At 60.8% G+C, this 57,671-nt stretch carries 51 protein-coding genes and 1 other RNA gene (2 of these 52 running past the window's edge); 16 read left to right on the top strand and 36 right to left on the bottom strand.

All coding sequences use genetic code 11. The features are described from left to right. From SOP95_RS09740 to SOP95_RS09765, 6 genes are all read left to right on the top strand, one after another. On the top strand, positions 1-1,955 hold the 3' portion of the coding sequence (locus tag SOP95_RS09740) for a multidrug efflux RND transporter permease subunit (protein WP_274074216.1). It extends 1,159 nt beyond the left edge of the window; the window shows 1,955 of its 3,114 coding nt (coding positions 1,160-3,114); its start codon lies beyond the left edge, outside the window; it ends in the stop codon at positions 1,953-1,955. A 9-nt stretch (positions 1,956-1,964) separates the two neighbouring features. Continuing rightward, positions 1,965-2,642, top strand: a complete 678-nt coding sequence (locus SOP95_RS09745; RefSeq protein WP_033056445.1) for a heavy metal response regulator transcription factor — start codon at positions 1,965-1,967, stop codon at positions 2,640-2,642. Further along, a complete protein-coding gene (locus tag SOP95_RS09750) occupies positions 2,632-3,996 on the top strand; it encodes a heavy metal sensor histidine kinase (RefSeq protein ID WP_323606941.1) in 1,365 nt (454 codons plus the stop codon). Before SOP95_RS09745 ends, SOP95_RS09750 begins: the two co-directional genes overlap by 11 nt. 272 nt (positions 3,997-4,268) lie before the next feature. Continuing rightward, positions 4,269-4,490 carry a hypothetical protein gene (locus SOP95_RS09755; RefSeq protein ID WP_274074214.1) on the top strand — a complete coding sequence of 74 codons (222 nt, stop codon included), beginning with the start codon at positions 4,269-4,271 and terminating at the stop codon, positions 4,488-4,490. 249 nt (positions 4,491-4,739) lie between these two features. Further along, positions 4,740-6,002: an OprD family porin gene (locus SOP95_RS09760; protein ID WP_414920979.1), complete on the top strand. Its 1,263-nt coding sequence runs from the start codon at positions 4,740-4,742 to the stop codon at positions 6,000-6,002. Positions 6,003-6,122: 120 nt separating this feature from the next. Continuing rightward, positions 6,123-7,613 (top strand): GGDEF domain-containing protein, encoded by a 1,491-nt coding sequence (locus SOP95_RS09765; protein WP_274074212.1) that lies wholly within the window; start codon positions 6,123-6,125, stop codon positions 7,611-7,613. Positions 7,614-7,691: 78 nt separating this feature from the next. Here SOP95_RS09765 and lpxC read toward each other — a convergent pair whose 3' ends face one another. The 18 genes from lpxC to rsmI all read right to left on the bottom strand — a co-directional run bounded on the left by lpxC (position 7,692) and on the right by rsmI (position 27,174). Next, on the bottom strand, positions 7,692-8,603 hold the full coding sequence (gene lpxC / locus SOP95_RS09770) for a UDP-3-O-acyl-N-acetylglucosamine deacetylase (RefSeq protein WP_008060300.1): 912 nt from the start codon (positions 8,601-8,603) through the stop codon (positions 7,692-7,694). Positions 8,604-8,715: 112 nt separating this feature from the next. Continuing rightward, a complete protein-coding gene (ftsZ, locus tag SOP95_RS09775) occupies positions 8,716-9,909 on the bottom strand; it encodes a cell division protein FtsZ (RefSeq protein ID WP_046819017.1) in 1,194 nt (397 codons plus the stop codon). 78 nt (positions 9,910-9,987) lie between these two features. Beyond that, positions 9,988-11,247: a cell division protein FtsA gene (ftsA, locus tag SOP95_RS09780; RefSeq protein ID WP_008060298.1), complete on the bottom strand. Its 1,260-nt coding sequence runs from the start codon at positions 11,245-11,247 to the stop codon at positions 9,988-9,990. Between the two features lie 13 nt (positions 11,248-11,260). Continuing rightward, complete coding sequence (locus SOP95_RS09785) at positions 11,261-12,127, bottom strand: cell division protein FtsQ/DivIB (protein ID WP_323606942.1); 867 nt, start codon at positions 12,125-12,127, stop codon at positions 11,261-11,263. 4 nt (positions 12,128-12,131) lie between these two features. Beyond that, complete coding sequence (locus tag SOP95_RS09790) at positions 12,132-13,106, bottom strand: D-alanine--D-alanine ligase (RefSeq protein WP_323606943.1); 975 nt, start codon at positions 13,104-13,106, stop codon at positions 12,132-12,134. Then, complete coding sequence (gene murC, locus SOP95_RS09795; protein ID WP_046819014.1) at positions 13,103-14,563, bottom strand: UDP-N-acetylmuramate--L-alanine ligase; 1,461 nt, start codon at positions 14,561-14,563, stop codon at positions 13,103-13,105. Before murC ends, SOP95_RS09790 begins: the two co-directional genes overlap by 4 nt. After that, a complete protein-coding gene (murG, locus tag SOP95_RS09800) occupies positions 14,556-15,626 on the bottom strand; it encodes an undecaprenyldiphospho-muramoylpentapeptide beta-N-acetylglucosaminyltransferase (protein WP_274074209.1) in 1,071 nt (356 codons plus the stop codon). Before murG ends, murC begins: the two co-directional genes overlap by 8 nt. After that, positions 15,616-16,833, bottom strand: coding sequence for a putative lipid II flippase FtsW (gene ftsW / locus SOP95_RS09805; protein WP_274074208.1), 1,218 nt, complete (start codon positions 16,831-16,833; stop codon positions 15,616-15,618). The genes murG and ftsW overlap by 11 nt, the downstream gene beginning before the upstream one ends. Next, on the bottom strand, positions 16,830-18,176 hold the full coding sequence (gene murD / locus SOP95_RS09810; protein WP_323606944.1) for a UDP-N-acetylmuramoyl-L-alanine--D-glutamate ligase: 1,347 nt from the start codon (positions 18,174-18,176) through the stop codon (positions 16,830-16,832). Before murD ends, ftsW begins: the two co-directional genes overlap by 4 nt. A gap of 6 nt (positions 18,177-18,182) precedes the next feature. After that, positions 18,183-19,265: a phospho-N-acetylmuramoyl-pentapeptide-transferase gene (gene mraY / locus SOP95_RS09815; protein ID WP_008060275.1), complete on the bottom strand. Its 1,083-nt coding sequence runs from the start codon at positions 19,263-19,265 to the stop codon at positions 18,183-18,185. Further along, on the bottom strand, positions 19,265-20,632 hold the full coding sequence (locus tag SOP95_RS09820) for a UDP-N-acetylmuramoyl-tripeptide--D-alanyl-D-alanine ligase (RefSeq protein ID WP_274074206.1): 1,368 nt from the start codon (positions 20,630-20,632) through the stop codon (positions 19,265-19,267). Before SOP95_RS09820 ends, mraY begins: the two co-directional genes overlap by 1 nt. Next, positions 20,625-22,088 (bottom strand): UDP-N-acetylmuramoyl-L-alanyl-D-glutamate--2,6-diaminopimelate ligase, encoded by a 1,464-nt coding sequence (locus SOP95_RS09825; protein ID WP_323606945.1) that lies wholly within the window; start codon positions 22,086-22,088, stop codon positions 20,625-20,627. Before SOP95_RS09825 ends, SOP95_RS09820 begins: the two co-directional genes overlap by 8 nt. Further along, positions 22,088-23,827 (bottom strand): peptidoglycan D,D-transpeptidase FtsI family protein, encoded by a 1,740-nt coding sequence (locus SOP95_RS09830; protein WP_178134366.1) that lies wholly within the window; start codon positions 23,825-23,827, stop codon positions 22,088-22,090. The genes SOP95_RS09825 and SOP95_RS09830 overlap by 1 nt, the downstream gene beginning before the upstream one ends. Then, positions 23,827-24,120: a cell division protein FtsL gene (gene ftsL, locus SOP95_RS09835; RefSeq protein ID WP_032834661.1), complete on the bottom strand. Its 294-nt coding sequence runs from the start codon at positions 24,118-24,120 to the stop codon at positions 23,827-23,829. Before ftsL ends, SOP95_RS09830 begins: the two co-directional genes overlap by 1 nt. Next, the gene (gene rsmH / locus SOP95_RS09840; RefSeq protein ID WP_046819006.1) at positions 24,117-25,064 is read right to left on the bottom strand and encodes a 16S rRNA (cytosine(1402)-N(4))-methyltransferase RsmH; all 948 of its coding nucleotides are present in this window, start codon (positions 25,062-25,064) and stop codon (positions 24,117-24,119) included. Before rsmH ends, ftsL begins: the two co-directional genes overlap by 4 nt. Further along, positions 25,061-25,516, bottom strand: a complete 456-nt coding sequence (gene mraZ, locus SOP95_RS09845) for a division/cell wall cluster transcriptional repressor MraZ (protein WP_274074204.1) — start codon at positions 25,514-25,516, stop codon at positions 25,061-25,063. The genes rsmH and mraZ overlap by 4 nt, the downstream gene beginning before the upstream one ends. 356 nt (positions 25,517-25,872) lie before the next feature. Further along, positions 25,873-26,226, bottom strand: an RNA gene (rnpB, locus tag SOP95_RS09850) — RNase P RNA component class A. A 75-nt stretch (positions 26,227-26,301) separates the two neighbouring features. Continuing rightward, positions 26,302-27,174 carry a 16S rRNA (cytidine(1402)-2'-O)-methyltransferase gene (rsmI, locus tag SOP95_RS09855; protein ID WP_323606946.1) on the bottom strand — a complete coding sequence of 291 codons (873 nt, stop codon included), beginning with the start codon at positions 27,172-27,174 and terminating at the stop codon, positions 26,302-26,304. Between the two features lie 208 nt (positions 27,175-27,382). On the opposite strand from rsmI, the gene SOP95_RS09860 reads away from it, so the two are divergent. From SOP95_RS09860 to SOP95_RS09875, 4 genes are all read left to right on the top strand, one after another. Beyond that, positions 27,383-29,194: a penicillin-binding protein activator gene (locus tag SOP95_RS09860; protein WP_323606947.1), complete on the top strand. Its 1,812-nt coding sequence runs from the start codon at positions 27,383-27,385 to the stop codon at positions 29,192-29,194. Further along, positions 29,194-29,556 carry a YraN family protein gene (locus SOP95_RS09865; protein ID WP_274074377.1) on the top strand — a complete coding sequence of 121 codons (363 nt, stop codon included), beginning with the start codon at positions 29,194-29,196 and terminating at the stop codon, positions 29,554-29,556. The genes SOP95_RS09860 and SOP95_RS09865 overlap by 1 nt, the downstream gene beginning before the upstream one ends. Positions 29,557-29,660: 104 nt before the next feature. After that, positions 29,661-30,254 (top strand): phosphoheptose isomerase, encoded by a 594-nt coding sequence (locus SOP95_RS09870; RefSeq protein WP_007972584.1) that lies wholly within the window; start codon positions 29,661-29,663, stop codon positions 30,252-30,254. Beyond that, a complete protein-coding gene (locus SOP95_RS09875) occupies positions 30,251-30,829 on the top strand; it encodes a BON domain-containing protein (protein ID WP_008147477.1) in 579 nt (192 codons plus the stop codon). Before SOP95_RS09870 ends, SOP95_RS09875 begins: the two co-directional genes overlap by 4 nt. A 165-nt stretch (positions 30,830-30,994) precedes the next feature. Here SOP95_RS09875 and SOP95_RS09880 read toward each other — a convergent pair whose 3' ends face one another. From SOP95_RS09880 to rplM, 7 genes are all read right to left on the bottom strand, one after another. After that, positions 30,995-31,408, bottom strand: coding sequence for a ClpXP protease specificity-enhancing factor (locus tag SOP95_RS09880; RefSeq protein ID WP_046819002.1), 414 nt, complete (start codon positions 31,406-31,408; stop codon positions 30,995-30,997). Between the two features lie 16 nt (positions 31,409-31,424). Then, on the bottom strand, positions 31,425-32,042 hold the full coding sequence (locus SOP95_RS09885) for a glutathione S-transferase N-terminal domain-containing protein (RefSeq protein ID WP_007972581.1): 618 nt from the start codon (positions 32,040-32,042) through the stop codon (positions 31,425-31,427). A 150-nt stretch (positions 32,043-32,192) separates the two neighbouring features. Continuing rightward, positions 32,193-32,975 carry a cytochrome c1 gene (locus SOP95_RS09890; RefSeq protein WP_274074202.1) on the bottom strand — a complete coding sequence of 261 codons (783 nt, stop codon included), beginning with the start codon at positions 32,973-32,975 and terminating at the stop codon, positions 32,193-32,195. After that, the gene (locus SOP95_RS09895) at positions 32,975-34,186 is read right to left on the bottom strand and encodes a cytochrome b (RefSeq protein WP_008060256.1); all 1,212 of its coding nucleotides are present in this window, start codon (positions 34,184-34,186) and stop codon (positions 32,975-32,977) included. The genes SOP95_RS09890 and SOP95_RS09895 overlap by 1 nt, the downstream gene beginning before the upstream one ends. Continuing rightward, positions 34,186-34,779 (bottom strand): ubiquinol-cytochrome c reductase iron-sulfur subunit, encoded by a 594-nt coding sequence (gene petA / locus SOP95_RS09900; RefSeq protein WP_274074201.1) that lies wholly within the window; start codon positions 34,777-34,779, stop codon positions 34,186-34,188. The genes SOP95_RS09895 and petA overlap by 1 nt, the downstream gene beginning before the upstream one ends. Positions 34,780-35,048: 269 nt before the next feature. Continuing rightward, positions 35,049-35,441, bottom strand: a complete 393-nt coding sequence (rpsI, locus tag SOP95_RS09905) for a 30S ribosomal protein S9 (RefSeq protein ID WP_003228056.1) — start codon at positions 35,439-35,441, stop codon at positions 35,049-35,051. Positions 35,442-35,455: 14 nt separating this feature from the next. Continuing rightward, positions 35,456-35,884, bottom strand: coding sequence for a 50S ribosomal protein L13 (gene rplM / locus SOP95_RS09910; protein ID WP_003228062.1), 429 nt, complete (start codon positions 35,882-35,884; stop codon positions 35,456-35,458). 246 nt (positions 35,885-36,130) lie between these two features. Here rplM and SOP95_RS09915 point away from each other — a divergent pair, with 246 nt between their 5' ends. Beyond that, a complete protein-coding gene (locus SOP95_RS09915; protein WP_323606959.1) occupies positions 36,131-37,171 on the top strand; it encodes an NADP(H)-dependent aldo-keto reductase in 1,041 nt (346 codons plus the stop codon). 103 nt (positions 37,172-37,274) lie between these two features. Here the strand turns inward: SOP95_RS09915 and SOP95_RS09925 are convergent, their stop codons facing one another. Further along, positions 37,275-38,411, bottom strand: a complete 1,137-nt coding sequence (locus SOP95_RS09925) for an acyl-CoA dehydrogenase family protein (protein ID WP_274074199.1) — start codon at positions 38,409-38,411, stop codon at positions 37,275-37,277. A 222-nt stretch (positions 38,412-38,633) separates the two neighbouring features. Here SOP95_RS09925 and SOP95_RS09930 point away from each other — a divergent pair, with 222 nt between their 5' ends. Next, the gene (locus SOP95_RS09930; RefSeq protein ID WP_274074376.1) at positions 38,634-39,554 is read left to right on the top strand and encodes a GlxA family transcriptional regulator; all 921 of its coding nucleotides are present in this window, start codon (positions 38,634-38,636) and stop codon (positions 39,552-39,554) included. A 141-nt stretch (positions 39,555-39,695) separates the two neighbouring features. Here SOP95_RS09930 and zapE read toward each other — a convergent pair whose 3' ends face one another. The 3 genes from zapE to SOP95_RS09945 all read right to left on the bottom strand — a co-directional run bounded on the left by zapE (position 39,696) and on the right by SOP95_RS09945 (position 42,890). Further along, positions 39,696-40,790 (bottom strand): cell division protein ZapE, encoded by a 1,095-nt coding sequence (gene zapE, locus SOP95_RS09935; protein WP_274074198.1) that lies wholly within the window; start codon positions 40,788-40,790, stop codon positions 39,696-39,698. 90 nt (positions 40,791-40,880) lie between these two features. Then, on the bottom strand, positions 40,881-42,236 hold the full coding sequence (locus tag SOP95_RS09940) for a tryptophan--tRNA ligase (protein ID WP_323606961.1): 1,356 nt from the start codon (positions 42,234-42,236) through the stop codon (positions 40,881-40,883). A gap of 24 nt (positions 42,237-42,260) precedes the next feature. Continuing rightward, positions 42,261-42,890, bottom strand: coding sequence for an alpha/beta hydrolase (locus tag SOP95_RS09945; protein WP_274074375.1), 630 nt, complete (start codon positions 42,888-42,890; stop codon positions 42,261-42,263). A 144-nt stretch (positions 42,891-43,034) separates the two neighbouring features. Here SOP95_RS09945 and SOP95_RS09950 point away from each other — a divergent pair, with 144 nt between their 5' ends. Continuing rightward, a complete protein-coding gene (locus SOP95_RS09950; protein ID WP_008060245.1) occupies positions 43,035-43,469 on the top strand; it encodes a YhcB family protein in 435 nt (144 codons plus the stop codon). A gap of 164 nt (positions 43,470-43,633) precedes the next feature. Here the strand turns inward: SOP95_RS09950 and SOP95_RS09955 are convergent, their stop codons facing one another. Both SOP95_RS09955 and SOP95_RS09960 read right to left on the bottom strand, forming a co-directional pair. Beyond that, positions 43,634-44,374, bottom strand: coding sequence for an OmpA family protein (locus tag SOP95_RS09955; protein WP_274074196.1), 741 nt, complete (start codon positions 44,372-44,374; stop codon positions 43,634-43,636). A 103-nt stretch (positions 44,375-44,477) separates the two neighbouring features. Further along, positions 44,478-45,122, bottom strand: coding sequence for an MBL fold metallo-hydrolase (locus tag SOP95_RS09960; RefSeq protein ID WP_046818992.1), 645 nt, complete (start codon positions 45,120-45,122; stop codon positions 44,478-44,480). 222 nt (positions 45,123-45,344) lie between these two features. On the opposite strand from SOP95_RS09960, the gene SOP95_RS09965 reads away from it, so the two are divergent. Both SOP95_RS09965 and SOP95_RS09970 read left to right on the top strand, forming a co-directional pair. Further along, positions 45,345-46,808, top strand: coding sequence for a PAAR domain-containing protein (locus tag SOP95_RS09965; protein ID WP_323606963.1), 1,464 nt, complete (start codon positions 45,345-45,347; stop codon positions 46,806-46,808). After that, complete coding sequence (locus SOP95_RS09970; protein WP_323606964.1) at positions 46,805-47,419, top strand: hypothetical protein; 615 nt, start codon at positions 46,805-46,807, stop codon at positions 47,417-47,419. Before SOP95_RS09965 ends, SOP95_RS09970 begins: the two co-directional genes overlap by 4 nt. Positions 47,420-47,502: 83 nt before the next feature. Here SOP95_RS09970 and SOP95_RS09975 read toward each other — a convergent pair whose 3' ends face one another. From SOP95_RS09975 to SOP95_RS09995, 5 genes are all read right to left on the bottom strand, one after another. Then, complete coding sequence (locus SOP95_RS09975; RefSeq protein WP_323606965.1) at positions 47,503-50,241, bottom strand: LuxR C-terminal-related transcriptional regulator; 2,739 nt, start codon at positions 50,239-50,241, stop codon at positions 47,503-47,505. Positions 50,242-50,534: 293 nt separating this feature from the next. Then, positions 50,535-51,899 (bottom strand): DUF1329 domain-containing protein, encoded by a 1,365-nt coding sequence (locus tag SOP95_RS09980; protein ID WP_323606966.1) that lies wholly within the window; start codon positions 51,897-51,899, stop codon positions 50,535-50,537. A 30-nt stretch (positions 51,900-51,929) separates the two neighbouring features. Next, positions 51,930-53,867, bottom strand: a complete 1,938-nt coding sequence (locus SOP95_RS09985; protein WP_323606968.1) for a DUF1302 domain-containing protein — start codon at positions 53,865-53,867, stop codon at positions 51,930-51,932. A 337-nt stretch (positions 53,868-54,204) separates the two neighbouring features. Further along, complete coding sequence (locus SOP95_RS09990) at positions 54,205-55,887, bottom strand: fatty acid--CoA ligase (protein WP_323606970.1); 1,683 nt, start codon at positions 55,885-55,887, stop codon at positions 54,205-54,207. A 154-nt stretch (positions 55,888-56,041) separates the two neighbouring features. Next, complete coding sequence (locus SOP95_RS09995; RefSeq protein ID WP_323606972.1) at positions 56,042-56,671, bottom strand: LysE family translocator; 630 nt, start codon at positions 56,669-56,671, stop codon at positions 56,042-56,044. A gap of 91 nt (positions 56,672-56,762) precedes the next feature. Here SOP95_RS09995 and SOP95_RS10000 point away from each other — a divergent pair, with 91 nt between their 5' ends. Then, positions 56,763-57,671 carry the 5' portion of a 2-hydroxyacid dehydrogenase gene (locus SOP95_RS10000; RefSeq protein WP_323606974.1) on the top strand. Its footprint extends 57 nt past the window's final position, so the window shows 909 of its 966 coding nt (coding positions 1-909); it begins with the start codon at positions 56,763-56,765; the stop codon falls past the right edge of the window.

Raw genomic sequence — 57,671 nt, forward strand, 5'->3', positions numbered from 1 at the left:
GCCTGAACAACCTGACGCTGGTGGCGATCGTGGTGGCCGTGGGCTTTGTGGTCGACGATGCGATCGTGGTGGTGGAGAACATCCACCGCCATCTGGAGGCCGGTGACGGCATGCGCGAGGCGGCGATCAAGGGCGCCGGCGAGATCGGATTTACCGTGGTGTCGATCAGCTTCTCGCTGGTGGCGGCGTTCATTCCGTTACTGTTCATGGGGGGTGTGGTCGGACGCCTGTTCAAGGAGTTCGCCCTGACCGCCACCTCGACCATCATGATTTCGGTGGTGGTGTCCCTGACGTTGGCGCCCACCTTGGCAGCGCTGTTCATGCGCGCGCCCGTGCACCACGCCCACGACAAACCGGGCTTCGGCGAGCGCCTGCTGGCGTGGTACGAAAAAGGCCTGCGCCGTGCCCTCGCCCACCAGAAATTGATGATTGGCGTGTTCGGTTTGTCGCTGGTGTTGGCGGTCGCCGGATACATCTTTATTCCTAAAGGCTTCTTCCCGATCCAGGACACAGGCTTCGTTCTCGGTACCACCGAAGCAGCTGCGGATATTTCCTACGGCGACATGGTGAAAAAACACCTGGCGATGGCCGAAATCGTCGCCGCTGATCCTGCGGTTCAAGCGTTCTCTCACTCGGTGGGCGTCTCGGGCAGCAACCAGACCATCGCCAACGGCCGTTTCTGGATCGCCCTGAAAAAACGCGGCGACCGCGATGTGTCAGCCAGCGAGTTCATCGACCGGATTCGCCCGCAATTGATGAAAGTACCGGGCATCGTCCTGTACCTGCGCGCCGGGCAAGACATCAACCTCAGCTCCGGCCCGAGCCGGGCCCAGTACCAGTACGTGCTCAAGAGCAACGACGGTGCTGTCCTGAGCACCTGGACCCAGCGCCTGACTGAAAAACTGCGCGGCAACCCGGCCTTCCGCGACATTTCCAACGACCTGCAACTGGGCGGCAGCATCACCCATATCACCATCGACCGCAGTGCCGCGGCACGCTTTGGCCTGACGGCCAGCGATGTGGATGAAGCGCTGTACGACGCCTTCGGCCAGCGCCAGATCAACGAGTTCCAGACCCAGATCAACCAGTACAACGTGATCCTGGAACTGGACACCCGGCAACGGGGCAAGGCCGAGAGCCTCAACTACTTCTACCTGCGCTCGCCCCTGAGTGGAGAAATGGTGCCGCTGTCGGCCCTGGCGAAATTCGACGCGCCAACGGTGGGGCCGCTGTCCATCGCCCATGACGGCATGTTCCCGGCTGCCAACCTGTCGTTCAACCTGGCACCCGGTGTGGCGTTGGGCGATGCGGTGATCATGCTCAATCAGGCCAAGGTAGACATCGGCATGCCTACCGCCATCAGCGGTAATTTCCAGGGCGCGGCCCAGGCGTTCCAGAGTTCGCTGGCCAGCCAGCCATGGTTGATTCTGGCGGCGCTGGTGGCGGTTTACATCATTCTCGGCGTGCTCTACGAGAGCTTCGTGCATCCACTGACCATCATCTCGACACTGCCCTCGGCCGGGCTGGGCGCGGTGATCATGCTGTGGATCTGCGGCCAGGACTTTTCGATCATGGCGCTGATCGGGCTGGTGCTGTTGATCGGCATCGTCAAGAAAAACGGCATCCTGATGATCGACTTCGCCCTCGAAGCGCAGCGCAACGGTGGTTTGTCGCCGGAAGAGGCGATCTTCAAGGCCTGTATCACGCGGTTCCGGCCGATCATCATGACCACCCTCGCCGCCCTGCTCGGCGCCCTGCCGCTGATGCTCGGCTACGGCACCGGCGCGGAACTGCGCCAGCCCCTGGGGATCGCCGTGGTCGGCGGCTTGCTGGTGAGCCAGGCACTGACGCTGTTCACCACCCCGGTCATATACTTGTGGCTGGAGCGTTTATTTCATAGGCAAACTCTCCCACCAGCAGCTTCGCCGGTACCGGCGTTGGCGACCACAGACTGAGGCGGGGTCATGCGCGTCCTGATTATCGAAGACGAAGAAAAAACCGCGGATTATCTGCACCGCGGCCTGACGGAACAGGGATACACCGTGGACCTGGCCCGCGATGGCGTGGAAGGCCTGCACCTCGCGCTGGAAAGCGACTACGCGGTGATCGTCCTCGACGTCATGCTGCCGGGCCTGGACGGCTTCGGCGTGTTGCGCGCCTTGCGTGCGCGCAAGCAAACCCCGGTGATCATGCTCACCGCCCGCGAACGGGTCGAAGACCGCATCAAGGGCCTGCGCGACGGTGCCGACGATTACCTGGGTAAACCGTTTTCCTTCCTCGAACTGGTGGCCCGCCTGCAGGCGCTGACCCGACGCAGCGGTGGCCACGAACCGGTGCAAGTGAGTATCGCCGACCTGTGGATAGATCTGATCAGCCGCAAGGCCACCCGCGCCGGTACGCGCCTGGATCTGACCGCCAAGGAGTTCTCGCTGCTCAGCGTGCTGGCCCGTCGACAGGGTGAAATCCTCTCGAAAACCGCCATCGCCGAAATGGTCTGGGACATCAATTTCGACAGCGACGCCAACGTCGTCGAGGTCGCGATCAAACGCCTGCGGGCCAAGCTCGACGGGCCGTTCGAAGAGAAACTGCTGCACACGATTCGTGGCATGGGTTATGTGCTGGAGAGCCGTGGTGTCCAGTAATTCGATTGCTCTGCGCCTGAGCGGGATGTTCACCCTGGTGGCGCTGCTGGTGTTCCTGTTGATCGGTTGGGCGTTGTACCAACAGGTCGACAAAGGCCTTGGCCTGCTGCCCGAAGCGGAACTCGATGCGCGCTACAGCGTGCTCGAATCCACCGTCGGCCGCTATGGCACGCCCGAGCATTGGGTGAAGATCAATAACAAGCTCAAGCTGCTCGGCGAAGAAGACAAGCGCATCAGTTTCTGGATCGTCAGCGGCGATCCGAACTACGAATACGGCAATCCTACACCGAGCATCCGTGCCTTTGCCGCAGGGCCGCTGGGCATGCGCGACATGCAACTGGCGGATCGCCCCTACCCGTTGAAAGTGCTGGTCAGCCAATTCCCGGCCAAGGACCAGCGCCCTCCCCTGCGCTTCATGATCGGCATCGATACCGAGACGTTTTTCCATACCCAGCACCAGTTGCTGATCGCCCTGGTCAGCCTGGCGGTCATCGGCGTGCTGATGGCCTCGGCGCTAGGTTACTGGGTGGCGCGGATCGGGCTCAAGCCGTTGATCAAACTGTCCCAGGAAGCCCAACGCCTGGCCCCGCCGTTGCGTTCAGGGCGCTTGCGCCTGTCATCGCTGCCTCCGGAACTGAATCAGTTCGTCGACTCGTTCAACTCGACGCTGGAGCGGGTCGAACAGGCCTACTCGCGACTGGAATCGTTCAACGCCGATGTCGCCCATGAACTGCGCTCGCCGCTGACCAACCTGATCGGCCAGACCCAAGTCGCCCTGACGCGCGGGCGCTCGGCAGAGCATTATTTCGAGGTGCTGCAATCGAACCTTGAAGAGCTCGAGCGACTGCGCTCGATCATCAACGACATGCTGTTCCTGGCCAGCGCCGACCAGGGCAGCAAGGCCACCAAACTGACGTCCACCTCGCTGGCGGAGGAAGTGGCCACAACTCTGGAATACCTGGATTTCATTCTCGAGGATGCCCAGGTACGGGTTCAGGTCAGCGGCGATGCCCTGGTGCGAATCGAGATCGCCCACCTGCGCCGGGCCTTGATCAACCTGCTCAACAACGCCGTGCAGCACACCAGCCCCGGACAAATCATCGAGGTACGGATCGAAGCCGGCGAGCACCAGGTCAGCATCGGCGTGGCGAACCCGGGCGTACCCATTTCCAGCGAGCACCTGCCGCGCCTGTTCGAGCGCTTCTACCGGGTCGATGCCTCACGCGCCAACAGCGGCAACAACCACGGGTTGGGGCTGGCCATCGTCAAGGCGATTGCCCTGATGCATGGCGGGGATGTGTTCGTGCGCAGTGACCATGGGATGAATACCTTTGGTATGCATTTGCCGGTCTGACGGCCGCAATGGATTGTGGCATGACAGAGGATTTGCGGGGTGTGTTGGATTTGTGCTGTCACACCGATCTGTAGGAGCCGGCTTGCTGGCGATGGCGTCGGTGGGATCGCCATCGCCAGCAAGCCGGCTCCTACAGTGAATCGGGTACAGCCACGAGCGATCTTTGCTCTTTGCGTAACAGTCCTTTCATGAATCCGCTCTTTTTCCTTTCTCCCAAGCCCCTTATCTTTGCCCGCACCAAACAGCACTTGCCAAGCAAGAAGGTTTAAAAGATGTCCAACAGTATGGGTATTGCCAGCGCTTTCGTTCTGTCTTCTCTGTTCCTGTCTCCGTTCGCCATGGCCGAAGAGTCGCAGGCCTTCGTCGCGCAAAATGCCGCCCGAGCCGCCGCTTACGAAGAGCACCAGATCGAGATGACCGCCAAAGCCCAGGAGGCCACCCAAGCCCCACAAGCGTCGAGCATTCAGGTCAAGCAGGCTGAAAAAGACAGCTGATTTGCGCGCATCGCTCCAGTTTCCCTCGACACTTTCCATCGGCTCTTCCCAATGAAAAGTTGTCTTCAAAGCCGCTGCCATCAGCGGCTTTTTTTCGTTGTGGTTTTACAACCCGCTGCGTCCTCCCCGCTCCAAAAAAAACCGCTGCAACTGCAAGAACACTGATGTTCCCCCGCTGACCCAGGAGCTTTACCCCCCGTGCGTTTCCCACTCAGTTCCCCTGCGCTGTTCGTTGCAGTCGCTGCAACGATGGCCACAAATACTCACGCTGCCGATGCTGCCCAAGGTTTCACCGAAGACGCCAGCCTCACACTCAACGCACGCAACTACTACATGAACCGCAACCGCCTGCAGCAGGCAGACGACAACATTGAATGGGGCCAGGGTTTTCTGGGCATCTTCGAGTCTGGCTTCACCGAAGGCACGGTCGGGTTCGGCATCGATGCCCATGCCATGCTCGGGCTCAAGCTCGACGGTGGCGGCGGCACGGACAATTCGAGCATCCTGCCGGTCGGCGATGGCAACGGCAAAGCACCGCGCTCGTTTTCCACCGCAGGCGGCACCTTGAAAATGCGCGCCTTCGATACCGAATTGAAGGCCGGCGACCTGTTCCTCACCAACCCGGTGATTGCCGGCGGTGAAACCCGCATGCTGCCCCAGACCTTTCGCGGCGTCAGCCTGAGCAACCACAGCCTTGATGGCTGGTTGATCGAAGGGGGTCAGGCGAGCTTCACCAAACCCTATAACCAAAGCGGCCACATCCGCATCGGCACTTCCTATGGCAGCCTGCCGGAGGGTGACGAGAGCCAGCATCTCAATTGGGCCGGCGTGGCCTGGAGCGGTTTGCCAGGCCTGACCAGCAGCCTGTATGCCGCCGAGCTCAAGGACATCTGGAACCAGTACTACTACGACCTCGATTACACCTATGCGCTCAACGAGGTTGTCAGCCTCAACCCGGGCCTGCACTTCTATCACACGCAAGACACCGGCGATGCGCTGCTCGGCCGCATCGACAACAACACCTACAGCCTGCATTTCACTGTGGGCGTCGGCAATCACAGCGTCACTGCCGCTTACCAGCGGGTCAACGGCAATACGCCGTTCGACTACATCAGCCAGGGCGACAGCGTCTTCCTCGACAACTCCCAGCAATACTCGGACTTCAACGGCCCGAACGAACGCTCATGGAAACTCAAGTACGCCTATGACTTTGTCGGACTCGGCCTGCCGGGTCTGACTTCGGCGCTGTCCTGGTCCCGAGGCGAACTGGACCTGACCAAGGTCGATCCCGACAGCCCCGGGTATAGCGCGTGGTACAGCGCCGACGGCAAGAATGCCCGGCACTGGGAGCGCGACGTCGAACTCAAGTATGTGGTCCAGGCCGGCCAGGCCAGGAACCTGGCACTGCGTCTGCAATGGGCAACCAACCGCGGCGGCAACGGCTATGGGGCACTGGACCAGGACACCGACGAGTACCGGGTGATTTTCGACTACCCGCTCAATGTCTTCTAAGCTTCTATAAACAAAAAGGCCGGCAGGTTTTGCTGGCCTTTTTTTTATCCGGGTGTCCGGGACGCTGCCCGATTCTTGTCAAAGAATGTCCCCGACGTCTAGACAGCAGAAGCCAGAACCATGAGCGAGCGCGCGACAACTCACCCAACAACCCGATCCAGGCAATCCGAGCGGCTGGTGATGCTCGGCAGCGTGTTGCTGGTGCTTGCCATCCTCAGCATTGTCGCGTTTCTGCTGGTGCGTGAACGCGCCAATGCCGAACTGTCAGCCAGCCGCTCCGCCTCCAACATCGTGCAATTGATCGAAGCCGACGTCCTGCGCAACGTCGAGCTCTACGACGTGTCCCTACTCGGCTTGATCGCAGCCTCACGACGTGAAGACCTCATGCAGGTCTCCCCGCAGATCCGTCATCTGGCTTTGTTCGATCGCGCCACTGCGGCCCCCTACAAGGGTGACATTCTGTTGCTCGATCGGGAGGGTAACGTGCTCGCCGACTCGGCTTCACGAGAACCCAGGGCAGGCAACTTTGCCGACCGCGAGTACTTTCAGACCCACGTGAACAACAGCGACCCGGGCATGTTCATCAGCCGGCCTTTTCGCTCCCGGATGGCCAACAACGAATGGCGCATCAGCTTCAGTCGCCGGATCAGCGGCGCACAAGGCGAGTTCCTTGGCGTCGCCGAGGCGGCCATGCGCCTGAGCTACTTCGAACAGCTGTTCAACAGCCTGAACATCGGTCCCGACAGCTCGATCAGCCTGATCAACAAGGATGGAATCCTGTTGGCCCAGGTCCCTCGCCTGGGCGAAGACCTGACCGGCACCGACTTCAGTACCCGTCCCAACTTCCAGCGCATCGTCAAGGAAGGCAACGGCAGCTTCAGCAGTGTCTCCAGTCGTTATCAAGACCAGCGGCTCTACACTTTTTCCCAGGTGGGCAATCTGCCGCTGATTGTCATCGTGGCGCTGTCGGGCGCAGAAGTGTTCGATTCGTGGCAACGCACGGCGTTGGTGGTCAGCCTGGCGACCATTGCCCTGTGTGCGTGCCTGCTGTGGCTGACCTGGCTGCTCTGCCGCGAACTGCGCCTGCGCCACCATGCCGAACTGGAACTGGCGCAACTGGCCGCCACCGACGCGCTGACCGGCCTGGCCAACCGCCGGACGCTGGACCAGACGTTGCGCCATGAATGGTTTCGCGCCCAACGTTCCGGCAAGCCATTGTCGTTACTGATGATCGACGCCGATCACTTCAAGGCCTTCAACGACCGCCATGGCCATCAAGCCGGTGACGAGGCCTTGCGCACAGTGGCCCAGGTGTTGCGCAGCCACGTGCGGCGGCCGACCGACCTGGTCGCGCGCTACGGTGGCGAGGAGTTTTCGGTGGTCCTGGCGGAAACCGACATGGCGGGCGCGCAACTGATCGCCGAGCACATTCGAGAGGCCGTCGAACAGCTTCCATTGATCGACGGCGCCGACTCGCCGATGACCGTGAGCATTGGCATCAGCACCTGGAACGCCTGCAGCGACATCAACCTGGAGGTGCTGATGTTTGCCGCGGACAAGGCGCTGTACCAGGCCAAGGAGACGGGACGCAATCGGGTGGTGGCGTTGTAGCGAGCGGCGAGCAAAATCGACAGACATAAAAAAAGGCCGCCCGAAGGCAGCCCTTAAAAAACTAGAGAGGTTTTTTACTTACACGGCCGCAACAGGGCGCATGTAAGAGATCGGTGCGGTGCTGGCATCTTCGAACGTCACGACTTCCCAGGCATCTGTCTGCTCAATCAACTTGCGCAGCAGCTGGTTGTTCAGTGCGTGGCCGGACTTGAAGCCCTTGAACTCGCCAATCAGGCTATTGCCCAGCAGGTAGAGGTCACCAATTGCATCGAGGATCTTGTGCTTCACGAACTCGTCTTCATAGCGAAGGCCGTCTTCGTTCAGTACACCATCAGCGTCGACCACAATGGCGTTTTCAACGCTGCCGCCGAGTGCGAGGTTGTGCTTGCGCAGGTACTCGATGTCACTCATGAAACCAAAGGTACGGGCGCGGCTGACTTCTTTTACGAACGAAGTGCTGGAAAAATCCACGCTTGCACTTTGTGTGCGGTCACGGAAAACCGGGTGATCGAAATCGATCTCGAAGCTCACCTTGAAACCTTCGAAAGGGACGAAAGTGGCGCGCTTGTCGCCGTCTTCCACAGTCACTTCGCGCAGGATGCGGATAAACTTCTTCGCGGCGTCCTGTTCTTCCAGGCCAGCCGACTGAATCAGGAATACGAAAGGTCCAGCGCTACCATCCATGATTGGCACTTCGGACGCGGAGAGCTCGACGTAGGCGTTATCGATGCCCAGGCCAGCCATGGCCGAGAGCAAGTGCTCCACCGTGTCCACTTTGACGTCACCGTTGACCAGCGTGGTCGACATGGTGGTTTCGCCAACGTTTTCCGCGCGTGCAGGGATCTGCACCACAGGATCGAGGTCGGCACGACAAAACACAATGCCGGTGTCGATCGGCGCAGGCTTGAGGGTCAGGTATACCTTCTCCCCGGAGTGCAGACCTACACCTGTGGCACGGATAATATTTTTCAGTGTGCGTTGTTTAATCATGGCTTGGGCCGCTTCAGCGCAAATTGCGAACTGGTATCAACAAAGGCTGGCGATGATAGCAGACCACGCCTTTGCTGAACACCAATCAACTTCATAGCCCTGATACATTTCATCAATCGGCCTGACGACGCAGGAAGGCCGGGATGTCCAGGTAGTCCAGATCATCTTGCGGATTCATCTTCGCGGCAGTCGCAGCACCGGCCTGGGCCTGGTTGCGCATGACGGTCGGACGGTCCAGGTCACGGTAGTTCACCGCTGGAGCTTCCTGACGAACAGGGGCCTGTTGTTGCGGCTGGGAAGCCATCGACGTGTGCACGGTATTGTCGATGATCTTCACCGGCTTCTCGATTTTAGCGCCAAGACCGGTCGCAACGACAGTCACGTGCAGCTCGTCGCGCATGTCCGGATCGATAACGGTACCGACCTTGACCATGGCGTGCTCGGAAGCGAAGGCTTCGATGATGCTACCCACGTCGGAGTACTCACCCAGGGACAGGTCAGGACCGGCGGTGATGTTCACCAGGATGCCGCGTGCACCTTGCAGGTTCACGTCTTCGAGCAACGGGTTGCGAATGGCCGCTTCGGTGGCCTCGCGTGCACGGTTCGGACCGCTGGCGCAGCCAGTGCCCATCATCGCCATGCCCATTTCGCTCATCACGGTACGCACGTCGGCAAAGTCGACGTTGATCATGCCCGGACGCTTGATGATGTCGGAGATACCGCGAACGGCACCGGCCAGAACATCGTCAGCCTTGGCAAAAGCCGACAGCAGGCTGGCGTCCTTACCGAGGATGGTCAGCAGCTTCTCGTTGGGAATGGTGATCAACGAGTCGACGCTTTCCGACAGCAGGCGGATGCCTTCATCGGCGATCTGCATGCGCTTGCGACCTTCGAACGGGAACGGACGGGTCACCACCGCAACGGTGAGGATCCCCATTTCCTTGGCCACTTCGGCAATGATCGGCGCAGCACCGGTACCGGTACCACCGCCCATGCCCGTGGTGATGAACACCATGTTGGTGCCCTGCAGGACTTCGGCAATGCGCTCACGATCTTCGAGAGCGGCCTGACGACCTACTTCAGGGTTGGCGCCAGCGCCCAGACCTTTGGTCACGCCGGTACCCAGTTGCAGGATGGTCCGCGCGCCAATGCTCTTGAGCGCCTGGGCATCAGTGTTGGCGCAGATGAATTCAACGCCTTCAATGTTGCTCTTGACCATGTGATTCACGGCGTTGCCGCCGCCACCGCCAACACCGATAACTTTAATCACCGGGCTTGCGGGGATGTTGTCTACGAGTTCGAACATTTTCCCTCTCCTTTACGTTCTCTAGTTTTTTCGCCTACTGCCTGTATCTACAACGGTGTTGCGGTGTTGCGGTAAATCTTAGAAATTGCCCTGGACCCAGCTCTTGATGCGATCGAGCAAGGCGCCTTTGGGTTCTTCGTTGCTGAAGCTGTCGCGGCTGCCGATACCCGAGAACGAGATGCCGTCGGATTGCTTCTGCAAGCCGTACATCAACAGGCCAACGCCCGTGGAATAAATCGGGTTGCGCACCACGTCATCCAGGCCTTTCACGCCGTGAGGCACGCCCAGGCGCACCGGCATGTGGAAGATTTCCTCGGCCAGCTCGGTGGCGCCTTCCATCTTCGCCGTACCGCCGGTCAGCACGATGCCGGCCGGGATCAGGTCTTCGTAGCCACTGCGACGCAGCTCGGCCTGGATCAGCGTGAACAGCTCGTCGTAACGCGGCTCGACCACTTCGGCCAGGGCCTGGCGGGACAGCTCGCGCGGCGGACGGTCGCCAACACTTGGCACCTTGATGGTTTCACCGGCGCCGGCCAGTTTGGCCAGGGCACAGGCGTAGCGGATCTTGATTTCTTCGGCGTACTGGGTCGGGGTGCGCAACGCCATGGCGATGTCGTTGGTCACCTGGTCGCCCGCGATCGGGATCACCGCGGTGTGACGGATCGCGCCTTCGGTGAAGATCGCGATGTCGGTGGTGCCGCCACCGATGTCCACCAGGCACACGCCCAGTTCTTTCTCGTCGTCGGTCAGCACCGAGTACGCGGACGCCAGTTGCTCGAGGATGATGTCGTCGATTTCCAGGCCGCAGCGACGCACGCATTTTTCAATGTTCTGTGCGGCGTTGACGGCGCACGTGACCACGTGGACCTTGGCTTCCAGGCGCACACCCGACATGCCCAATGGCTCGCGGACGCCTTCCTGGTTATCGATCACGTAATCCTGCGGCAAGGTGTGCAGCACCCGCTGGTCAGCCGGGATCGCCACGGCCTGGGCGGCGTCGAGCACACGCTCGAGGTCGGCCGAGCTGACTTCGCGATCACGAATCGCCACGATGCCGTGGGAGTTCAGGCTGCGGATGTGGTTGCCGGCCACGCCGACAAATGCCGAGTGGATGCGGCAGCCGGCCATCAGCTGCGCTTCTTCGATGGCGCGCTGGATCGACTGCACGGTGGACTCGATGTTCACCACCACGCCCTTCTTCAGGCCACGGGACGGGTGGGTGCCGATCCCGACGATTTCCAGCGTGCCGTCGTCCGCGACCTCGCCGACCAGCGCCACCACCTTGGAGGTGCCGATATCGAGACCGACGATCATTTTGCCGCTTTGCACGTTTGCCATGGTCCTGCCTCTCTTAATTCTTCGCGACAGCGGGTTGGGCTGTCGTAGGCGCTACTGGTTCCCGCCAGCCAACAGCGAGGCCGTTGGCGTAGCGCAGATCGATGCGCGCAATGTTCGTAATCTGTTCTTTGAGCGTCTTGTCATAGATGGCAATGAAACGGCGCATCTTCTCTACCAGGTTGCCGCGTCCCAGCAGCAGTTCGATCCCGGGCCCGGCACTGCCAGGGCCGGTCGTCAGGAACCAGCTGCCTCGTTCGCGCAACTCCAGGCGCGCAATCGAGAAGCCCAATGGCCTGAGCAGCTGGCTCAGTACCTGGTATTGCTGCATCACTTGCTGCTGGGCCCGCTGCGGACCGAACAACTGCGGCAAGTGTTCGTAATTGGCCAGCTCGCGCGGGGTAAACGCCTGCCCCTGGTTGTTCAATAGCGATTCGTCGCCCCAACGGGCCACCGGCAATTGTTCTTCCAGGCGAATCACCACCTGGTCCGGCCACACCCTGCGCACTTCGGCATGGGCAATCCATGGCATGGTTTCAAGCTCGGTGCGCATGCCCGCCAGGTCGATGGTGAAGAAGCTCGACGCCACGAACGGGGCGATTCTCTGCTGCACCGCTTGCTGGCTGATGTAGCTCAGGTCGCCCTGCACCGCGATTTTGGTGATCGGTCGGTCGGCGTACGGCAACAAACGCTGCGCGCCTTCGTAGGTACCGAACCCCAACGCGACCAGCAGCACCGGCCAGAACAAGGCTTTGAGAACACCGAAGTTGGCTTTCGGCAGGCGCGCGGACATCGGCTCTTTGGCCACCATTCGGCTGGCACCCCGCGGCACCGGCTTGCGGCCGGGGGCGGGTGGCTGATGTCTCAACTGTGCGCCTTGCATGGTCTTAACCTCGCGGCTCTTCGGTGCCGGCAGCGGGAATGCTGGCGGCCAGAATGGCCAGAACCAATTGCTGGAAATCCAGGCCGGCAGCACGGGCCGCCATCGGCACCAGGCTGTGATCGGTCATGCCCGGTGCCGTGTTGACTTCCAGGAACCAGAACTGCCCTTCGGCGTCCTGCATCACGTCCGCCCTGCCCCAACCGGCGATACCCAGCGCTTCACAGGCTTTCGCCGTGAGGTCCATGAGTTCCTTTTCCTTGGCGCTGTCCAGGCCGCACGGAATGCGGTACTGGGTATCGTTGGCGATGTACTTGGCGTCGTAGTCGTAGAAACTGTGCGTCGTGCCCAGGGCGATTGGCGGCAACACCTGGTCACGCAGGGTGGCGATGGTGAACTCCGGACCGTGAATCCATTGCTCGACCAACACTTGCGAATCGTAGGTACTGGCCGCTTTCCAGGCGTCGATCAACTCAGACGCGGAACTCACTTTGGCCATCCCGATACTCGAACCTTCATGGGCCGGTTTGACGATCAAAGGGAAGCCCAGTTCCGTCGCCGCCGAAATACAATCGGCTTCGCTGCTCAGCACTGCGTGACGTGGCGTCGGAATGCCCAGGCTGTGCCAGACCTGCTTGGTGCGCAGCTTGTCCATGGCCAGTGCCGAGGCGAGGATGCCGCTGCCGGTGTAGGGAATCCCCAGGCACTCGAGCAGGCCCTGCATGCTGCCGTCTTCACCGCCACGGCCGTGGAGGATGATGAAGGCGCGGTCGATCTTTTCGTTCAGCAGACGCTGCAGCAGGTCATCGCCGACGTCGAGGCCAAACGCGTCCACGCCTGCGCTTTGCAGCGCATCCAGAACGGCATTGCCCGACTTCAACGACACTTCGCGTTCGGCACTCTTGCCGCCGAACAGCACGGCGACGCGGCCGAAGTCTTTCGGCGCGACGGTGCTGACGAGGTTGGCGTAGGCAGCAGTCATTTCAACTTCCCCTTCTCCGGCGCAGCAACGGCACCGGCGAACAACTCACTTTTCAACAGTTTCGGTGCAAGACCGCCGATATCGCCGGCGCCCTGGCACAGCAGGATGTCGCCGGCGCGCAGCAGCGGCTTGACCAGCGGCGCGAGGTCGACTCCGCGTTCGATGTAGATCGGGTCGAGCTGACCGCGCTGGCGGATGCTGTTGCACAGCTTGCGGCTGTCGGCGCCCGGGATCGGTTCTTCACCCGCCGGGTAGACTTCCATCAACAGCAGGACGTTGGCGTCGGCCAGTACATTGACGAAGTCGTCGTACAGGTCGCGGGTACGGCTGTAACGGTGCGGCTGGTAAACCATCACCAGTCGGCGCTCTGGCCAGCCACCGCGGACGGCCTTTATCACAGCCGCGACTTCGGTCGGGTGGTGACCGTAGTCGTCCACCAGCATCACATTGCCGCCGTCCACCGGCAGTTCGCCGTAGACCTGGAAGCGTCGGCCAACCCCCTGGAACCCGGACAGGCCCTGGACGATGGCTTCATCGCTGACGCCTTCGTCGGTGGCGATGCAGATGGTCGCCAGCGAGTTCAGCACGTTGTGGTTGCCCGGCATGTTCACCGAAACATCCAGCGGCTCGCGGTCGGGGCGCAGCACGGTGAAGAAGGTCTGCATGCCTTGCTGGCGCACATTGATAGCGCGCACGTCGCAGTCTTCGCCGAAGCCGTAGGTGACGGTCGGACGCTTGACCAGCGGCAGGATTTCACGCACCACCGGATCGTCCAGGCACACCACCGCCAAACCATAGAACGGCAGGTTGTGGAGGAACTCGACGAAGGTTTTCTTCAGTTTGTTGAAGTCACCGTCGTAGGTCGCCATGTGGTCGGCGTCGATGTTGGTGACCACGGCCACCAGTGGCTGCAGGTGCAGGAAGCTGGCGTCGCTTTCGTCGGCTTCGGCGATCAGGTAGCGGCTGGTGCCGAGCTGGGCATTGGTGCCCGCGGCATTCAGGCGGCCACCGATGACGAACGTCGGGTCCAGGCCACCGGCGGCGAACACCGAGGCGATCAGGCTGGTGGTGGTGGTTTTGCCGTGGGTACCGGCGACGGCGATGCCGTGGCGGTAGCGCATCAGCTCAGCCAGCATTTCTGCACGGGGCACTACTGGAATACGACGCTCCAGCGCGGTGGCGACTTCCGGGTTGGAAGTGTTCACGGCACTGGACACCACCAGCACGTCGGCAGCCGCGGCATTCTCGGCGCGGTGACCGATGAAAATCTGCGCACCGAACGATTCCAGGCGCTCGGTGACCGGCGAAGCCTTCAGGTCGGAACCGGACACTTCATAGCCCAGGTTCAGCAACACTTCGGCAATCCCGCACATGCCCACGCCGCCGATCCCGACGAAGTGGATGCGCCGGATGCGGCGCATTTCCGGTTGCGGCATGGCTTTCTGATTCTCAACCATGGGCCACCTCCAGGCAGGTATCGACCACGTTACGGGTGGCATCGGGTTTGGCCAGGCGGCGGGCCGCAGTGGCCATATCGTTGAGTCGTTGTGGTTGCATCAGGACCTCTGTCAGGCGCGCGGCAAGATCCGCTGCACCGGTCGTTCTTTGCGGCATCAGGAAGGCAGCGCCTTCACGGGCCAAATAATCGGCGTTGCGGGTCTGGTGATCGTCGATCGCGTGGGGCAACGGCACCAGCATCGAGGGCAGACCGGCGGCGGCCAGTTCACTGATGGTCAGCGCACCTGCGCGACATACCACCAGGTCGGCCCAGCCATAGGCTTGGGCCATGTCTTTGATGAACGGCTGCACTTGCGCCTCGACGCCAGCCGCGAAGTAGCGCTGCGCAGTCACTTCATCATGGTTTTTACCGGCCTGATGGAACACTTCCGGGCGCAGGTCGACGGCGACTTGCGACAGGGCTTCAGGCAGCAGCTTGTTCAACGGTTCTGCGCCCAGGCTTCCGCCCAGGATCAGCAAACGCGCCTTGCGACCGGCCAGGGCCGGGCGCGGTGTTTCGAGGAACAGCTCGGTGCGCACCGGGTTACCGGTGGTCCGTCGGCTGCTCGACAGGGTAAAGGTGTCGGGGAACGCTTCACAGACTCGGGCGGCCAACGGCACCAGCAACCGATTGGCGGTACCCGCCACGGCGTTCTGTTCGTGAACGATCACCGGCACACCGGCCAGTTTGGCTGCGACACCACCAGGGCCGGTCACATAACCGCCAAAGCCCACCACGCAAGCCGGCTGCAAACGACGAATGATCGCCCGCGCCTGCCAGACCGATTTGAGCAACATGAACGGCGCCTTGAGCAGCGACAGCTTGCCCTTGCCACGCAAACCGCTGGCGTTGATCCGGTGCAGTTCGATACCGGCCATCGGAACCAATTCGTTCTCGATACCGCGTGGCGTCCCGAGCCAGTGCACGGTGTAACCGCGGGCCTGGAATTCGCGGGCACAGGCCAGTGCCGGGAACACGTGGCCCCCGGTGCCGCCGGCCATGATCAATACGTTAGCGCCCATGGTTCGGCTCCTCGGCGAAGTCGCTCTCATGGAACTCCATCTCTTCGCTGCCCAGGTGGGTTCGACTCTCCCACTCGATGCGCAGCAACAAGCCGAGACAGGCACAGCAGATCACCAACGAACTGCCGCCATAGCTGAGGAACGGCAGCGTCAGGCCCTTGGTCGGCAGCAGGCCGACGTTCACACCAATGTTGATCAGGAACTGACCGATCCACAGGAACGACAGGCCGTAGGCGACATAGGCGGCGAAAAACTGCTTGGCCTTCTCGGCCCACAAGCCGATGTACATGCCACGAATACAAACGAAGACGAACAGCGCCACCGTGCACAGGGAGCCCACGGCACCCAGCTCTTCGGCCAGGACCGAGAACACGAAGTCAGTGTGGGCTTCCGGCAGGTAGAACTGCTTCTGCACGCTGTTGCCCAGGCCAACGCCCAGCCATTCGCCGCGGCCGAAAGCGATCAACGCCTGGGACAGCTGGTAGCCGGCACCGAACTGGTCGGCCCACGGATCGGCAAAGTTGGTCAAACGCGCCATTCGATACGGCTGCATCTGAATCAGCAACACCACCGCCCCGACCGCCAGGACCACCATCAGGGAAAACCGGAACAGCCCGACCCCGCCGAGGAACAGCATCGCCGCCGCCGCACCCATCATCACCACGGTGGCACCGAAGTCCGGCTCCATCAGCAACAGGCCCGCCATCGGCAGCAGCACGATGAACGGCTTGAAGAAACCCATCCAGCTTTCACGCACTTCTTTCTGGCGACGCACCAGATAACCGGCGAGGTAGATCACCACGAACACCTTGGCGATCTCGGAAGGCTGGACGTTGAAAAAGCTGAAGCCGATCCAGCGCATCGAACCGTTCACTTCACGCCCGATCCCGGGAATGATCACCATCACCAGCAAACCGAATGCCCCCAGCAGCATCAACCAGCCCAGGCGTTGCCAGGTGGCGATCGGGATCATCATGGTGACGATGCAGGCAGCAAGGCCCAGCACCACGTAGATCAGGTGGCGAATCATGTAGTACAGGGCGCTGCCGGACTGCACCGCCGCCACTTCCGTGGAGGCCGATGCAATCATCACCAGCCCCAGGCCGAGCAGCGTCAGGCAACCGACGAGCATCGGGAAGTCGAGGTCGATGCCGCGCCCGGTGATCAGCGGCGATGGGTACGGCTTGATGATGCCCCGAAGACTCATGCCAGTTCCTCCACGGCTTGGACGAACTGGTGACCACGGTCTTCGTAGTGCTTGAACATGTCGAAACTGGCGCACGCCGGCGACAGCAGCACCACGTCGCCCGGCCGGGCAGCGGCGCGGCATTGCGCGACGGCTTCGAGCAGGGAGCCTGCACGAATCAACGGAACGGCATCGCCGATGGCCTGGCCGATCTTGTCGGAGTCGCGACCCATGAGGATCACGGCGCGGCAGTTGGCCGCCACCGGATCACGCAGGTCCTTGAACTCGGCCCCCTTGCCGTCGCCGCCGGCGATCAGCACGATCTTGCCGTCGATGTCCGCACCCAGGCCTTCGATGGCTGCCAGCGCGGCGCCGACGTTGGTGGCTTTGGAGTCGTTGTAGTAACCCACGCCATCCAGGTCGCGGACCCATTGGCAACGATGCTCGAGCCCGGCGAAGGTGCGCAGCGCCGAGAGCATGGCGTCGAACGGCAAGCCGACGGCGTGACCGAGTGCCAATGCCGCCAGGGCGTTGGATTGGTTATGGGCGCCGCGGATTTTCAGTTCGCGCACTGGCATCAGGTTCTGGAATTCGAAGGCCAGGTACTTCTCGCCGCCTTCTTCACGGATACCGAAGGCCTTGAAATCCGGCTTGGTCAGGCCAAAGGTCCAGCACGGCTGGCCCTCGCCCATCAACGGCCGGCTCAGGGCATCCTGACGATTGACCACGAACTGTTTGGCCCCACGGAAGATCCGGTGCTTGGCCAGGTGATAGGCCGGCAGGCCGCTGTAGCGGTCCATGTGGTCTTCGCTGATGTTGAGCACGGTCGCTACTTCGGCGTTGAGCTGATCGGTGGTTTCCAGCTGGAAACTCGACAACTCCATCACGTACAGCTCGACGTCGTCGCTGAGCAGGTCCAGCGCCGGCGTACCGAGGTTGCCGCCTACAGCGACACGTTTGCCCGCCGCCGCCGCCATCTCTCCGACCAGTGTGGTCACGGTGCTCTTCGCGTTGGAACCGCTGATGGCCACGATCGGCGCCTTCGCGTTACGCGCGAAAAGCTCGATGTCGCCGGACAATTTCACGCCACGGGCAGCGGCGGCCTGCAGGGCCGGGGTCGCCAGTGCCAGCCCGGGGCTCACGTAGAGCTCGTCGGCACGGCACAGGAACTCGACGTCCAGCTCGCCGCAACGCACTTCCACCTGCGGGTAGTCACGCTTGAGCGTGGCCAGTTCCGGCGGGTTTTCCCGCGTATCGGCCACCGCAAACGCCACGCCCCGGTTCGCCAGGAAGCGAACCAGGGACATGCCGCTCTTGCCGAGGCCGACAACGATGCGGAAGTGGTCAGACGCGATCAGGGACACGGGTTTCTACCTCAGTTTCAGGGTGGCAAGACCAATCAGCACGAGAATCACGGTGATGATCCAGAAACGGACGATCACGCGCGGCTCGGGCCAGCCCTTGAGTTCAAAGTGGTGGTGAATCGGTGCCATGCGGAACACACGGCGACCGGTCAGCTTAAAGGACGCAACCTGAATGACGACTGACAGGGTTTCCATCACGAACACGCCGCCCATGATGAACAGGACGATTTCCTGACGGACGATCACGGCGATGGTGCCCAAGGCCGCGCCCAGCGCCAGCGCGCCGACGTCGCCCATGAAGACTTGTGCGGGATACGTGTTGAACCAAAGGAAGCCCAGGCCGGCACCGATCAGCGCGCCGCAGAACACGATCAGCTCACCCGCGCCCGGTACGTAAGGGATCAGCAGGTATTCGGCGAATTTCACGTTACCCGACAGGTAGCAGAAGATCCCCAGGCCACCACCGACCATCACGGTCGGCATGATCGCCAGGCCGTCGAGGCCGTCGGTCAGGTTGACCGCGTTGCTCGAACCGACGATCACGAAGTAGGTCAGGACGATGAAGCCTGCGCCCAGCGCAATGCTGTGATCCTTGAGCATCGGCAGGATCAGGGTGGTTTCCACCGGCGTCGCGGCGGTCATATAAAGGAAGATCGCAGCGCCCAGGCCGAACACCGACTGCCAGAAATACTTCCAGCGACTCGGCAAGCCGCGGGAGTTCTTCTCGATCACCTTGCGGTAGTCGTCGACCCAGCCGATGGCACCGAACAACAGGGTCACCAACAGGACGACCCAGACATAACGGTTGGTCAGGTCAGCCCACAGCAGGGTGCTGACACCGATCGAAGACAGAATCAGCGCACCGCCCATGGTCGGGGTGCCGGATTTGGACAGGTGCGATTGCGGGCCGTCGTTACGGACGGACTGGCCGATCTGACGGTTCTGCAGAGTACGGATCATCCACGGGCCATAGCACAGCGACAAAACCAGCGCGGTCAGCACACCGAGAATCCCGCGCAGGGTCAGGTACTGGAAGACCGCGAAGCCTTTGTAGAACTGTTGCAGATACTCCGCTAGCAGCAGCAGCATTAATGTTTCTCCAGACTGGTCCCGCACAAAGCGGCAACGATGTTTTCCATCGCAGCGCTGCGCGAGCCCTTGATCAAAATGGTGGTGTTTGTATCCTGCTCGGCCCCCAGGGCCTTGATCAGTTCAGCCTGCGTGCTGAAGTGAAAGGCTTGTGGACCGAAAGCGTCGACGGCGTGAACCATCATCGGCCCGACGGCGTACAGCGCAGAAACCTTGCCTCGGGCGTACTCGCCCACGTCGCGGTGCCCCTGCTGCGCCCAGTCGCCCAACTCGCCGATATCCCCGAGCACCAGAACGGTGCGACCGGAAAAGCCGGCCAGTATATCAACGGCGGCGCACATGGAGGTGGGGTTTGCGTTGTAAGTGTCATCAATGACGCGCATGCCATTGCTGGCCAGTTGCGCAACGGTACGACCCTTGACCGGTTGCACCGCGCCGAGGCCGGTGGCGATGCCGAACAGCGACACCCCCAGGGCATGGGCGGCAGCCGCAGCAGCCATGGCGTTGGCGACGTTATGGGTGCCGAGCAGGTTCAGTTGAACACGCTCCACACCTTCAGGACTGTGCAGGTTGAACGCCGGGCAACCACGGGCATCGGTGGCCAGGTCGCTGGCGTAGAAATCGGCACTGACATTGCTCAGGGCGAAGGTCAGCACCTTGCGCTCGCCAGCGCGGGTCTTCCAGATGTCGAACGCCTTGTCGTCGAGATTGAGCACGGCGACGCCATTGGCATCCAGCCCATCAATGATCTCGCCCTTGGCTTCGACGATTTTTTCCGGCCCGCCGAACTCGCCGACATGGGCGGTTCCGGCATTGTTGAGAATGGCCACATGGGGTTTGGTCAGGCCCACGGTGTAGGCAATTTCACCCAGGCGCGAAGCACCGAGCTCGATCACGGCGGCGGTGTGTTCCGGTGCCAGTTCGAGCAGGGTCAACGGCGCGCCGAGGTCGTTGTTCAGGTTGCCGCGGGTGGCCAGCACAGGGCCACGGGTGCGCAGGATGCTCGCGAGCATTTCCTTGACCGTGGTCTTGCCGCTGGAACCGGTGATGGCGGCGACTGGCTGGGTGAATGCCGCACGATTCAGCGCGCCCAGTTGGCCCAGGGCCTGGCGGGTATCGGCCACCAGCAATTGCGGCAGCGCGCTGTCGGCGACTTCACGCTCGACCAAGGCTGCCACGGCACCTTTGGCCGCGACTTCATTGAGGTAGTCATGGCCATCGAAGCGCGGACCGGCCAGGGCAATGAACAGCTGGCCCGGCTTGATGGCGCGACTGTCGATGCTGACGCCGTCGAAGCTCGCATCTGCTGCGATCAAGCGTGCATTCAGCGCGCCGGTCAGTTCGCTCAGTTTCAAGGCTTTAAGCATGGGCCACCTCCCACGCGGTCAAGGCATGATCGGCCTCGACCAGATCGGAAAAGGCATGCCGTTCGCCGTTGATTTCCTGATAGTCCTCGTGACCTTTACCGGCCAGGACAATCACGTCATCAGCCGACGCACCGGCGATCAACTGGGCAATTGCCTGGCCACGGCCAGCCACGAAGGTCACTTTATCCACAGCGGTGAAGCCGGCACGGATGTCGTCGAAAATCACCGATGGATCTTCAGTACGCGGGTTGTCGTCGGTGACCAGTACGCCATCGGCCAGACGCTCGACTACTTCGGCCATCAGCGGACGCTTGCCGCGATCGCGGTCGCCGCCACAGCCGAACAGGCACAGCAGCCGTCCTTTGACGTGAGGGCGCAGGGCCGTCAGGACTTTTTCCAGGGCGTCCGGGGTGTGGGCGTAATCGACCACCACCAACGGCTGGGTACCGCCGCCAAGGCGTTGCATGCGCCCGGCCGGGCCTTCGAGTTTGGGCAGCACCTTGAGAATTTCGTCCAGGGCATAGTCCAGACCGAGCAAGGCGCCGACCGCGGCCAGCACGTTGCTCAGGTTGAAACGACCCAGCAGCGTGCTGCGCAGGTGGTGTTCGCCCTGGGGCGTAACCAGCGTGGCGCGCACGCCGTGATCATCGAACTGCGCTTCGCGGCAATAGAGGTAAGCGCTGTTGTCGAGCAGGCTGTAGGTGATCAGACGCGACTCGCGTTTTTCATCAGCCAGTTGCCTGCCGAAATCATCGTCGAGGTTGACCACCCGGCACTTCAAGTCATTCCAGGCGAACAACCTGGACTTGGCTTCGCCATAGGCCTGCATGGTGCCGTGGTAGTCCAGATGGTCGCGGGACAGGTTGGTCATCACGGCCACATCGAATGCCAGCGCGGTGACCCGGCCCTGATCCAGGCCATGGGACGAGACTTCCATGGCAACCGCCTTGGCACCGGCCTTTTTCAGGTCGCCCAAGGTCGCTTGCACTGCAATCGGGTTTGGCGTGGTGTGCAGGCCGCTTTCCAGCGCGCCATGAAACCCGCTGCCGAGGGTGCCGACAATGCCGCAGTGCTGACCAAGCAGATCCAGTGCCTGGGCCACCAGTTGGGTCACACTGGTCTTGCCGTTGGTGCCAGTCACGCCCACCAGTTTCAGGTGATGGCTCGGCTCGCCATAAAAACGCCCGGCGATGTCCGACAGCTGCGCTGCCAGGCCCTTGACCGGAATCAGCGGCACGTCGGTGATCGGCAGCACGGTAGCGCCTTCCACTTCATAAGCCACGGCCGCAGCGCCTCGCGCAAGCGCATCGGCAATGTGCGCACGGCCATCGAATTTGCCGCCCGGCACCGCGAGGAACAGGTCACCCGCGCGTACGTTGCGACTGTCCAGCGCCAACTCACGGATCAACAGATCGTGGCCGGCGTGGGGGAAAATCTTGTTCAGGCTCAAAGACATCAGCCGCGCCCTCCATTGGCTTTCAGTGGAACGACCGGCGCTGCGTTCGCTTGTTGGGTAGGAGGCAGGTTGTCCGGGGTAACGTTCATCAGGCGCAGGGTGCCGGACATCACACGGCTGAACACCGGCGCAGACACCAGGCCACCGAAGTAACCGGCCTTGGTCGGCTCGTCGATCACCACCACGATGGCGTAGCGCGGATCGCTCATCGGGCCGAAACCGGCGAACAGCGAGCGGTAGGAGTTCTCTGCATAGCCTTTGGTGCCGACCGATGTTTTACGCGCAGTACCGGACTTGCCGCCCACGTGATAAGCCGGCACCTGCGCACGGAATACCCCGCGCGGCGCTTCGATCACTTGCTGCAGCATGCCTTGCATGGTTTTCGCGACGGCTTCCGGCAACACCTGGGTGGTCTGCGGCGCCTTGTCGGTTTTGATCAGTGTCAGCGGCGCCAGGCGACCGTTGTTGGCCAGGGCCGAGAAGGCGTGAACCAACTGGATCGCCGTCACGGAAACACCGTAGCCGTAGGACAGCGTGGCGGTTTCAGCCTTGCGCCATTCGCGGTAGTTCGGGAGGTTGCCGACACGCTCGCCCGGGAAGCCGAGGCCGGTATCCTGGCCGAGACCGACTTTCTGCGCCAGGCGGAAAATCGTCTCACCACCGATATCGAAGGCGATCTTGCTCATGCCGACGTTACTGGAATTGATCAGGATACCGGCAAGGTCAAGCACCGGACCTTCGCTCTTGGAGACGTCCTTGATGGTGTACTTGCCGATCTGCAGGGAGCCCGGGTACACCTCGACGGTGTCGCTCGGCTTCCAGCGTCCGGTTTCGATGGCGGCACTCATCGAGATCGCCTTCATGGTCGAACCCGGTTCGAACACGTCGATCATCGCGCGGTTACGCATCATCGCCGGTTGCAGGTTGCGGCGGTTGTTCGGGTTGTAGGTCGGCTGGTTGACCATGGCGAGGATTTCGCCGGTCTTCACGTCCATGATCACCAGGCTGCCGGCCTTGGCGCCGTTCTCGATGATCGCGTTGCGCAATTCGCGGTTGGCGAGGTATTGCAGGCGCAGGTCAATGGACAACGCCAAGGGCTTTCCGGCCTTGGCGTTTTTGGTGACCTGGACATCCTTGATCAACCGGCCGCGCCGGTCCTTGATCACTTGCCGTTTGCCGGGGACCCCGGCCAGCCATTCATCGTAGGCGAGCTCGACCCCTTCTCGACCATGGTCGTCGATGTCGGTAAAGCCGACCATATGGGCGGTGACCTCACCGGCCGGGTAGAAACGGCGGAACTCTTCGATGCCGTAGACACCCGGCACTTTCAGGTCGAGTACGGCCTGGCCCTGCTCAGGCGTCAGCCCGCGCACCAGATAAATGAATTCCTTGTTGGCTTGTGCTTCAAGGCGCTCGGCCAGTGCCTTGGGGTCCTGCCCCAGCGCAGCAGCCAGTGCCGGCCACTTTTCCTTGGCCAGCTGCATTTCCTTGGCATTGGCCCACAAGGTGGTGACCGGGGTGCTGACGGCCAGGGGCTCGCCATTACGATCGGTGATCAGGCCTCGGTGAGCCGGAATCGGAATATGCCGAACGCTGCGCGCGTCGCCCTGGCCTTTGAGAAAGGCACGGTCGACCACTTGCAGGTCAATGATGCGCCAGGCGATCGCCGCCACCATGACGCCGAGCAGACCCAGTACCAGGCGGAAACGCCATGGAAAAAGAGCGCCTTCGAGTTTCATCATGGCGCCACCATCTGCACTTCGGCGGCGCCGGGAATGCGCATTTTCAGTTGTTCGGTGGCCAGCACTTCGATACGGCTGTGGGCGGTCCAGGTGCTTTGTTCAAGAATCAGGCGACCCCATTCGGCCTGCGCCTTGTCGCGCACGCTCAACTCGCCGTACAGCGTGTTCAGCAACTGACGGTTCCAGTGGGCGCTGTAGGACACGCCAATGGCCGACACGAGCACGCCCACGAACAACAGCAGCATGAAAAAGCTTCCGCCGGGAAGTGGCTTGGCGAAGAGCTTGCTCACCGCAGCTTCTCCGCCACGCGCATGACAGCACTACGGGAGCGTGGGTTGGCCTTCAGCTCGGCGTCGGAGGCCGTCTGCGCTTTGCCATGGATTTTGATTTTCGGTTCGAAAGCGACGTGCCGAACCGGCAGGTTGCGTGGCAGGTTGTCGGCTTCGCCTTTGACCAGCTTGCGCATGAACAGCTTGACGATGCGATCTTCCAGCGAATGGAAGCTGATCACCACCAGGCGACCGCCCACTTCCAGGCTCTCCAGCGCGGCTTCGAGACCGGCTTCCAGATCGCCCAGTTCGTTGTTGACGTGAATGCGCAACCCCTGGAATGCACGGGTAGCCGGGTTCTTGCCCTTTTCCCACGCAGGGTTGGCGACCTTCAGCACTTCAGCCAGATCGGCGGTGCGCTCGAACGGTTTGATATCGCGACGTTCGGCCACGGCACGGGCCATGCGCCCGGAAAAACGCTCTTCGCCGTATTCCTTGAACACCCGGGCGATTTCTTCCACGGGCGCGGTGTTGACGAATTCGGCAGCGCTGATCCCGCGGGACGGGTCCATGCGCATGTCCAGCGGGCCATCGTTGAGGAAGCTGAAGCCGCGCTCAGGGTCGTCCAGCTGTGGCGAAGAGACGCCCAGGTCAAGCAGCACGCCGCTGACCTTGCCGTTCATCCCGCGTGCGGCAACTTCCGCACCCAGCTCGGCAAAGCTGCGCTGTACAACGACAAAGCGGCCGTCTTCGGCCGCTAGCGTCTGCCCGGTGGCAATCGCTTGAGGGTCTTTGTCGAACCCGAGCAACCGACCATCGGGACCGAGCTGGCTGAGGATCAACCGGCTGTGTCCGCCCCGTCCGAACGTTCCGTCCAGATAGCAGCCATCAGGACGTACGGCGAGAGCCTCGACGGCTTCGTCAAGCAGTACGGTGATGTGGTTAAAGCCGCTATCTATAGTCACAGGATCAATTCACGCAGGTTATCAGGCATCGCGCCCGGTTCTTGAATAGCAGCCAGATCAGCGGCAGCAACCGCATCCCAGGCATCTTCGTCCCACAATTGGAACTTGTTCAGTTGGCCTACCAGCATCGCGCGCTTATCCAACTTGGCATATTCACGAAGACGCGGTGGAACCAGAAAACGACCACTGCCATCGAGCTCGAGGTCGACGGCATTGCCAATCAGTAAACGTTGCAGACGGCGGTTCGCTTCGTGAAGCGAAGGCAGTGCGCGCAGTTTGGTTTCAATAATTTCCCACTCATCGAGGGGGTAAACACACAGACACGGATCAACGGCATCAATGGTGACGATCAACTGACCGGAACTACGCGAAACCAGCTCGTCGCGGTACCGGCTCGGCATAGCGAGACGGCCCTTTGCATCGAGACTGATTGCGTTGGCTCCGCGAAACACGTCAGCGTTTCTCCAAATTCTAGCGTTTTACGTTCAGAAAACCCACTTTACGCCACTTTCCGCCACTTGCGCACACTATAGGAATGCGCCCACCACACCGTCAAGGCGCGGATTACAGGAAAACCCTTACAGAACTGAGATTTAGGAGCATAAAGAGAGGAGCAATCAGAATCAGACGGATGAAACCGCCCAACAACTTGAATCAGCACAGGAGGCTGCGTTCAGAAGTTAAAGTGATTTATTAAGAGTAAGATTTTTTTGATATTACGAAAGTGATAATGAGGACGAATGTGTAAGGAGGGAAATTGCCATCATCGGACCCCTGCTCAATGATTTAAGCAGAGGGGAGAAAAAAGGTGGAGAGTCGATCTGTAAGCCGGGTTCTGTCTTGAACAGTCATTCGTCTACGATGGCCATCACTGGACATCTTTAGCAACCTACCCGGTCCCAGCGCGGGCCACGCCTTGGGACCCTATTTGGTCTTGCTCCAAGTGGGGTTTACCTAGCCACGAACTGTTGCCAGACGTGCGGTGCGCTCTTACCGCACCTTTTCACCCTTACCGGCGCCGAAGCGCTTAGGCGGTTATTTTCTGTGGCACTTTCCGTAGGCTCACGCCTCCCAGGCATTACCTGGCACTTCGCCCTATGGAGCCCGGACTTTCCTCCCCCCCCTAATTTTCATAGAGGGCAGCGACTGTCCGATCGACTCTCCGCCGCGAAGGTTACCGGCAGAGCGCCCGAAGAACAAGCGTTAAGCGCCGTTGCGCACGCCGGTGCGTCGGGTTTTACTCGCCCTTTTGTTTATCCAGCGCAATCTGATACAGCACATTCTTGCGTTCGCCGGTAATTTGCGCCGCCAACGCCGCGGCACGCTTGAGCGGCATTTCTTCGAGCAACAGATCGAGGATACGCATCGCTTCACTGCTGACCGCGCCCTCCTCCTCGGGGGCCGTCCAACCCGCCACCAACACCACGCACTCGCCGCGCTGTTGATTACTGTCCGACTCGACGAACTCGCGCAACTCGGCCAGCGGCAAGCCCTTGAACGTTTCGAACGTCTTGGTCAGCTCCCGCGCCAGCAACGCCGGGCGTTCGGCACCGAACACCAGTTCCATGTCCTGCAGGCATTCGAGGATACGGTGCGGCGCCTCGTAGAAAATCAGCGTACGCGGCTCTTCCTTGACGAGTTCAAGACGCGCGCGTCGCCCCACCGCCTTGGCCGGCAGGAAGCCTTCAAAGATGAAACGGTCCGACGGCAAACCCGCCGCCGACAGGGCCGCAATCAACGCACAGGCCCCCGGCACAGGCACAACATTGATGCCCGCCGCACGCGCCTGGCGAACCAGGTGATAACCCGGATCGGAGATCAGCGGCGTACCGGCATCGGAAATCAACGCGACATCGTCACCCGCGAGCAGGCGGGTGATAAAGCGGCTACCTTCATCGCGCTCGTTGTGTTCATGACAGGCAGCCAGGGGCGTGGGAATGCCGAAATGCTGCATCAGGCGCTGGGAGTGGCGGGTGTCTTCAGCGGCAATCAAGGCCACCTCACGCAATATTTTCAGCGCCCGGGCACTGATATCGTCCAGGTTGCCGATGGGCGTCGCCACCACATAAAGCGAGCCAGCAGCGGAATTCAAAGCACCTGGAGCAGTCAAAGCGCACACCTCATGATCGATAAAACGGCCATTGTAGCGCGTAGCGACGTTCGCGATACGGGCAAGCAACACCCGCTTTTGCAGGCTTTTGTAGCGCACGGCAACATTTACACCAGCTAAATTGATCGTTTCTTACCAGCAACATCGCGCCCCGGCCAGTGCTTGGGTACAATTCCACGCTAATTTGATCGAGTATCAGGAACACTACATGATCGCTTGCCTGCGGCTGTTCTCTGCCCTATGCCTCGCTGCCTTGCTGGCGGCTTGCGCCAGCTCGCCCTCCTCCAGCCTTGGCGAACTTCCACGGACCCCGGATGCCAGCATCGAGCAACTGCTCGAAAAGGCCGCCCAAAGCAAAACGCCGGAAGACGCGGCACTGCTACGCCTGAGCGCAGCCGACCTGGCCTATCATCAGGGCAATGCCGGCCAGTCCGCGCAGATCCTGCAACAGGTGCCCGTTGAAACACTCAAGCCAGGCCAACAGATCTTCGCCAACACCCTGGCGGCTGAACTGGCCATGACCCGCAACCAGCCGAAAGCCGCGCTGACCGCCTTGAGCCACCCGAGCTTCCAGCGCCTGGGCGAAATGCCGGAAGAGCAACAGGTCCGCACCGGCACCGTTCGCGCCCGCGCCCTTGAAGCCGATGGCCAGACCCTGGCCGCGGCAAAGGAACGCATTTTTATCGCACCGATGTTGAGCGGTGAAGCGGCGAGCAAAAACCACGAGGCCATCTGGACCCTGATCGCTTCGCTGCCGACCGAGCAATTGCAGCCGACCACCGACGACGATCTTGGCGGCTGGATGGCCCTGGCACTGGCGGTAAAAACCGCTGGCACTCTTGAACAGCAGCAGGCGGCGATCGACAACTGGCGCGCCCAGAACCCGAAACACCCGGCCGCCCGCCAGCTGCCGCTGCCACTGACCAACCTCAAGGACCTGGCCAGCCAGCCCCTGAATAAAATCGCCCTGCTGCTGCCGCAGGACGGCCCGCTGGCGTCGGTCGGCAAGGCATTGCGCGAAGGCTTCATGGCCGCCCACTACCAGGCACAACAGTCCGGACAGAAACCGCCGGCCATCGAGTTCTACGACAGCTCGCGCCTGACCTCGCTCGACGAGTTCTATCGCAAGGCCCAGGCCGATGGCGTGCAACTGGTGGTAGGTCCGCTGGAAAAACCCTTGGTCAAACAGCTGAGCGCCCTCCCGCAGCTGCCGATCACTACCCTGGCCCTGAACTACAGCGAAGGTGCTCAAGGTCCGGCCCAGCTGTTCCAGTTTGGCCTGGCCGCTGAAGACGAAGCCCGCGAAGTCTCCCGCCGCGCTCGCGCCGACGGCCTGCACCGCGCCGCCATCATGGTACCGAAAGGCGAATGGGGCGACCGCGTACTCAAGGCGTTCAGCCAGGACTGGCAAGCCAATGGCGGCAGCATCGTCGCCACCGAGCGTGTCGACCAGCCGGTACAACTGGCCCAGCAAATTGCCGACATGTTCCAGCTGCGCCAGAGCGAAGGTCGCGCCAAGAGCCTGCAAAGCACCGTTGGCTCGCAGGTAGCCGCCCAGCCGTCGCGTCGCCAGGACATCGAGTTCATTTTCCTCGCTGCCACGCCGCAACAGGCCCAGCAGATCAAGCCGACCCTGAACTTCCAGTACGCCGGTGACGTTCCGGTCTACGCCACGTCCCACGTCTTCAGCGCCAGCGGCGACGTCAACCAGTACAACGACATGAATGGCGTGCGCTTCTGCGAAACCCCATGGCTGCTGGACGCCAACGATCCGTTGCGCCGCCAGGTCACCGCGCAATGGCCTCAAGCGGGCGGCAGCCTGGGCCGTTTGTACGCCATGGGCGTGGACGCCTACAGCCTGGCACCCCGCCTGGGCCAGCTCAAGGCCCTGCCGGACAGCCGTATCGAAGGTCAATCGGGCAGCCTGAGCATGACCCAGAACCAGCGCGTAGTGCGCGAGCTGCCGTGGGCGCAGTTCGTCAATGGCCAGGTTCAACGCCTGCCGAACACCCCACGCTGATGCCTGAAAGGTCACGCCAGCAATGCGGTAAAGATGCCGAGCGCCATGCGCTCGAGCATCTTCAGCGACAAGGCCTGCAGCTACTGGCGCAGAACTGGTTGTGTAAACGCGGCGAGCTTGATCTGGTCATGCTGGAGGGCGATACAGTAGTATTCGTTGAAGTTCGCTACAGAAAAAACACTCAATGGGGTGGCGCGCTCGATAGCATCGATGAGCGCAAACGGCAAAAACTGATTTTTGCCGCGCAATATTTTCTTCAGCGTGAGTCGCGCTGGGCCAACGCCCCTTGCCGCTTCGACGTGGTTGCGATCGACAGCGACCTCGATCAGTTGAACTGGTTGCAAAATGCCTTCGACAGCTGATTGCCTACGCCCCGAACCGGACACCACCACTCAACAATTTTGCTCTTTGCTTTGCGGGCTGCACATTCACGTGCCGGACAGCCGCGCTCATTAAGGTCACACAGATGGACATGCAATCCCGAATTCGCCAGCTTTTTCAGGCCAGTATCGACACCAAGCAACAGGCGATGGAAGTACTTGCACCGCACATCGAGCAAGCCAGCCAGGTGATGGTCAACGCCTTGCTCAACGAGGGCAAGATGCTTTCCTGCGGCAACGGCGGCTCTGCCGGTGACGCACAGCACTTCTCGTCCGAGCTGCTCAACCGCTTCGAACGTGAACGCCCGAGCCTGCCAGCCATTGCGCTGACCACCGACAGCTCGACGATCACCTCGATCGCCAACGACTACAGCTACAACGAAATCTTCTCCAAACAGATCCGTGCACTCGGTCAGCCGGGCGACGTACTGCTGGCGATTTCCACCAGCGGCAACTCGGCCAACATAATTCAAGCGATCCAGGCCGCACATGATCGCGAAATGATTGTCGTAGCATTGACCGGTCGCGATGGCGGCGGCATGGCGTCGCTGCTTTTGCCCGAGGACGTCGAGATTCGCGTTCCGGCCAACGTCACCGCACGTATCCAGGAAGTCCACCTGCTGGCGATCCATTGCCTTTGCGATTTGATCGACAGCCAACTGTTCGGGAGTGAAGAATGACCCCTAATCGCCTCGGCCTACTGGCCCTGACCCTATGCCTCGGCATCAGCGGCTGCACCTCGGTGGTCAATGCCAGCCGTGAAGCACCGATTGAAGATGACCGTGGCACCCGCACTTTCGGCAGCAAGATCGACGACTCATTGATCGACACCAAGGTCGGCGTGAACATCGCCAAGGCCGATCCGGCCCTGGACAACGACTCGCACATCGTCGTCACCAGCTTCAACGGCGTCGTACTGCTCGCCGGGCAAACCCCGCGTGCCGACCTCAAGGCCAAGGCCGAACAGGCTGCTGCCGCTGTTCAGCGGGTCAAGACGGTGCATAACGAACTGCAGGTGCTGCCACCTTCCGGCTTCCTTGCCCGCCAGAACGACACCTGGCTGACCTCCAAGATCAAGACCCAGATGCTCACCGACCCGAACATCCCTGGCTCGCGCATCAAGGTGGTGACCGAGAACGGCATCGTTTACCTGCTGGGGTTGTTGACCAAGCAGGAAGCTGCACAGGCGACCAACCTGGTGCAGGGGGTTTCCGGGGTGCAGAAGATCGTCAAATTGTTTGAATACATCGACTGATCTTTGTTTGTCGGGGATGGCGACGCTGGAACGCCATCGACCTGTAGGAGCCGGCTTGCCGGCGAAGGCGTCATTGAACATTGCGCTGGTCTTTCGACCGCTTTCGCCGGCAAGCCGGCTCCAACAGTGAAATAAAAAGGGCGATCCTTGCGGATCGCCCTTTTTTTATTTCACCACCTTCAAGCTGGGCCTTCCGCTTGGCCGCGGCGGCTCGCTGTCCGGAGGCGGGATATCGTCATCCGGCTCGATCTCTTCCTCGTCCTCCAGGGGCGACTCCAGATCGAACACCATGCCCTGACCATTCTCCCGAGCGTAGATGCCCAGGATCGATGCGATAGGCACGTACAGGGTATGCGGCACCCCACCGAAGCGGCCTTCGAAGCTCACCGCCTCGTTGTCCATGTGCAAATGACGCACGGCCTGTGGCGATACGTTCAGGACGATCTGGCCATCACTGGCAAAACCTTGCGGCACCTGCACCGAGGGATACTCGGAATTGACCAGCATGTGCGGGGTGCAATCGTTATCAACAATCCACTCGTAGAGCGCACGGACCAGATAAGGTCGACTGGAGTTCATAGCGGCTCCTTAAGCCTTAGCGCATGTCGCGTTCGACACCAGACAGACTCGCCTGGAAAGCCTCACGCGCAAACTGGCGCTCCATGTAATCAAGCAGCGGCTTGGCTGGCCGCGGCAGTTCTATACCCAGAATCGGCAATCGCCAGAGTATTGGCAATAGGCAGCAATCCACCAGGCTTTGTTCCTCACTGAGGAAAAATGGCTTGTCGGCAAACAGCGGCGACACGCCTGTCAGGCTTTCACGCAGCTCTTTACGCGCCACGGCGCGCGCTGCTTCCTTGGTCCGCGAATCCAGGATCAGATCCACCAGACCACACCAGTCACGCTGAATACGATGAATCAGCAAACGACTGTTGGCACGCGCCACCGGATAGACCGGCAACAGCGGCGGATGTGGGTAACGCTCATCCAGATATTCCATCACCACCGTAGACTCCCACAACGCCAGGTCACGATCGACCAGCGTCGGCAAGCTGCCGTAAGGGTTCACTTCGATCAGTTTAGGCGGCTGGCGACCAGCCTCAACGTAAATGATCTCAGCGCTGACACCCTTCTCTGCCAGTACGATTCGCACTCGGTGGGAATAGTGGTCGGCGGGGTCGGAGTAACAGGCCAACCGATTGGTCACGCCCATGGCGATCCTCCTCGCTTGTTGAAATTATCGGAAGCGGAAAAACGAGCGCGCCCAGAGGGCGCCTCCCGTAACGCCTGGTTCACCAGGCTCGTTACACCTTCAGAGGCGCCCTTGGGCGCGCGCGATTAACAGCAATTGCTTGAAGCTTTATCAGTGCACATCTTTCCAGTATTCGCGCTTGAGCAGATAAGCGAATACGAAGAAGAACGCCAGGTACAGCAATACGTACGTACCGATGCGCTGATGTTGCAACTTAACCGGGTTAGCCGAGTAAGCCAGGAAGGTTACCAGATTCTTGACCTTCTCATCGAACTGCTCTTCGGTCAGGGCGCCACTCTTCGGCACGATGGTCAGCTGATCGCACGCTTCATGGGTCAGCGGCGTACCGGTCAGCGGATCATATTGCTTCTTGCCGTCCTCGACGATCTGCACCTGCTTGCAACCGACGACCTGACGACCCTGCAGGCCGACCAGTACGTTAGGCATGCCGACGTTCGGGAAGACCTTGTTGTTCACACCCCAAGGGCGCGACGGGTCTTCATAGAACGACTTCAGGTAACCGTAGAGCCAATCGGTGCCACGAACACGAGCGACCAGGGTCAGGTCGGGCGGCGCCGCACCGAACCAGGTCTTGGCGTCAGCCGGCTGCATGCCGATGTTCATGTGATCGCCAATCTTGGCGCCGGTGAACACCAGCTTGTCGAGCATCAACTCGTGCGGAATGCCAAGGTCATCGGCAACACGCTCGTAACGCTGGAACTTGGCGCTGTGGCAGCCCATGCAATAGTTGGCGAACGTACGCGCGCCATCCTGCATCGCCGCCTTGTCGGCCACGTCGATGTCGACTTTTTCCAGCTCGGGGCCACCGTGTTCTGCTGCGAAAGCGAACACCGGCAGGGCAGCAAGCATCAATACAGCAAATAGTTTTTTCATCAGCCAGTCACCCTTTCCGGAACCGGTTTGGTCTTCTCGAGCCTGGTGTAGAACGGCATCAGAATGAAGTAGGCGAAGTACAGGAAGGTACATACCTGCGACAGCAGCGTACGGCCTGGCGTCGGCGCCAGGACACCCAGCACGCCCAGGATCACGAACGAAATGCAGAATACCCAGAGCCAGATCTTGCTCATCCAGCCCTTGTAGCGCATCGACTTGACCGGGCTACGGTCCAGCCACGGCAGGACGAACAGCACGGCGATGGCCGCACCCATGGCGATTACACCCAGGAGCTTGTCCGGAACCGCACGCAAGATCGCGTAGAAGGGCGTGAAGTACCAGACCGGAGCGATGTGCTCTGGGGTCTTGAACGCGTTCGCCACTTCAAAGTTCGGCTTCTCGAGGAAGTAGCCGCCCATTTCCGGGAAGAAGAACACGATCGAGCAGAAGATGAACAGGAACACCACCACGCCGACGATATCTTTCACGGTGTAGTACGGGTGGAACGCGATACCGTCCAGCGGCACGCCGTTTTCGTCCTTGTATTTCTTGATGTCGACGCCGTCCGGGTTGTTCGAACCGACTTCGTGCAAGGCCAGGACGTGCAGCACCACCAGGCCGAGAATCACGATCGGCAAGGCCACCACGTGCAGGGCGAAGAAGCGGTTCAGGGTGATCCCGGAAATCAGGTAGTCACCACGGATCCACTGGGTCAGGTCGTTGCCGATGACCGGGATCGCACCGAACAGCGAGATAATCACCTGGGCGCCCCAGTAGGACATCTGGCCCCAAGGCAGCAGGTAGCCCATGAAGGCCTCGGCCATCAGCGCCAGGTAGATCAGCATGCCGAACACCCACACCAGCTCGCGCGGCTTCTGGTACGAACCGTAGAGCAAGCCACGGAACATGTGGAGATAGACCACGATGAAGAACGCCGAAGCGCCGGTGGAGTGCAGCAGGCGCAGGATCGAGCCGTACTCGACGTCGCGCATGATGTACTCGACGGAAGCAAAGGCCTCTTCCGCCGAAGGGGTGTAGCTCATGGTCAGCCAGACACCGGTAACGATCTGGTTGACCAGGACGAGCAGCGCCAGGGAGCCAAAGAAATAGAAGAAGTTGAAGTTTTTCGGAGCGTAATACTTGCTGAGATGGTCTTCCCACATCTTGGTGGCGGGAAAGCGCGCATCAACCCAATCCATGAACTTGCTCATCACGCTTTCTCCGTATCGACGCCAACGACGATGATGTCATCGGTCTCATAGGAATGCGGGGGAACTGGCAGGTTCAAAGGCGCAGGTTGCGACTTGTAGACGCGGCCAGCCAGGTCGTAGTGGGAGCCGTGGCAAGGACAGAAATAGCCACCTACCCAATCCTTGCCCAAATCGGCGGGAGCGACTTCGGGACGGAAGGTCGGCGAGCACCCCAGGTGCGTGCAGATACCGATCAGCAGCAGGACCTCAGGCTTGATCGAACGGGTTTCCGGATCAACATAGGTTGGTTGAGTCGAGTTCTTGGAGGTCGGGTCAGACAACTGACCCTCGATCTTCTTCAGATTCCCCAGGATTTCCGGCGTACGGCGGACGATGAATACCGGCTGGCCGCGCCACTCAGCAATCATCTGCTGGCCTGGCTCGATCTTGCTGACATTCACTTTCACCGGTGCACCTGCGGCTTTCGCCTTGGCACTGGGAAACCATGACCCCACGAACGGGACCGCAGCCCCCACCGCTCCTGCAGCACCCACCACGGATGTGGCTGCTACCAAGAAGCGACGCCGGCCTGCATTCACGCCGTCATTGCTCATTCAGTCCTCTCCCATCAGCTTTGTGGCCTGTTAAATCAGGCATCTACTAAGTAAAACTCTGTACTTATAAAAATTTTGCCGAATGGTAATGAAAAGCCCCAATTCTGACAAGGTAATTACCCCGAGGCACCACTGCCAAGCCTTGGAGTATAGGGGCTCTGCTGATGTGGCAAGTTGTCACAGCGCAATTCTTTGAGAAAATCACAGGCACAAAAAAACGCCCAGCTCCGTGAGGAAACTGGGCGTTCTTTTTTGAACGTGGAAGCGAATTAACGCTTCGAGTACTGCGGACGCTTACGCGCTTTACGCAGACCAACTTTCTTACGTTCAACTTCACGTGCATCGCGGGTTACGAAGCCGGCTTTACGCAGAGCGCTGCGCAGAGTTTCGTCGTAGTCCATCAGAGCGCGGGTGATGCCGTGGCGGATTGCGCCAGCTTGACCACTCACACCACCGCCGATCACGGTGACGTAGATGTCGAACTTCTCGACAGTCTCAGTCAATTCCAGCGGCTGACGAACTACCATGCGGGCAGTTTCGCGGCCGAAGAAATTATCCAGCGAACGGTTGTTGATGGAGATGTTACCAGTACCCGGACGCAGGAAAACGCGTGCGGTTGCGGTCTTGCGACGGCCAGTGCCGTAATTTTGAGTCGCCGACATAATGAACTATTCCGTTAAATCTTCAGTTCTTGGGGCTGCTGAGCAGTATGAGGGTGTGCAGCGCCCGCATAGACTTTCAGCTTACGGTACATGTCGCGACCCAGCGGGTTCTTAGGCAGCATGCCTTTGACCGCGGTCTCGATCACGCGCTCAGGGGCCTTGGCGATCAGCTTTTCAAAGTTGATCGACTTGATGCCGCCCGGGAAACCGGAGTGGGAGTAGTACATTTTGTCAGTGGTTTTAGCGCCGGTAACACGGATCTGCTCGGCGTTGATTACGACGATGTAGTCGCCGGTGTCAACGTGAGGAGTGTACTCAGGCTTGTGCTTGCCACGCAGACGGCTCGCGATTTCGGTGGCCAGACGACCCAGGGTCTGACCAGCAGCGTCGACGACAAACCAGTCGCGCTTTACTGTTTCCGGTTTAGCAGTAAAAGTTTTCATTCTTTATAGCCTCAGGGGCCGCCCTGTAAATTAGACGGCGGATCTTACTGAATAGTGCGTACTTTGACAAGTCAAAGGCAGCCGGATACAGACGCTTTCGGGGGCTCGGGTCGGCGCGTCCGTTCAACGGCAAGATTCTTCGGCGGCGGCGCATCACTTCCACTGCAGAAAGAGGTGCGCAATTATGCAGATTGCGAAAAATAATTCAACCTGCTTTTATGATTGTTTTGCCCAGGGGAGCACCCGATGGACTATCGCCAGCTAGGCCGAACCAACCTGAACGTGAGCGCAATCTGCCTCGGCACCATGACCTGGGGCGAGCAAAACAGCGAGGCAGACGCCTTCGCCCAAATCGAGCGAGCCAAGGACGCCGGGATCAACTTCATCGATACCGCCGAAATGTACCCGGTGCCGCCCAAGGCCGAAACCTATGCCACCACCGAGCGCTACATCGGCAATTACTTCAAAAGTCGCGGTGACCGTGCCGACTGGATCCTCGCCAGCAAGATCGCCGGCCCGGGCAACACCATCGACTACATCCGCGACAAGAACCTGCGACACAATCGCCAGCACATCACCGAGGCCGTGGATGCCAGCCTCCAGCGCCTGCAGACCGACTACATTGACCTGTACCAGCTGCACTGGCCGGAGCGCAGCACCAATTTCTTCGGGCAGTTGGGCTACAAGCACCAGACCGAAGCCAACCTGACGCCCCTGGAGGACACCCTCGAGGCGCTGGACGAACAGGTCCGGGCCGGCAAGATCCGCCACATCGGCCTGTCCAACGAAACGCCGTGGGGCACCATGCGGTTCCTGGCCCTGGCCGAGCAACACGGCTGGCCGCGCGCGGTGTCGATCCAGAACCCCTACAACCTGCTCAACCGCAGCTTCGAGGTCGGCCTGGCGGAAATCGCCATCCGCGAACAGTGCGGCCTGCTCGCCTATTCGCCGCTGGCGTTCGGTTTCCTGTCAGGCAAGTACGAAGGTGGGGCGCGCCCGCCAAAAGGCCGTCTGAGCCTCTACAGCCGCTTCAGCCGCTATTTCAACCCACAGTCGGAAGCGGCCTGCAGCCGTTACGTCGCTCTGGCCCGTGAGCACGGCCTGGACCCGGCGCAAATGGCCCTGGCATTTGTGACGCAACAGCCGTTCGTGACCAGCAACATTATCGGCGCCACGACACTGGAGCAACTGGACAGCAACATTGCCAGTTTTGATCTGAAGTTGTCGGAGGAAGTACTGGAAGGGATCGAGGCGATCCACAAGGATCACCCGAATCCTGCGCCATAACCCGCACCTGTAGGAGCGAGCTTGCTCGCGAAAAACCTGAGCACACCGCAGGGTGTCAGGCTTTCAGCGTTATCGTTGACGCCCATCGCGAGCAAGCTCGCTCCTACAATGACCTGGCAATTATCTCCTTCATGATTTCATTGGTCCCCGCATAAATCCGCTGCACCCGCGCATCCGCCCACGCCCGGGCGATCGGGTACTCCCACATGAAACCGTAGCCGCCATGCAACTGCACGCACTCGTCGAGCACCTTGCATTGCAGGTCCGTGCCCCAATACTTGGCCATCGCAGCCGTCGGCACATCGAGCTTGCCTTGCAGGTGCAACTCCAGGCAGCGGTCGACAAAGACCCGGCCGATCTGGATCTCGGTCGCCATCTCGGCGAGCTTGAACCGGGTGTTCTGGAAGTCGGCAATCGCCTTGCCGAACGCCTTGCGCTCGCGGGTGTAGTCCAGTGTCCATTGCAACGCCGCCTCGGCTGAAGCCAGGCCGCCGATGGCGACGGTGAGGCGCTCCTGCGGCAACTCCTGCATCAAATACGCGAAGCCCATCCCGGCCTGACCCAGCAGGTTTTCCTTGGGCACCCGCACGTCCTGGAAGAACAGTTCCGAAGTGTCCTGGGCTTTCATGCCGACCTTTTCCAGGCGCTTGCCCTTATCGAAGCCGGGCGTATCGGCCTCCACCAGGAACAGGCTGGTGCCCTTCGCGCCCGCCTTAGGATCGGTCTTGGCGACGACGATCACCAGGTCGGCGAGGAAGCCGTTGGTGATGAAGGTCTTCGAGCCGTTGATTACGTACTCGTCGCCATCGAGCACGGCGGTGGTCTTCACCCCTTGCAGGTCGGAACCGGCGCCGGGCTCGGTCATGGCGATGGCACTGACCATCTCGCCAGACACCAGTTTCGGCAGGTATTTGTGTTTCAGCGTTTCACTGCCGTAATGCAGGATGTAGGGCGCAACGATGTCCGAATGCAGGGAGAAACCGATACCGGTCAGCCCCAGGCGCCCCACCTCTTCGATGACCACCGCGCTGTACAGGAAGTCTGCCCCCAGCCCGCCGTACTGCTCCGGCAGATGCGAGCACAACATCCCCGCCTCCCCTGCCTTGTTCCAGAGTTGACGATCGATATAGCCCTGTTTTTCCCATTGCCCGTGGTACGGCACTGCTTCTTTTTCGAGGAACGTTCGCACACTGTCGCGAAAAAGTTCGTGCTCGGAACTGAACAAGGTTCTGGGAATCATGCGGCACCCTTTTCTTTGTTGTTAGAAGGATTGGACCTTCAGAGACTATGCCTCGTGTCCGATACAGGACACTGGACACATCCGACAAAAAATAAGACGATCCAGCCGTCTGGTGACCACTTTCCCCTATAAGAATAAAGTTGAATTATGTCTAACCAAGCCTCCACGCCTCTACGGCGCGTCAGCATCCTGGCCATTGACCGGGTTTTCGCTTCCACCCTCATGCAGGCCAAGGATTTCTTCCACCTCGCCAGCCTGCGCTACGGCAAACAACTGGGCCACGGCCTGACTCCCGCGTTCGAAACCCGACTGGTCAGCCCCGACGGCAAACCGGTCAACACCTTCAGCGACGTGATGATCCCGGTGGATGGCGGCCTGGAAAATGCCGACATCATCGTCATCCCCGCGTTCTGGGACGATTTCGATACCCTGAGCAAACGTTATCCACAGGTCCTGCCCTGGCTGCGCCAGCAACATGCGCGGGGCGCCGTACTGTGCGGCGAGGCCACCGGCGTGTTCTGGCTTGCCGAAGCCGGCCTGCTCAATGGCAAGGAGGCGACCACCTACTGGCGCTTCTTCAATGCCTTTGCAGAGCGTTTCCCGAAGGTCCAGCTCAATCAGGACAAGCACCTGACCGACGCCGACAACCTGTATTGCGCCGGCGGCACCACCTCGGCATGCGACCTGTACATCTACCTGATCGAACGCTTCTGCGGCGCCAACGTTTCCCAGGCCGTGGCGCGCGACATCCTCTATGAAGTGCAACGCAGCTACTCGCCGGGAAGAATCGGCTTCGGCGGGCAAAAGCTGCACCAGGACGTGATCATCCTGCAGATCCAGCACTGGCTCGAGGAACACTTCGCCGACAAATTCCGCTTCGAAGACGTCGCCCGCGAACACGGCATGAGCATCCGCAACTTCATGCGTCGCTTTCAGACCGCAACCGGCGACAAGCCGCTGCACTACCTGCAGCGACTGCGCATCGAAACCGCCAAAGGCCTGCTGTCCGGCAGCCGCAAGAGCATCAAGACCATCAGTTACGAAGTCGGCTACGACGACGCGAGTTTCTTCGCACGCCTGTTCCGCCAGCACACGGAGTTGTCGCCGAACCAGTATCGGCAGCAGTTTCAGCAAGCAGCTTGAGCCAATGTAGGAGCTGCCGCAGGCTGCGATCTTTTGATTTTCAAGATCAAAAGATCGCAGCCTGCGGCAGCTCCTACAGAGGGATCTTCAGTGCATAAAAAAGGCCTGCATTTGCAGGCCTTTTCAATTTTACGAATCGCCTTACGGCTTGTGCGCGCGCGCGAGGAATTCGTGGGATTGCATTTCCAGCAGGCGACTCAGGGTTCGCTGGAACTCGAAGTTCAGGCGGCCGCCGGTGTACAGATCCTTGAGTTCGACTTCGGCAGAAATGATCAGCTTGACGTTGCGATCGTAGAACTCGTCGACCATGTTGATGAAGCGTCGGGCGATGTCGTCGGTGGTGACGCTCATCTGCTCGACACCGCTGAGCAACACGGCGTGGAAGATCTTGCCCAGTTCGATGTAGTCGTTCTGGCTGCGCGGGCCGTCGCACAGTTCGCGGAAGTCGAACCAGGCCACGTCGTCACAAGTGCGCAGGGCACGGATCTCGCGATTCTCGATCATCAGCACGTCGTTTTCGATCGCTGCCGTGCATTCCGGCGTCAGTGCGCGGAAGCTCTTGCGCAGGCTTTCGTGGGACGCTTCGTCGAGCGGGAAGTGGAACAGTTCCGCCTGCTCGAGGTGACGCAGGCGATAGTCGACGCCGCTATCGACGTTGACGATCTCGGTGTTCTGCTTGATCAGGGCGATGGCCGGCAGGAAGCGCGCACGTTGCAGGCCATCCTTGTACAGGCCGTCCGGCACGATGTTCGACGTTGCGACCAGGGTCACGCCGTTCTTGAACAGCTCTTCCATCAAGGTGCCGAGAATCATGGCGTCGGTGATGTCGGAGACGAAGAACTCATCGAAGCAGATCACCCGGGCTTCGGTAGAGAAGCGCTTGGCAATGATGGTCAGCGGGTTTTTCTCGCCGCCCAGGGTCTTCATTTCTTCATGCACGCGCTTCATGAAGCGGTGGAAGTGGGTGCGGGACTTTTCCTTGAACGGCAGCGCTTCGAAGAAGGTGTCGACCAGGTACGTCTTGCCGCGACCCACGCCGCCCCAGAAGTACAGGCCCTTGACCGGTGCCTGATCCTTCTTGCCAAACAGTTTGCCCAGCAGGCCCGGCTTGTTCTGCTCGGCCGCGACCAGATCGTCGTACAGGCGCTGCAGATGGCGCACGGCAGTTTCCTGCGCGGCATCATGGAAGAATTCCGGGCGTTTCAGATCAGCTTGATATCGTTCTAGGGGCGTCATAATTCGTTAGCAAGGCAACAAAAACGGGCCGTCACTGTAGCGATGGCCCGTGAGAATGGCAATCAGCCCTTGGTCGGGCCGAGCCGTTGATTATTCCTGAACTGGCGTCAGCGCGATGCGCAATGCCTCGATCGCCGCATCGCGCGCGGCGCTGTCAGCGAACGCCGGGCTGTCGCCCACGCACTGGCCTTCAAGCCAGACGCTGAAGCCCAGGTCTTCGCTGCGCACGTCCAGTGGCTGGCCCGATTGCAGCTGCTTGGTCACCTGACCGGCGGTTTTACCATCGGCAAAGTGACGCGACAGCAACAATTGCTCGCCATCGGCCGCCAACAGACGGAAGCGGAAACTGCCGTCGTCTTCGCGGAAGCTGACAAAACGTGCAGCCTTCGCCGCTTTCTTCTTCGTGGTTGCGGCCACTTGAGCCTGGGCAACGAAAGAACGCAGACCCACCGCTTCACGCAACTCGTTGAGGAAAGGGGTCGCGACTGCGCGAGCCTTTTTCGCACCGTGCTGCAGGATGTCTTCAAGGTCCGCCGGACGCTCGATCAGCTGGTTGTAACGCTCGCGGGATTCGCCCAATTCGCTGTCCAGCAGTTGGAACAGGCGATTCTTCGCCTCGCCCCAACCCAGGCCCTGCAGCAGATCGCTGCGGAACTCGTCAGCCTGCGCCGGGGTGGCAAACGCCTGGAACAGGGTGAACAGGTGCGAGTTGTCCGGATCCTTTGCCTCGCCCGGTGCACGGGAGTCGGTGACGATACGGGAAATCGCGTCCTTCATTTCCTTGGCGCTGCTGAACAACGGAATGGTGTTGTCGTAGCTCTTCGACATTTTCCGGCCATCCAGGCCCGGCAGCGTGGCCACGCTTTCCTCGATCAGCGCCTCGGGCATGGTGAAGAATTCCTTGCCCTGGCCAAACAGATGGTTGAAGCGCTGGCCGATGTCCCGGGCCATTTCCACGTGCTGGATCTGGTCGCGGCCGACCGGCACCTTGTGCGCGTTGAACATCAGGATGTCCGCGGCCATCAGCACCGGGTAGCTGTACAGGCCCATGGTGATGCCGGCGTCCGGGTCTTCACCGGTCTCGACGTTCTTGTCCACCGAGGCCTTGTAGGCGTGGGCGCGATTGAGCAGGCCCTTGGCGGCCACGCAGGTCAGCAGCCAGGTCAGCTCAGGGATTTCCGGGATGTCGGACTGACGATAGAAGGTCACGCGGTCCACATCCAGGCCACCGGCCAGCCAGGTCGCGGCGATTTCCAGGCGCGAGCGCTGGATGCGCAGCGGGTCATCGCACTTGATCAGGGCGTGGTAGTCGGCCAGGAAGTAGAACGAATCGGCATTGCTGTCACGGCTGGCAAGGATCGCCGGGCGGATGGCGCCTGCGTAGTTGCCCAGGTGCGGCGTGCCGGTGGTGGTGATGCCGGTGAGGATACGGGTACGAGTCGTCATGGGTAATCGCTTGTCAGACTGCAATCAATTCGAGAGACGCGGCAGGATCAGATCCTTGAGATCGGTCAGCTTGCCATGAAAAAAGTGTCCGCATTCTGCCACTTTCAGCAGCTCATGGGGACGTTCAAGCTGGTCGGACCATTGGTAAACCAGCTGTGGATCGATCACTTCGTCGGTTTCCGGCTGGATCAGGGTCAGTTCGCCGTGTTGCGGCAGTGGGTCCTGAGCACCCAGGCGCATGACCGCCGGTGCGACCATGAACAGATGCTTGAGCTGCTCGCCCTGCGCTTCCAGGCGGCCGCCGAGACTTGCAGCAACAAATCCGCCGAAGGAAAACCCGAACAGGGTCAACGGCAATTCCGGGTGTTTGGCGCGAAACCATTCGGCGACAGATTGGGCATCGTCGACTTCACCGGTGCCCATATCGTGAGAGCCTTCGCTGGCACCGACACCACGGTAATTGAAACGCAGGGTGATCAAACCGGCATCGCGCGCAGTGCGCTGCAGGGTCGAGACCACTTTATTGAGCATGGTGCCGCCCTGCACAGGGTTCGGATGGCAGATAAGCGCCAGGCCGCGCGGCTGCTCATTGTCCAGGTACAGCGCTTCCAGTTGGCCGACCGGGCCATCAATCACTACAGGGGTTTCACGCATAAGCAAGGAAGGAACTCCGTGACCTCGAATCGGGTCGACTCGTCTAGCAAATTGTCTGCAACTGTCTATTGCGAGCGAATCGCGGTATACAGCGCAGGTTCGAGCCGTTAACGTAAAGCAAAGCCGTTTATAGAGGAAGGACTCGTGGAACACTCGCTCTTAGTTTGGTTGTTGCCGACTCTTGCCCTGGTTGTGGGTGTCGCCATTGGTTTCCTGATCGCTCGCCTGGCGCCGAATGCCGCGCCTAGCAGCACGCAACGTCAGCTGGACGATATTCAGGAACGTTTCGACAGTTATCAGAACGAGGTGGTGACCCACTTCAACAGCACTGCAACATTGGTCAAGAAACTGACTGCGAGCTATCAGGAAGTGCAGGATCATCTCGCCGAGGGTGCCAACCGCCTGGCCCTGGACGAGCAGACCCGTCAACGCTTGCTGGCCTCCCTGCACGCCGACGCAACGCAGGCTCCACGGGAACGCCTGACACCGCCGCGCAATCAGGAACCGCCGCGCGACTACGCACCCAAAGCCCCGAACGCGCCGGGCATGCTCGATGAGCATTACGGCCTGAAGAAGTAATCAGGTTACAGGTGTGAAAAAGCCCCTGTAGGAGCTGTCGAGTGCAACGAGGCTGCGATCTTTTGATTTTCAGAAGCAAGATCAAAAGATCGCAGCCTGCGGCAGCTCCTACAAAAAAACCGCCCGACCTGTGAAGATCGGGCGGTTTTTTTTACGCCTGACGCTTATGGGTACTGCTGAACGTTGCCTTGTTGCTGGGCACCATACTGCTGGCCTGGAATCGCCTTCAGGTTGACCTCTACCCGGCGGTTCTGCGCCCGGCCATTGACGTCACCGTTGCTGGCGACCGGGTTATCCGGGCCGGCGCCACGGGCGCTCAGGTTGGCACCGCTGACGCCTTGCGAGGTCAGGTAGGTCGCCACGCTCTGGGCGCGACGCTGGGACAGGTCCATGTTGTGCTGGCGGGCACCGGTGCTGTCGGTGTAGCCGACGATTTCGATCTGGTTCTGGTTGAACTCTTTCAGCGAACCGGCCAGGTTGTTCAGCGGCTGATAGAAGCTCGGTGCGATATTCGCCGAATCGGTGGCGAACGTGATGTTGCCTGGCATGATCAGCTTGATCTGGTCGCCTTGACGCTGCACTTCGACACCGGTGTTGGCCATGCTGGCACGCAGCTTTTTCTCCTGCTGGTCGGCGTAGTAGCCGTAACCGGCAGCGGAAGCACCCACGACGGCAGCACCGATCAGCGCGCCCTTGCCACGGTTGTCGTGGTTGATGGCAGCACCGGCCAGTGCGCCTGCGAGAGCTCCGAGGCCACCGTACTTGGCGGTTTTGCTCATGCCCGTGGAGCCGCTATCGGCCTGGCCCTGGCCCTGGCCCTGGCCGTCGTAGGGGTTGGGCGATGCGCAACCGGCCAACAGTGCCACGGCAGTAGCGACAATAATCAAACGAGGCGTGGTGAACATGTAGAGCTCCTACTTTTTTGCATTCTGTGGTGCAACGGACTCAGCATCGGACCCTTGCGGGCGTTGGATCATTTCGACCCGTGAAAATTCCACTTGTTACAAATCAGGCCCGAACAAAAGGGTTCTCGCGCATTTCATCGCCCAACCGGGTGTCCGGACCATGCCCGGCCACCACGGTCGCTCCTTCGTCGAGGGTATACAGGCGCTGTTTGATCGAACGCACGATGGTCGCCTGATCGCCTCCCCACAAATCCGTGCGCCCTACCCCGCGGCGGAACAAGGTGTCCCCTGCAATCAGCAGCTTCGCGTCGGCAAACCAGAAACTCATGGAGCCCGGCGTATGACCCGGTGTGTGCAAGGCCACGCCACAGCCACAGGCCAGCTCTTCATCGTCGGCCAGCCAGCGGTCCGGCGACGGTACCGGCGTGTAGGGCACACCGAACATCTGACATTGCATCTCCAGGTTGTCCCAGAGAAATTGGTCTTCCTTGTGCAAATGCAGGGTGGCGCCGGTTTTTTCCTTCAACTGGCCGGAGGCCAGGAAGTGATCGAGGTGCGCATGGGTGTGAATGATGCTGACCACCTTCAGGCCCAGGGCATCGAGCCGCGCGAGGATCAGTTCGTGATTGCCGCCCGGATCGACCACGATGGCTTTTTTGGTGATCGGGTCGCCGATGATCGTGCAGTTGCACTGCAAGGGACCGACGGGGAAGGTTTCGCGGATCAGCGCAGGTTTGGCAGCGTCCATGGGTGTTCCTGGAAAAAATGGATGGCATATTCTCGCACAGCTCGACGACATCGCCGATGCCACCCATTGCCACTGCCTGATTGCGGAAGCGGACTACAACAAACAAGGAAACGTCTGATTTACGTCTGACAGCCCCGTATAGAACCCTGTGCACGGCATTTTGCCACTCCTCCGTTCCATCGGGAGCAGAAGCAATTTGATCGTAAACAAGGAGTTCTAGCAATGGCAAAGGGATATTTCATTCGCAAGGGTGACAAGACCACCTGCGGTGGCGAGGTGCTGGAGACCGATACCCGCATCATGATGTTTGGCTTCGCCCATGCTCGCGCAGGGGATCCGGTGTCCTGCGGCAAAAACGACGAAACCTACGAAATCGAGGGTGGCATCTCGTTCATGGACAGTCACGGCAGGCTGATGGCGGGCTCGTTGGACAGCCGCAGCAGCTGCCCCTGCAAGGCCGGGTTCATCCCCTCGTTTACTACCGCCACCTACGACTCCAGACAGGATGCTGCGCCGCCAGTCGCAAGGAGTGCCACTCAACAGGCGGCCGCGCCCGTTGCACCCAGCAATCCGGTGACGCCACGACAAAACACTTTCACTTCAGCGCGGGCGCCCACACCAACGCTCAGCGAACGGCCAGGGACGGTCTGCGAGAACCTTTGGCGCGGCTACCAGCAGCGGGTCGAAAACGTCGTAGCACCGGGCGGTAAGCTGATCGCCGACCCGAAGGCGCGCAACAAGGCGATCAATGCCGCCTACGCCCAGCTATGGCGCCACGACCCGCGTTTTCAGTGGGCCGGGCTGGCGGCGTTCGCTTCGAAACAGGTGGGCTGTGGTCTGCTGCACGCGGCTGATTCGGTCGAGAAAATTCAGGCGGAAGAAGAGGCGATACAGCAATTGAGGGACAGTGCCAGACAAGGACTGAGAGGCTTGCTCAGTCCCAGTGAGCGGGAAAAGCGCGCGACCATTCGAGCGTTTGAGCAGCGCCAGCACGAGTACGAAGAGGCCAACCGTGACAACCCGGTATGGGGCTTCACCCACTGGGGTGCCGACCTTCCCTTGTCGCTCTCGCAACGGATGTACCGGTTTGTGTACGAGATGCTGGCGATGGGCAATACCACGCTGTTCCTGGATGTGTATCCGCTGCATGTGTTCTACAAGGAACGGGGGTTGGAGGCGCTGAAGGATTGTCTGGAATCACGTAGCAACATTTATGGGCATGGCCAACATCCAGTGTTGTGGCCGGTCGGGCAGGAAACGCTGAAGTTCGGGACTGACCACGAGGAAATCCTCCTGGCCTTCGAGGCGATCGAGGCGGGCAATATTGCCAAGAGTGTTGAGCATCTAGCCAAGCACGAACAGGTCAACATCCTGCAACCGGCGATGTACGACGACAGCGGTCTGAAATGGTTATTGCGCGGTAACCATGTCTCCTACGTCACTAACATCCCCTCCGGTGCCGCCCAGGCCATCGAGCTGACGCTGGCCAGCCAGTGCCGTCCCATCGAGGACGGACGCACCATTGGTTTTGGCAGCAATCCCTTTGCCAACCTGGCTGACATCGAACGGCGCATGGCCTTTGTGCTCAAAGCCGCGGCGCAGTTTGACGATTTGCTGCACAGCGACCAACGCGACCAGATTGAGCAATCGATTCGGGACATCGCCTGGGGTGGAGGCGTGCGGTGAACCTGATGCAACGCATCGGCTGGCGTCGTGGCGTGTTGGCACTGGCGGTTGCGGTCGTCCTGACGTCAGCCGCGATTCAAGTACTCTCGGGAGAGCCGGAAATCGCCCTGTTGATCGGCGAGCCGTACGAAGCCATGCGCCAGCGCTCCAGCGCAAGCATTGGCCCGGCCGTTCCCGGGCACTCATGGTTCAGTGTTCCGAAATCAGATGCGCGCCTGCGTTTCATTGATCCCCAGTACGGCTTTGTAACGCCTCTGGCCCGTTTTTTCACGGTGATGTTTGATGATGAACATATCCACGGTGTCCGCATGTCCCCACAAATCGAGCCGCTATTACTCGACGACACCCTCAAGGTCGTACTGGATCTGCAAGAGCAATGGCGCAACGCTGGCTGGACCCCCATCAAGGTCGATTACTTCCCTTCATTCGCCGACACTCCTGAGTGGCGAGCCCAATTACGGGACGTGAACAAAGGCGGCAAAACTTATTGGCACGCGTCCAACCGGTATCAAGTGATGTTGATTGTGAATCGATTCAAGGACCAGAAACGGCCCACAGAGGAGCGCTATCTCATCACGCTGTCACTGGCCACGCCATGGACGAACCCTTGACCATACTTCATAACGACGAACGAGCGATTTGCACTGGCGACGCGACCACGGCCTAGGACGCCAGCAAGAAAACCCGCGCAACGCTACACCAACACCCCCAACTCCTTCGCCCTGGCCACCGCCTGCGTGCGCCGCTCTACCCCCAGCTTGCTGTTGATATGGCTGGCATGGGTTTTCACCGTATGCAGGGAAATGAACAGCTGGTCGCTGATCTCCTGATTCGAGCAGCCTTGGGCAATCAGGCGCAGGACGGCCATTTCCCGGGTGCTGAGTTGTTCCGAGGCGGGAGTGGGTTCCGGTGTCGGGCGAGAGGCCACGGCCGGAAGTTTTTCTGAGAGGTCCCGGGAAACCGTGGTCGGCGTGCAGAGTAGAAGTTGTCCGCGCAGCCAGTCCGGGTGCTCGGCCAATAGCCCTTCGAAGGGTTGCAACACGCCCCCGGCTGCGGCGTCCAGCGCCTGGATTAGCGCCTTGCGGGCCTCCGGTTCGCGTCCGCTGCCCAACAACAACGAAACCTTTTGCGTCAGCGCCATGGCACTGAGCATCTGCCGACCGGTTTGCTGGCCATTTTCCAGCAGCGTATTCAAACGCCCTTCGGCCAGCATCGGCTGGTTCTGGATTGCCTCCAGCAACGCTTGCTGCAATTCGATATGCAGCGGCAGTTGCGGATGGAATTCCGGGGGTGCGGCCGGCTGCTCGCCGTTGTAGGTCTGACCCAATCGGGTCAACCAGGCTTGCGCCAGGTCGGTACGCCCCTGGGCCAGCCAGAGTTCGCATTTGACCAGGGTGATCATCGCCAGGTAGTAGATCGGCGGCACGTCCCAGATGTGCATCAGCCGTTCCGCTTCGGCGAGTTCGGCAAAGGCCTTGGCGAACTCGCCGCTGCTGCCTTCGAGCCGGGCGATCACGCAATGGCCGATCAGCACGCTGATGTCGCGACAGGCACGGGCCTCGCTCAAGCCGGCCTGCAAGCGCAACCGTGCGGCTTGGGGTTGCAGGCGCACGGCCAACAGAAAACCCTCGTACAGCGTCAGTCGGGCGCGTACGGCAAAGAGCCTCTGCGCAGGCAAGCCCTGCAGGCGTTGCAGCCCTTGGCGGACTTCATCCAGCGAACGCAGCACTTCACCCCGCGCCTGCAATACTCGAGCGCGGTCGTAGTGCGCCAACGCCTCGAACAGCGGATTACCAACCCGTTGCGCCAGCTCCAGGGACTCGCGGTTCAAATTCCTCGCACGCCACATGTCGCCATCAGCAATGGCCAGGTTGGACAGGGTCGAGAGGCACACCAAGCGCTGGCCATAACGCTTGCACGGCAGGCTCTCCAGCGCTTCGGTGCAATAGCGTATCGTCAGTTCGCGGTTACCGCGCCCGCGCGCGATGATCCCGCTCAAGGCCAGCCATTGCGCCAGCATCGACTTTTGCGCGGTGGCCGACGGCGCCGGCAGGAAGCGGCTCAGGTGGCTGGCCAGCTCCTCGGCGGCGTCCAACTGGCAAGCCAGTCCCAACGCCCAGCTATAGAGCACGATCAAGCGCGGGGTGCTGATCAGCAGGCTATCGGGCAGGTCCATTTTCCAGCGCAGCAACATGCCGACGTTCTGTTCGGCCAGCAGTTGTTCTTCGGAAAGGTTCTGCACCAGGTTGGCCGCAACGTCCAAATGTCCTGCCCGCAACGCCTGCTCGACCGCCTCATCGAGCAGGCCCTGAGCATTGAACCAGCGACAGGCGCGCAGGTGCAGGCTGGCCGCCGGCACCATCGACTGCGCGCCGGGCCGGGTGCGCAGCAGATCGGAAAACAGATGGTGGTAACGATACCAGTGGCCGTGCTCGTCCAGCGGCACCAGGAACACCTGGTGGGCCGCCAGGAAGCTGAGGATGGCGGCACTGTCATGTGCGTCGCGAACGGCGTCGCAAAGCTCGCTGCAAAAGCGCTCCTGGGGGGCGGTGTCGTAGAGGAAGGCTTGTACTTCGGCCGGCAGGCAATCGATTACCTCTTCGAGCAAGTAGTCGCGGATCAGCCCTTCCCCGCCGTGCAGCGCCTGGGGCAATGCGCCCTGGGTGCCCGCCTCGGAGGCCGCCAGCAACCAGAAGCGCAGGCCGGCCACCCAGCCTTCGCTGCGCTGGATCAGGTTTTCCAGCGCCTCGCCACGCAAGGAACTGCTGTGCCGATCGAGCAGGCTCAAGGCTTCATCGTGGGTCAGGCGCAGGTCCTGCTCATGCAGCTCCAGCAGCTGGCGCGACAGGCGCAATCGCGCCAGGTGCCAGTCTGGACGCTGGCGGCTGGTGACCATCACCAGCAAGCCATCGGGCAGGTGATTGAGGAAAAACTGCAGGCAGCGATCGAGTACGGGGCCCTGGGCCAGGTGATAGTCATCGAGCACCAGCAAGAGCGGGGTGGCCGTCGACAGGTGCACGGCCAGTTCGTCGAGCAGCCCGTCCAGCCATTCTTCGAAGGCGAACGGTTGATGCCGCTGGCGCATTTTCAACAAACCGAGGGACTGCCTGCCCAATTGTGGAAAGAAGTCCTGTAGGCCTTCGAGCAAGCGCTCGAGGAATCGGCCCGGGTCGCTGTCTCGCGGACTCAACCCCAGCCAGAGGCTTTGCCAGTGACCCGGCAGCGCCTGGCAGAACTCCACCGCCAACGAACTCTTGCCGAACCCGGCCGGTGCGCTGACCAGCAGCAACCTGCCACCCAAGCCTGCGCTCAAGCGCTCGCACAGGCGTGGGCGCAACACATGGCCGTCGGGCAATGGCGGTCGGAAAAAGCGCCCGTCCAGCGCGGCGACAGCGACGCTTGCAGGACCGGGTGGTGGGGACAGATCAGTCATGGCCGGCTCTTGTTTGAATTGCGGGTGGCGGCGTTGCAGATGTCCGCAGACTAGCGGTAAACGATGAGGGAATGAAGGTTATTGCTACAAATGGCTACAAAAACTCTAAACACTGTAGGAGCGAGCTTGCTCCGGGCGGCGTTCCGACGAGTAACCAGAGAGCGCCGCGGGCTGCCTGGTTTCAAGCGTTATCGTTGACGACCATCGCGAGCAAGCTCGCTCCTACAGAAAAAAAAACGCCCCGAACCAGTCGGGGCGTTTTTCCAGAGGATGCGGCCTCAGGTCAGTGCACGTTAGCGAACACCATCCTGGCGCAACGCCGCCGGGGTGAAGTCGCTGGTGGTGGCGGTGAAGCCGAAGTCATACGCCGACTTCTCTTCGTTCTTCATGCCCAGCGCCAGGTAGCGACCCGATTGCAGGTCGTACAGGGTTTCCAGGGCGTACCACGGCACTTGCTTGTCGTAGTAGTTCTCGGCATGCGCCTCGGCAACGCGCCACAGTTGGTTGCGGCCGTCGTAGTGGTCGATCACTGCGGCCTGCCAGGTGTCTTCGTCGATGTAGAAGTCACGCTTGGCGTAGATGTGACGCTGGCCTTCCTTCAGGGTTGCAACCACATGCCAGACCCGGCGCAGCTCGTAGCGAGCCAGGTCCTGGTTGATATGGCCGGCCTTGATGATGTCGGTGTACTTGAGCTTCGGATCGTCGAGCTTGTAGGCGTCGGAGGCGATGTACATCTCTTTCTTGCCTTCGAGTTTCCAGTCGTAACGATCCGGCGCACCGTTGTACATGTCCAGGTTGTCGGAGGTACGCAAGCCATCGGCAGCGGTACCCGGCCCGTCATAGGACACTTGTGGCGCACGACGCACACGACGCTGACCGGCGTTGTAGACCCACGCCGAACGCGGTTCCTTGACCTGGTCGAGGGTTTCGTGAACCAGCAGCACACCACCGGCCAGACGTGCCGGCGCGGTCACTTTCTGCTTGAAGTAGAACAGGATGTTGCCCGGGTTCGCCGGATCGTAATCCTTCATCTTGTCACGGAACACGAACTGGTCCTGGAAGTACACCAGGCTGAACGAGCCGTTCGGCTGTGGCGTGGCCTGGGTCACGAGACGGGTCACGCTGCCGCCGCGATAGCGGGTGATGTGGTTCCAGATCACTTCGACGCCGCTTTTCGGAATCGGGAACGGTATGGCGGTTTCGAAGTTCTCCAGGCCGTTACCACCGGACACCAGATTGGTCTTGGTGGCGTTGCGCTTGATGGCGGCGAACACGTCATCCGGCACGGTTGCACCGCGATGGGAGGTGTAGACCGGCATCTTGAAGGTTTCCGGGTAGCGCTTGAACATCGCGTACTGACCCGGGGCGAGCTTGTCCTTGTACTGGTCGACGTTCTGCGCCGTGATGGTGAACAGCGGTTTTTCGCTGGCGTACGGATTGGACAGGAAACCCTTGCTGTCGACGGTACCGGCGTTCTTCGGCATGGGTTTCCAGGCCGGGATCGAACCGTCGGCATTACCGGCCATTTCGGCGCCCATCGGGGTCAGGCTCTTGCCCAGCTTGTCCGCTTCGGCCGCCGGGACCGCTGCCATGACACCGGTCGCCAGCAGCGAAAGCCCCAGGACACTGGCGTGGAACAGACTCTTGGTTATTTTCATGTGTATGTGCTCGTCCTGAAAATAGAGTGCTTAGAAGTTCACGCCGAAGCTGAGCGCAACGAAGTCGCGGTCATCCACGGTGGTGTACTTGCCGTCGAAGAAGTTGGTGTACGCCAGGCTTGCGGTGTAGGTGTTCTGGTACTCGGCATCGACACCCAGGCTGACCGCTTTGCGACCTTCCTCGAAGTTGCCGCCAGGACCAGGCGAGTAACCTTCCACGTCGTGGGACCAGGCCACGTTCGGCTTGAGGTTCACACCGGCGAATACGTCGTTGTATTCCCAGATGGCACGACCGCGGTAACCCCAGGAGTTGGCCGTGGTGAAGCCGTCGTTTTCGCAGTAGCGACTGACGTTGTTTTGCGGACCGCCTGCCAAGGTACCGCTGTTCAAGGTCACGCACTGGTTGTTTGGCAATGGGCCAGGGCCGTAGCTCGGGTCACGGCCGTAACGTGCCTTGGAATTGCTTTCCAGGCCGCCAACGTGGGTCCAGCCGACTTCACCCACCAGGGTCAGACGCTCGGCGCCCATCACCTGGTCGAAGAAGTGGGTCAGGGTCGATTGCAGCTGGGTCACTTCCTTGCGGCGATAACCTTGTTGATCCTGCCCTGGGGTGCCCTGGAGCACGGACACGTTAGGGTTCAGCGGCGTCAGGCCGGAGAAGAGGATGTCGGTGGTGTTGAGCTGGACCGGAGCGTTCGGACGGTAGCTGAGTTCACCACTCCACGCGGTGCCTGTCGGCAAGGTGGTGGAGAAGCTCAAGCCGTACAGGCGGATATCCTCAGGGTATTCGACGTAGTAGCTGGAGTTACCGGCCACCACCAACGGCAGCAAGGTCGGTGCCAGGCCCGCCGCGACACCCAGGGGTACGCCGTTGCCCACCAGGCCGCCCACCAGGCCTGCGCCACTGTAGGCGCTCGCCGGGGCCCCGTGACCACTGAAAATCGGCGCACGGCTGTGGTAGTTCATGAAGTAGGCACCGAATTCGGTGTCCAGCGGATCGAACATGTACTTGAAGGAAACACCGAATTGACCGCTGTCACGGGCATCGCGATCCGGGCCACGACGCACGATCACGCCTTCATCCGGGTTACCCCAGGTCACGCCCCGGGCCCCGAGGGTGTTGATCGCGGCATTGCGCAATCCGGCTGGCAGCCCAGCCGCCGCCAGGGCGCTGTTGAGGCCGTTCTGGGTGCGCAGTACCGCCAGGTTATTGTCGCAACCATCGGCGATCACGTCCGGTTGCGAGAAGAAGGTGCCGCAGTTGTCGGCGACCGTCTGGTCCCATTCGATCTGGTAGAAGGCTTCGGTGGAGAGGTTCTCGGTCAGGCTCTGGGACACGTAGAACATGTTGACCGGAATCAGGCCTTCCTTGATCTCGGCACCGGGACGACGGAATGCGGACACATCGATCGGGTTGATCGAGTTGATGCCGCCGCCGATGAAGGTACTTTCACCCCAGCTCACCACTTGCTTGCCCAGACGTACCGAACCTGGCTGATCGGCAATGGCGTAGTTGTGGTAGACGAAGGCGTCGAGGATCTGGCCGCCAGATGACTTGGCGCCTTCCTTGCGATTGTCGTCGCTGATGTCCTTGAACGGGCGGCTCTCGTCCTTGAGCTCGAAGTCGTACCAGTATTTGCCACGGACGAAAATGCCGGTGTCGCCATACTTCAACTCAAGGTCATGGATACCCTTGAAGATTTTCGAGAAGGTTTCACCGCTTTTGAAGTTCAGGTGACCGTCATCGGAAGTCTGGGACAGGCCGCGGCCGCCGTTGTTGACGCCGATGAGGTTTTTGTTGGCGCTTTCAGTAGACCAACTCGCGCCGATCGACAGGGAAGAGTCGAACTGACCTTCGATTTCACCGATGTTGAAACTGACGCCGAATGCAGGCCCGGCGAGCGTAGAGGCAAGGCTGACGGCCAGAGGCAGTTTAGCCCGGCGCCAGAACTGGTTTACTGATGTCATCGACGCTACTCCATGTGCATTTTATTGTTATGGCAAATAGCACTTCTAAAAACGCTTGGATAACAGGGAGCCATGGCTTCCCAAAGTCACTCCAAAGTTGCATCGCCCCGGTTTGTGCGTTTGCTCCGTTCTTAAAAATCCTTGAGCGGACTATAGCCAGCAGGTAGTACTGCTTGATCCCTCTAAAGTGTGATTTAAGCCTGCCGACCACTCTGGAACAGTCCTTTGCCAAGCCGACAGGTGTCGGCACGGCAAGAATGGCTGAAAATTCGGATTTGACAAGCCAAGCGCTTGCTTGGTGGGGCTGGCGTGCCCTTTCGGGCACGCCAGGGGACGCTTAAAGCGTCGAGAGGAAGGTGCTGTTGTTGGCCTGCCATTCGGTGATGTCGACGCGAATTCGCTTCTTGTCGAGCTTACCGACACTGGTCTTGGGAATTTCAGTAACAAGGGCGATCTGACTCGGAATCGCCCACTTGCTCAGGTGCCCCAATTCCACGAACGGCTTGAGGTGCTCCTTGAGTTCCCGGGCACCGATGGCATGGCCCTCGCGCAGCACCAGCAAGGCAAACGGCCGCTCGCCCCACTGCGGATCGGCAATCCCCACCACTGCTACTTCGCGTACCGCCGCGTGGCGACTGATCAGGTCTTCGAGGTCCAGGGAGGAGATCCACTCACCGCCGGTCTTGATCACGTCCTTTATCCGGTCGCGAATATCGATCACCCCCATGCTGTCCAGCGTCGCCACGTCGCCGGTGTGCAGCCAGCCACCGGCCCAGAGTTCGGCGCCCTTCTGCGGCTCGTTGAAATAGCCCTCGGTCAGCCACGGCGCGCGCAACACCAGTTCGCCTTGGGTTTCGCCATCGGCGGGCAGGAAGTTGCCTTCGGTGTCGACGATCGCCGCCTCCACCAACGGCCCTGGCACGCCGGCCTTGATCCGGTAGGTGGTGCGTTCGTCCTCGGAACCGGCCATCAGTTCGTCATTGAGGTGCGCGCAGGACACCAGCGGCCCGGTCTCCGACATGCCGTAGGCGGCGGTCAACTGAATGCCCTTGGCTTTCGCGGCATCGTACAGCGCACGGTTGAGCGCGCTGCCACCGATGACGATTTTCCAACCGCCGAAGTCGATGTCCTGGGCCGCCTTGGCGTTGAGGACCATTTGCAGGATGGTCGGCACGCAGTGCGAGAAAGTGACCTTTTCCTTGCGCCACAGCTCCACCAGGTACTCCGGATCGTAGCGCCCCGGATACACCTGCTTGAGCCCGAGCATGGTCGCCACATAGGGCAGGCCCCAGGCATGCACGTGGAACATCGGCGTGATGGGCATGTACACGTCGCTGGTACCCAACAGGCGCACGCTGTCGATCGAACCCATGATCGTCGAGACACCCATGGTGTGCAGAACCAGTTGGCGATGGGTGAAGTACACGCCCTTGGGGTTGCCGGTGGTGCCCGTGGTGTAGAACGTGGTCGCCACCGAGTTTTCGTCGAAGTCCTGGAAGTCGTACTGCGGGCTTGCCGCGGCCAGCAATTGCTCGTACTCACCGATGAGGTTCGGCAGGTCGGCGGTCTTTTCCGGCAGGTCGGTCAGGAGCAGGGTTTTCTCGACCGTGGTCAGGTTCCCGGCGATCGCGTTGTACAGGCCGACGAATTCGCTGTTGACCAGGACAAAGCGGTCTTCGGCGTGATTCATGGTGTAGAGGATCTGCTCCGGCGACAGGCGCACGTTGATGGTGTGGATCACCGCGCCGATCATCGGAATGGCAAACATGCATTCCAGGTATCGGTGGCTGTCCCAATCCATCACCGCCACGGTATCCCCGGGCTTGACCCCGGCGGCCGTCAGCACGTTGGCCAGGCGTGCGACCCGTTCGATCAGGGTCGGATAGCTATAGCGCAACTGATCGCGGTAAACGATCTCGCGGGTTTTCTCATAACGCGCGCCGGACATCAGCAGCCGTTTGATCAGCAGCGGAAACTGGTAAGCGCCTTCGGCTGGGGGGATAACGCGAGTCTGCAACATAAGAATCCCTTTTCTGACTACTCGGTCGAGGCTGTAGAGAGTAAGCACTGTAGTGCCCCTGATCGCCAGCCAAATCAGCCAAAGGGATGATTTGCAGAGCCGCACGGATGCTAGCGTTGCGCCAGCATCCATGGGGAATTGTGGACGGTTACGCTCAATGCATTTCGGTAAACGCCAGTTTCACGCCAATGGCGATCAACACCGCGCCCATGGTCCGGTCGAACCAATGCCCCATGCGGGCGAAACCGGCGCGCACGCGCTGCTGGCTGAACAGCATGGCCACCAGGCAGAACCAGATCGCCGTGGCCACCGCCAGGTACACCCCGTAACCGGCCTGCACGGCTAGCGGTGTATGCGGATTGATCACCACGGTGAACAGTGACAGGAAAAACAGCGTGGCTTTCGGGTTCAGGCCATTGGTCACGAACCCCGAAGTGAAGGCGCCGCGCGCGGTGCGCTCGCCGGCTTCCTGGTGCAGATCATCTGTCACGGCCTTGGCCGGTTGCGCCCGCAGTGCCTTGAAGCCGATGTACAGCAGGTAAGCGGCGGCGGCCCACTTCAATGCGTTGAACAAGACGATCGACTGGGACACGATCAGGCCGATGCCCAGCAGCGAGTAGCCAACGTGCAGGAAAATCGCCGAACCGACGCCAAGGGCTGTCCAGGTGCCAGCGCGACGGCCATGGGTCACGCTTTCCCGTACCACCACGGCAAAGTCCGGGCCGGGGCTGGCCACGGCCAGCAGGTGAATCAGCGCAACGGTCAAGAATTCGGTCCAGTACATTGGGGCTCCTTAAGGTCAAGCGTAACTATTTATTTCATCTGGTAGGCTCGGCAGATTACGCCTTCAGTTCATTGCACAAAAGGTACAGTTGATGACGAACATTCACCGCGCTGTTTTCCTCGACCACCCCTCCCTGGACCTGGGCGATCTCGATCTCAGCCCGCTGCGCGAAGTTTTCAGCGAACTGCAGTTGTTCAACCAGACCCTGCCCGACCAAGTGATCGAGCACCTCAAGGGCGCCAGCGTCGCCATCACCAACAAGATCCAGATCAACGCGGCCGCCATCGCTGCCAGCCCCGAGCTGAAACTGATCCTGATCGCCGCCACCGGCACCAACAACGTCGACCTCGCGGCCGCCCGCGCCCACGGGATCACCGTGTGCAACTGCCAGGGGTACGGCACGCCATCGGTGGCGCAACACACGATCATGCTGCTGCTCAACCTGGCCACGCGCCTGGCCGACTACCAGAAAGCCGTCGGTGAAGGGCGCTGGCAACAGGCCAAACAGTTCTGCCTGCTGGATTATCCAATCGTCGAACTGCAAGGCAAAACCCTCGGCCTGCTCGGTCACGGCGAATTGGGCGGCGCCGTCGCGCGCCTGGCCGAGGCGTTTGGCATGCGCGTGCTGCTGGGCCAGATCCCGGGTCGCCCTGCCCGCCCCGACCGCTTGCCGCTGGATCAACTGCTGCCGCAAATCGACGCATTGACCCTGCACTGCCCGCTCAACGAACACACCCGTCACTTCATCGGCGCCCGTGAACTGGCCTCCATGAAGCCCGGCGCGTTCGTGGTCAACACCGCCCGCGGCGGCCTGATCGACGAGCAGGCACTGGCCGATGCCTTGCGCAACGGCCACCTGGGCGGTGCCGCCACCGACGTGCTGAGCGTCGAGCCGCCGGTCAACGGCAATCCCCTGCTGGCCCAGGACATCCCACGCCTGATCGTCACCCCGCACAACGCCTGGGGCAGTCGCGAAGCGCGGCAACGAATTGTTGGCCAA

It is taken from the genome of Pseudomonas sp. YuFO8, from assembly GCF_035065025.1.
In the GTDB taxonomy this organism is placed as follows: Bacteria; Pseudomonadota; Gammaproteobacteria; order Pseudomonadales; family Pseudomonadaceae; genus Aquipseudomonas; species Aquipseudomonas putida_AE.

What these genes read in the sequence shown, in the direction of transcription:
- SOP95_RS09745 (WP_033056445.1), top strand. Translation starts at nt 1,965, where the DNA reads ATGCGCGTCCTGATTATCGAAGACGAAGAAAAAACCGCGGATTATCTG.
- SOP95_RS09755 (WP_274074214.1), top strand. Translation starts at nt 4,269, where the DNA reads ATGTCCAACAGTATGGGTATTGCCAGCGCTTTCGTTCTGTCTTCTCTG.
- SOP95_RS09760 (WP_414920979.1), top strand. Translation starts at nt 4,740, where the DNA reads ATGGCCACAAATACTCACGCTGCCGATGCTGCCCAAGGTTTCACCGAA.
- SOP95_RS09765 (WP_274074212.1), top strand. Translation starts at nt 6,123, where the DNA reads ATGAGCGAGCGCGCGACAACTCACCCAACAACCCGATCCAGGCAATCC.
- lpxC (WP_008060300.1), bottom strand. Translation starts at nt 8,603, where the DNA reads ATGATTAAACAACGCACACTGAAAAATATTATCCGTGCCACAGGTGTA.
- ftsZ (WP_046819017.1), bottom strand. Translation starts at nt 9,909, where the DNA reads ATGTTCGAACTCGTAGACAACATCCCCGCAAGCCCGGTGATTAAAGTT.
- ftsA (WP_008060298.1), bottom strand. Translation starts at nt 11,247, where the DNA reads ATGGCAAACGTGCAAAGCGGCAAAATGATCGTCGGTCTCGATATCGGC.
- SOP95_RS09785 (WP_323606942.1), bottom strand. Translation starts at nt 12,127, where the DNA reads ATGCAAGGCGCACAGTTGAGACATCAGCCACCCGCCCCCGGCCGCAAG.
- SOP95_RS09790 (WP_323606943.1), bottom strand. Translation starts at nt 13,106, where the DNA reads ATGACTGCTGCCTACGCCAACCTCGTCAGCACCGTCGCGCCGAAAGAC.
- murC (WP_046819014.1), bottom strand. Translation starts at nt 14,563, where the DNA reads ATGGTTGAGAATCAGAAAGCCATGCCGCAACCGGAAATGCGCCGCATC.
- murG (WP_274074209.1), bottom strand. Translation starts at nt 15,626, where the DNA reads ATGGGCGCTAACGTATTGATCATGGCCGGCGGCACCGGGGGCCACGTG.
- ftsW (WP_274074208.1), bottom strand. Translation starts at nt 16,833, where the DNA reads ATGAGTCTTCGGGGCATCATCAAGCCGTACCCATCGCCGCTGATCACC.
- mraY (WP_008060275.1), bottom strand. Translation starts at nt 19,265, where the DNA reads ATGCTGCTGCTGCTAGCGGAGTATCTGCAACAGTTCTACAAAGGCTTC.
- SOP95_RS09820 (WP_274074206.1), bottom strand. Translation starts at nt 20,632, where the DNA reads ATGCTTAAAGCCTTGAAACTGAGCGAACTGACCGGCGCGCTGAATGCA.
- SOP95_RS09825 (WP_323606945.1), bottom strand. Translation starts at nt 22,088, where the DNA reads ATGTCTTTGAGCCTGAACAAGATTTTCCCCCACGCCGGCCACGATCTG.
- SOP95_RS09830 (WP_178134366.1), bottom strand. Translation starts at nt 23,827, where the DNA reads ATGAAACTCGAAGGCGCTCTTTTTCCATGGCGTTTCCGCCTGGTACTG.
- SOP95_RS09860 (WP_323606947.1), top strand. Translation starts at nt 27,383, where the DNA reads ATGATCGCTTGCCTGCGGCTGTTCTCTGCCCTATGCCTCGCTGCCTTG.
- SOP95_RS09865 (WP_274074377.1), top strand. Translation starts at nt 29,194, where the DNA reads ATGCCTGAAAGGTCACGCCAGCAATGCGGTAAAGATGCCGAGCGCCAT.
- SOP95_RS09870 (WP_007972584.1), top strand. Translation starts at nt 29,661, where the DNA reads ATGGACATGCAATCCCGAATTCGCCAGCTTTTTCAGGCCAGTATCGAC.
- SOP95_RS09875 (WP_008147477.1), top strand. Translation starts at nt 30,251, where the DNA reads ATGACCCCTAATCGCCTCGGCCTACTGGCCCTGACCCTATGCCTCGGC.
- SOP95_RS09880 (WP_046819002.1), bottom strand. Translation starts at nt 31,408, where the DNA reads ATGAACTCCAGTCGACCTTATCTGGTCCGTGCGCTCTACGAGTGGATT.
- SOP95_RS09885 (WP_007972581.1), bottom strand. Translation starts at nt 32,042, where the DNA reads ATGGGCGTGACCAATCGGTTGGCCTGTTACTCCGACCCCGCCGACCAC.
- SOP95_RS09890 (WP_274074202.1), bottom strand. Translation starts at nt 32,975, where the DNA reads ATGAAAAAACTATTTGCTGTATTGATGCTTGCTGCCCTGCCGGTGTTC.
- SOP95_RS09895 (WP_008060256.1), bottom strand. Translation starts at nt 34,186, where the DNA reads ATGAGCAAGTTCATGGATTGGGTTGATGCGCGCTTTCCCGCCACCAAG.
- petA (WP_274074201.1), bottom strand. Translation starts at nt 34,779, where the DNA reads ATGAGCAATGACGGCGTGAATGCAGGCCGGCGTCGCTTCTTGGTAGCA.
- rpsI (WP_003228056.1), bottom strand. Translation starts at nt 35,441, where the DNA reads ATGTCGGCGACTCAAAATTACGGCACTGGCCGTCGCAAGACCGCAACC.
- rplM (WP_003228062.1), bottom strand. Translation starts at nt 35,884, where the DNA reads ATGAAAACTTTTACTGCTAAACCGGAAACAGTAAAGCGCGACTGGTTT.
- SOP95_RS09915 (WP_323606959.1), top strand. Translation starts at nt 36,131, where the DNA reads ATGGACTATCGCCAGCTAGGCCGAACCAACCTGAACGTGAGCGCAATC.
- SOP95_RS09925 (WP_274074199.1), bottom strand. Translation starts at nt 38,411, where the DNA reads ATGATTCCCAGAACCTTGTTCAGTTCCGAGCACGAACTTTTTCGCGAC.
- SOP95_RS09930 (WP_274074376.1), top strand. Translation starts at nt 38,634, where the DNA reads ATGCAGGCCAAGGATTTCTTCCACCTCGCCAGCCTGCGCTACGGCAAA.
- zapE (WP_274074198.1), bottom strand. Translation starts at nt 40,790, where the DNA reads ATGACGCCCCTAGAACGATATCAAGCTGATCTGAAACGCCCGGAATTC.
- SOP95_RS09940 (WP_323606961.1), bottom strand. Translation starts at nt 42,236, where the DNA reads ATGACGACTCGTACCCGTATCCTCACCGGCATCACCACCACCGGCACG.
- SOP95_RS09945 (WP_274074375.1), bottom strand. Translation starts at nt 42,890, where the DNA reads ATGCGTGAAACCCCTGTAGTGATTGATGGCCCGGTCGGCCAACTGGAA.
- SOP95_RS09955 (WP_274074196.1), bottom strand. Translation starts at nt 44,374, where the DNA reads ATGTTCACCACGCCTCGTTTGATTATTGTCGCTACTGCCGTGGCACTG.
- SOP95_RS09960 (WP_046818992.1), bottom strand. Translation starts at nt 45,122, where the DNA reads ATGGACGCTGCCAAACCTGCGCTGATCCGCGAAACCTTCCCCGTCGGT.
- SOP95_RS09965 (WP_323606963.1), top strand. Translation starts at nt 45,345, where the DNA reads ATGGCAAAGGGATATTTCATTCGCAAGGGTGACAAGACCACCTGCGGT.
- SOP95_RS09975 (WP_323606965.1), bottom strand. Translation starts at nt 50,241, where the DNA reads ATGACTGATCTGTCCCCACCACCCGGTCCTGCAAGCGTCGCTGTCGCC.
- SOP95_RS09980 (WP_323606966.1), bottom strand. Translation starts at nt 51,899, where the DNA reads ATGAAAATAACCAAGAGTCTGTTCCACGCCAGTGTCCTGGGGCTTTCG.
- SOP95_RS09985 (WP_323606968.1), bottom strand. Translation starts at nt 53,867, where the DNA reads ATGACATCAGTAAACCAGTTCTGGCGCCGGGCTAAACTGCCTCTGGCC.
- SOP95_RS09990 (WP_323606970.1), bottom strand. Translation starts at nt 55,887, where the DNA reads ATGTTGCAGACTCGCGTTATCCCCCCAGCCGAAGGCGCTTACCAGTTT.
- SOP95_RS09995 (WP_323606972.1), bottom strand. Translation starts at nt 56,671, where the DNA reads ATGTACTGGACCGAATTCTTGACCGTTGCGCTGATTCACCTGCTGGCC.